Annotated in this window: 44 protein-coding genes, 3 pseudogenes and 2 riboswitches (2 of these 49 cut by a window edge); of the genes and pseudogenes, 23 read left to right on the top strand and 24 right to left on the bottom strand. The window is 72.4% G+C overall.

All coding sequences use genetic code 11. The annotated features are described in order from the left end of the window. Window positions 1-833, top strand: partial view of a serine hydrolase domain-containing protein gene (locus tag ABZ449_RS12550; protein WP_360344550.1) — the 3' portion only. It extends 319 nt beyond the left edge of the window; the window shows 833 of its 1152 coding nt (coding positions 320-1152); the start codon falls outside the window, past its left edge; the stop codon is at window positions 831-833. Window positions 834-936: 103 nt separating this feature from the next. Here ABZ449_RS12550 and ABZ449_RS12545 read toward each other — a convergent pair whose 3' ends face one another. Then, entirely contained in the window at window positions 937-2160 is a 1224-nt protein-coding gene (locus tag ABZ449_RS12545; protein ID WP_360344547.1) for an FAD-dependent monooxygenase, read from the bottom strand. A gap of 172 nt (window positions 2161-2332) precedes the next feature. On the opposite strand from ABZ449_RS12545, the gene ABZ449_RS12540 reads away from it, so the two are divergent. Both ABZ449_RS12540 and ABZ449_RS12535 read left to right on the top strand, forming a co-directional pair. Further along, the gene (locus tag ABZ449_RS12540) at window positions 2333-2833 is read left to right on the top strand and encodes a MarR family transcriptional regulator (protein ID WP_360344544.1); all 501 of its coding nucleotides are present in this window, start codon (window positions 2333-2335) and stop codon (window positions 2831-2833) included. A 219-nt stretch (window positions 2834-3052) separates the two neighbouring features. Beyond that, window positions 3053-4360, top strand: coding sequence for a M64 family metallopeptidase (locus ABZ449_RS12535; protein WP_360344541.1), 1308 nt, complete (start codon window positions 3053-3055; stop codon window positions 4358-4360). Window positions 4361-4649: 289 nt separating this feature from the next. Here ABZ449_RS12535 and ABZ449_RS12530 read toward each other — a convergent pair whose 3' ends face one another. Beyond that, window positions 4650-5561, bottom strand: a complete 912-nt coding sequence (locus tag ABZ449_RS12530) for a S41 family peptidase (RefSeq protein ID WP_360344538.1) — start codon at window positions 5559-5561, stop codon at window positions 4650-4652. 58 nt (window positions 5562-5619) lie between these two features. On the opposite strand from ABZ449_RS12530, the gene ABZ449_RS12525 reads away from it, so the two are divergent. Continuing rightward, window positions 5620-6126: a winged helix-turn-helix domain-containing protein gene (locus ABZ449_RS12525; RefSeq protein WP_360344535.1), complete on the top strand. Its 507-nt coding sequence runs from the start codon at window positions 5620-5622 to the stop codon at window positions 6124-6126. Window positions 6127-6389: 263 nt separating this feature from the next. Next, the gene (locus ABZ449_RS12520; protein ID WP_360344532.1) at window positions 6390-6992 is read left to right on the top strand and encodes a hypothetical protein; all 603 of its coding nucleotides are present in this window, start codon (window positions 6390-6392) and stop codon (window positions 6990-6992) included. 171 nt (window positions 6993-7163) lie between these two features. Here ABZ449_RS12520 and ABZ449_RS12515 read toward each other — a convergent pair whose 3' ends face one another. Both ABZ449_RS12515 and ABZ449_RS12510 read right to left on the bottom strand, forming a co-directional pair. Continuing rightward, a complete protein-coding gene (locus ABZ449_RS12515) occupies window positions 7164-9563 on the bottom strand; it encodes a lamin tail domain-containing protein (protein ID WP_360344529.1) in 2400 nt (799 codons plus the stop codon). A gap of 298 nt (window positions 9564-9861) precedes the next feature. Continuing rightward, window positions 9862-10221 (bottom strand): hypothetical protein, encoded by a 360-nt coding sequence (locus ABZ449_RS12510; RefSeq protein WP_360344526.1) that lies wholly within the window; start codon window positions 10219-10221, stop codon window positions 9862-9864. Between the two features lie 656 nt (window positions 10222-10877). Between ABZ449_RS12510 and ABZ449_RS12505 the strand changes: the two genes are divergently transcribed. From ABZ449_RS12505 to ABZ449_RS12480, 6 genes and pseudogenes are all read left to right on the top strand, one after another. Further along, complete coding sequence (locus ABZ449_RS12505) at window positions 10878-12119, top strand: Rieske 2Fe-2S domain-containing protein (RefSeq protein WP_360344523.1); 1242 nt, start codon at window positions 10878-10880, stop codon at window positions 12117-12119. A 158-nt stretch (window positions 12120-12277) separates the two neighbouring features. Beyond that, window positions 12278-13867: a serine/threonine-protein kinase gene (locus ABZ449_RS12500; RefSeq protein ID WP_360344520.1), complete on the top strand. Its 1590-nt coding sequence runs from the start codon at window positions 12278-12280 to the stop codon at window positions 13865-13867. A 235-nt stretch (window positions 13868-14102) separates the two neighbouring features. Further along, window positions 14103-14327, top strand: a pseudogene (locus tag ABZ449_RS12495) (SDR family oxidoreductase); the annotation flags it as partial. Window positions 14328-14401: 74 nt separating this feature from the next. Continuing rightward, complete coding sequence (locus ABZ449_RS12490) at window positions 14402-16726, top strand: condensation domain-containing protein (RefSeq protein ID WP_360344517.1); 2325 nt, start codon at window positions 14402-14404, stop codon at window positions 16724-16726. A 26-nt stretch (window positions 16727-16752) separates the two neighbouring features. Beyond that, window positions 16753-17187: an SRPBCC family protein gene (locus tag ABZ449_RS12485; RefSeq protein WP_360344514.1), complete on the top strand. Its 435-nt coding sequence runs from the start codon at window positions 16753-16755 to the stop codon at window positions 17185-17187. 16 nt (window positions 17188-17203) lie between these two features. Further along, on the top strand, window positions 17204-17356 hold the full coding sequence (locus tag ABZ449_RS12480) for a hypothetical protein (protein WP_360344511.1): 153 nt from the start codon (window positions 17204-17206) through the stop codon (window positions 17354-17356). A 173-nt stretch (window positions 17357-17529) separates the two neighbouring features. On the opposite strand, the gene ABZ449_RS12475 is transcribed toward ABZ449_RS12480, so the two are convergent. From ABZ449_RS12475 to ABZ449_RS12460, 4 genes are all read right to left on the bottom strand, one after another. After that, a complete protein-coding gene (locus tag ABZ449_RS12475; RefSeq protein ID WP_360344508.1) occupies window positions 17530-18036 on the bottom strand; it encodes a hypothetical protein in 507 nt (168 codons plus the stop codon). Between the two features lie 346 nt (window positions 18037-18382). After that, window positions 18383-18802: a hypothetical protein gene (locus tag ABZ449_RS12470; RefSeq protein ID WP_360344505.1), complete on the bottom strand. Its 420-nt coding sequence runs from the start codon at window positions 18800-18802 to the stop codon at window positions 18383-18385. 108 nt (window positions 18803-18910) lie between these two features. Then, a complete protein-coding gene (locus ABZ449_RS12465) occupies window positions 18911-19771 on the bottom strand; it encodes a hypothetical protein (RefSeq protein WP_360344503.1) in 861 nt (286 codons plus the stop codon). 153 nt (window positions 19772-19924) lie between these two features. After that, a complete protein-coding gene (locus ABZ449_RS12460) occupies window positions 19925-20866 on the bottom strand; it encodes a TIGR01777 family oxidoreductase (RefSeq protein ID WP_360344500.1) in 942 nt (313 codons plus the stop codon). A 298-nt stretch (window positions 20867-21164) separates the two neighbouring features. On the opposite strand from ABZ449_RS12460, the gene ABZ449_RS12455 reads away from it, so the two are divergent. After that, window positions 21165-22016, top strand: a complete 852-nt coding sequence (locus ABZ449_RS12455; RefSeq protein ID WP_360344497.1) for a class I SAM-dependent methyltransferase — start codon at window positions 21165-21167, stop codon at window positions 22014-22016. 106 nt (window positions 22017-22122) lie between these two features. Here the strand turns inward: ABZ449_RS12455 and ABZ449_RS12450 are convergent, their stop codons facing one another. The 4 genes from ABZ449_RS12450 to ABZ449_RS12435 form a co-directional block, all read right to left on the bottom strand. Beyond that, complete coding sequence (locus ABZ449_RS12450) at window positions 22123-22431, bottom strand: hypothetical protein (protein ID WP_360344494.1); 309 nt, start codon at window positions 22429-22431, stop codon at window positions 22123-22125. A gap of 943 nt (window positions 22432-23374) precedes the next feature. Continuing rightward, window positions 23375-23549, bottom strand: a riboswitch (M-box (ykoK) riboswitch). Window positions 23550-23599: 50 nt separating this feature from the next. Beyond that, the gene (locus tag ABZ449_RS12445) at window positions 23600-24604 is read right to left on the bottom strand and encodes a magnesium and cobalt transport protein CorA (protein WP_360344599.1); all 1005 of its coding nucleotides are present in this window, start codon (window positions 24602-24604) and stop codon (window positions 23600-23602) included. 190 nt (window positions 24605-24794) lie between these two features. After that, window positions 24795-27110: a 5-methyltetrahydropteroyltriglutamate--homocysteine S-methyltransferase gene (gene metE, locus ABZ449_RS12440; RefSeq protein ID WP_360344491.1), complete on the bottom strand. Its 2316-nt coding sequence runs from the start codon at window positions 27108-27110 to the stop codon at window positions 24795-24797. A 178-nt stretch (window positions 27111-27288) separates the two neighbouring features. Then, window positions 27289-27477, bottom strand: a riboswitch (cobalamin riboswitch). Between the two features lie 189 nt (window positions 27478-27666). After that, on the bottom strand, window positions 27667-28482 hold the full coding sequence (locus ABZ449_RS12435) for an alpha/beta hydrolase (protein ID WP_360344488.1): 816 nt from the start codon (window positions 28480-28482) through the stop codon (window positions 27667-27669). Window positions 28483-28748: 266 nt separating this feature from the next. Here ABZ449_RS12435 and ABZ449_RS12430 point away from each other — a divergent pair, with 266 nt between their 5' ends. Continuing rightward, a complete protein-coding gene (locus ABZ449_RS12430; RefSeq protein WP_360344485.1) occupies window positions 28749-29927 on the top strand; it encodes an alpha-hydroxy-acid oxidizing protein in 1179 nt (392 codons plus the stop codon). A 75-nt stretch (window positions 29928-30002) separates the two neighbouring features. Here the strand turns inward: ABZ449_RS12430 and ABZ449_RS12425 are convergent, their stop codons facing one another. The 3 genes from ABZ449_RS12425 to ABZ449_RS12415 all read right to left on the bottom strand — a co-directional run bounded on the left by ABZ449_RS12425 (window position 30003) and on the right by ABZ449_RS12415 (window position 32430). Continuing rightward, entirely contained in the window at window positions 30003-30527 is a 525-nt protein-coding gene (locus ABZ449_RS12425; RefSeq protein WP_360344596.1) for an alpha/beta hydrolase, read from the bottom strand. Window positions 30528-30617: 90 nt separating this feature from the next. Then, the gene (locus tag ABZ449_RS12420; RefSeq protein ID WP_360344482.1) at window positions 30618-31427 is read right to left on the bottom strand and encodes an alpha/beta hydrolase; all 810 of its coding nucleotides are present in this window, start codon (window positions 31425-31427) and stop codon (window positions 30618-30620) included. A gap of 34 nt (window positions 31428-31461) precedes the next feature. Next, window positions 31462-32430, bottom strand: a complete 969-nt coding sequence (locus ABZ449_RS12415; RefSeq protein ID WP_360344479.1) for an FUSC family protein — start codon at window positions 32428-32430, stop codon at window positions 31462-31464. 385 nt (window positions 32431-32815) lie between these two features. Between ABZ449_RS12415 and ABZ449_RS12410 the strand changes: the two genes are divergently transcribed. From ABZ449_RS12410 to ABZ449_RS12400, 3 genes and pseudogenes are all read left to right on the top strand, one after another. Next, entirely contained in the window at window positions 32816-33979 is a 1164-nt protein-coding gene (locus tag ABZ449_RS12410; protein ID WP_360344476.1) for a helix-turn-helix domain-containing protein, read from the top strand. Between the two features lie 165 nt (window positions 33980-34144). Then, on the top strand, window positions 34145-34948 hold the full coding sequence (locus ABZ449_RS12405) for a metallophosphoesterase (protein ID WP_360344473.1): 804 nt from the start codon (window positions 34145-34147) through the stop codon (window positions 34946-34948). Window positions 34949-35345: 397 nt separating this feature from the next. After that, window positions 35346-35477 (top strand): annotated as a pseudogene (locus tag ABZ449_RS12400) (3-hydroxyacyl-CoA dehydrogenase family protein); the annotation flags it as partial. A 528-nt stretch (window positions 35478-36005) separates the two neighbouring features. On the opposite strand, the pseudogene ABZ449_RS12395 reads toward ABZ449_RS12400, so the two are convergent. Then, a pseudogene (locus ABZ449_RS12395) lies at window positions 36006-36910 on the bottom strand (rhodanese-like domain-containing protein). Window positions 36911-37581: 671 nt separating this feature from the next. Then, window positions 37582-38631, bottom strand: a complete 1050-nt coding sequence (locus ABZ449_RS12390) for a M12 family metallopeptidase (protein WP_360344470.1) — start codon at window positions 38629-38631, stop codon at window positions 37582-37584. 298 nt (window positions 38632-38929) lie between these two features. Here ABZ449_RS12390 and ABZ449_RS12385 point away from each other — a divergent pair, with 298 nt between their 5' ends. After that, window positions 38930-40045, top strand: coding sequence for an oxygenase MpaB family protein (locus tag ABZ449_RS12385; protein WP_360344467.1), 1116 nt, complete (start codon window positions 38930-38932; stop codon window positions 40043-40045). A gap of 72 nt (window positions 40046-40117) precedes the next feature. On the opposite strand, the gene ABZ449_RS12380 is transcribed toward ABZ449_RS12385, so the two are convergent. The 3 genes from ABZ449_RS12380 to ABZ449_RS12370 all read right to left on the bottom strand — a co-directional run bounded on the left by ABZ449_RS12380 (window position 40118) and on the right by ABZ449_RS12370 (window position 42273). Continuing rightward, window positions 40118-40453: a hypothetical protein gene (locus ABZ449_RS12380; RefSeq protein WP_360344464.1), complete on the bottom strand. Its 336-nt coding sequence runs from the start codon at window positions 40451-40453 to the stop codon at window positions 40118-40120. Window positions 40454-40700: 247 nt separating this feature from the next. Beyond that, on the bottom strand, window positions 40701-41072 hold the full coding sequence (locus ABZ449_RS12375) for a DUF6508 domain-containing protein (protein WP_360344461.1): 372 nt from the start codon (window positions 41070-41072) through the stop codon (window positions 40701-40703). Then, window positions 41065-42273, bottom strand: a complete 1209-nt coding sequence (locus tag ABZ449_RS12370; protein WP_360344458.1) for an ADP-ribosyltransferase — start codon at window positions 42271-42273, stop codon at window positions 41065-41067. The genes ABZ449_RS12375 and ABZ449_RS12370 overlap by 8 nt, the downstream gene beginning before the upstream one ends. 1061 nt (window positions 42274-43334) lie before the next feature. Here ABZ449_RS12370 and ABZ449_RS12365 point away from each other — a divergent pair. Next, window positions 43335-44603 (top strand): phophatidylserine decarboxylase associated domain-containing protein, encoded by a 1269-nt coding sequence (locus tag ABZ449_RS12365; protein WP_360344455.1) that lies wholly within the window; start codon window positions 43335-43337, stop codon window positions 44601-44603. 36 nt (window positions 44604-44639) lie between these two features. Here ABZ449_RS12365 and ABZ449_RS12360 read toward each other — a convergent pair whose 3' ends face one another. The 3 genes from ABZ449_RS12360 to ABZ449_RS12350 all read right to left on the bottom strand — a co-directional run bounded on the left by ABZ449_RS12360 (window position 44640) and on the right by ABZ449_RS12350 (window position 50298). Then, window positions 44640-44828: a hypothetical protein gene (locus tag ABZ449_RS12360; RefSeq protein WP_360344452.1), complete on the bottom strand. Its 189-nt coding sequence runs from the start codon at window positions 44826-44828 to the stop codon at window positions 44640-44642. A gap of 195 nt (window positions 44829-45023) precedes the next feature. Then, window positions 45024-48383 carry an SdrD B-like domain-containing protein gene (locus ABZ449_RS12355; RefSeq protein WP_360344449.1) on the bottom strand — a complete coding sequence of 1120 codons (3360 nt, stop codon included), beginning with the start codon at window positions 48381-48383 and terminating at the stop codon, window positions 45024-45026. A 541-nt stretch (window positions 48384-48924) separates the two neighbouring features. Further along, on the bottom strand, window positions 48925-50298 hold the full coding sequence (locus ABZ449_RS12350; protein ID WP_360344446.1) for a rhodanese-like domain-containing protein: 1374 nt from the start codon (window positions 50296-50298) through the stop codon (window positions 48925-48927). Window positions 50299-50604: 306 nt separating this feature from the next. On the opposite strand from ABZ449_RS12350, the gene ABZ449_RS12345 reads away from it, so the two are divergent. The 5 genes from ABZ449_RS12345 to ABZ449_RS12325 all read left to right on the top strand — a co-directional run bounded on the left by ABZ449_RS12345 (window position 50605) and on the right by ABZ449_RS12325 (window position 57292). Beyond that, complete coding sequence (locus ABZ449_RS12345; protein WP_360344443.1) at window positions 50605-51009, top strand: rhodanese-like domain-containing protein; 405 nt, start codon at window positions 50605-50607, stop codon at window positions 51007-51009. Continuing rightward, a complete protein-coding gene (locus ABZ449_RS12340) occupies window positions 51006-51755 on the top strand; it encodes a sulfite exporter TauE/SafE family protein (RefSeq protein ID WP_360344440.1) in 750 nt (249 codons plus the stop codon). Before ABZ449_RS12345 ends, ABZ449_RS12340 begins: the two co-directional genes overlap by 4 nt. Window positions 51756-51871: 116 nt before the next feature. Next, window positions 51872-52438 (top strand): rhodanese-like domain-containing protein, encoded by a 567-nt coding sequence (locus ABZ449_RS12335; RefSeq protein WP_360344437.1) that lies wholly within the window; start codon window positions 51872-51874, stop codon window positions 52436-52438. Between the two features lie 311 nt (window positions 52439-52749). Beyond that, a complete protein-coding gene (locus ABZ449_RS12330) occupies window positions 52750-55128 on the top strand; it encodes an RICIN domain-containing protein (RefSeq protein ID WP_360344434.1) in 2379 nt (792 codons plus the stop codon). Window positions 55129-55240: 112 nt separating this feature from the next. Further along, window positions 55241-57292, top strand: coding sequence for an alpha-galactosidase (locus ABZ449_RS12325; RefSeq protein WP_360344431.1), 2052 nt, complete (start codon window positions 55241-55243; stop codon window positions 57290-57292). 35 nt (window positions 57293-57327) lie between these two features. Here ABZ449_RS12325 and ABZ449_RS12320 read toward each other — a convergent pair whose 3' ends face one another. After that, window positions 57328-57671, bottom strand: the 3' portion of a protein-coding gene (locus ABZ449_RS12320) for a hypothetical protein (protein WP_360344428.1). It continues 91 nt past the right edge of the window; the window shows 344 of its 435 coding nt (coding positions 92-435); its start codon lies off the right edge, out of view; the stop codon is at window positions 57328-57330.

Here is a 57671-nt window from a genome sequence, read left to right as displayed (position 1 = left end):
GCGTGGTGACCGGAAACGACAACGACGGTCGCGAGATCACCGTCCGCCAGTTGCTCCAGCACACCAGCGGCGTCCACGACGACTACCCGGACTACACCTCCGAAGAGGACTTCCGGCAGCACCGGAACGACGCGTACACACCCGAGCAGATCGTCGCCCGGGCGATGGACCACCGCCGGGACTTCAAGCCGGACACGGGCTGGAACTACAGCAACACCGGTTACGTCCTGCTCGGGATGATCATCGAGCGGGTCACCGGGAACCCCTGGCACGAGGAGGTCAGGGACCGGATCGTCCGGCCGCTCGGCCTCGATCACACCTTCCGGCCGGGTACGTCACCCACCCTGCCACGGCCGCACGCCGAGACCTACCAGAGGTTCGGGGACGGCGGGCCGCTCGTGGACGTCACCGAGCAGGTCGGACCGGGCACCAACGGCGAGGCCGGGCTCGTCTCCACCACCGCCGATCTCGACCGGTTCTTCAGCGCCCTGCTCGGCGGCCGGCTCCTGCCGCCCGAGCAGTTGGCGGAGATGACACGCACCGTCCGCGTCAGCGACAAGTTCGAGCGGTTCATGCCGACCGCCCGGGCCGGACTGGGCCTCTTCTCACGTCAGCTGTCCTGCGGCGGGGAGTACTGGGGCCACGAGGGCGGCGACGCCGGGTGGATCACCACCGTCGGCGTCACCGCCGACGGGCGGCGCAGCGTCGCCGTCTCGCTGACGGGCGTCCAGGCCTCCACCGAGCAGGACGTCGTGCGGGTGGCGGAGGCGGAGAACAAGCTGGTCGACGACGCCCTGTGCGCGACCGCGGCGGCCGGCCCTCAGCGGCGATGAGGCGCCGCGCGGAACACGTACGGACGTCCGAGCGGCGCACGGCGCGGGGGTCCGAGCGACGCACGGCACGGAACGGGGACCGCGCGAGGACCGCGCCGGGGCGTCACGGCGCCCCGGCGTAGTCCGGCAGCGACAGGTCCGAGTGCGCGGCCCGCCCTGCCTGCGCGGCCCCCGTCGCCAGCTCCTTCGCGACGGCCTCCGGATCGCGCAACAGGGCGTTGCGGGCCTCCAGTTGTTCCCGCGTGGTCGGCGCCACCACGGTGCCGCCGCTGGTGGCCAGCGCCTGGTTGAGTTCGGCGAAGGGCCGCATCCGGTGCTCGTAGGCCGCGAAGGCGGCGGTGTGGTCGCTGTGGGTGGCCAGTTCGCCGGCCAGCACGTAGGCGCCGACGAGAGCGACGCTCGACCCCTGGCCGGAGAGGAAGGAGGTGGCGTGCGCGGCGTCGCCCGCGAGCGCCACGCGCCCGCGCGACCAGGTCGGCAGGTGGATCTGGCTGACGATGTCGAAGAAGAGGTCGTCGGCGTCCCGCATCGCCTGCACAAGGTGGGGAACGTGCCAGACCCGGTCCGGGAAGCTCGCGGCGACCAGCTCGCGCTGGGCCCGCGGGTCACGGAAGGCCTCGAAGGGCGGGAGGTCACGGGTGAAGGTGAGGAAGCCGTGGATCCGGTCGGCCGGCGCGTGCCCGTAGAGGACCGCGCCGCGCCCCACGTCGTTCCAGATGACGGCCTCGTGGGCCAGGCCGAACTCGTTCGGAAGGGTGAAGATGGCGAAGGCGTGCCCGAGGTAGCGGTGGAACGGCTCCTCGGGGCCGAACGTCAGGCGCCGGGTGTTCGAGTGCAGCCCGTCCGCGCCGAGCACCAGGTCGAAGCTGCGTCGGGCGCCGCTGTCGAACTCCACGTGGACGGTGTCCCCGTCGTCGTCGAGCGCGGCGATCGAGTCCCCGAAGAGGAACTCGACCCGGCCGCCCAACGATTCCTGGAGGGCGTCGGCCAGGTCCCCGCGCCGGACCTCCAGGTCGAGACCGGCCTCGCCGCCGGTCAGTTGTTCCGGGCGCAGCGAGCCGATGGTCCGCCCGTCGGGCTCGAGGAAGGTGATCCGCCGGGTGTCGACATGGGCGGCGAGCAGGCGCGGCAGCAGGCTCATGCGCCGCACGACCTCGCGGGCGGTGCCGCGGATGTCGACGGCGTAGCCGCCTCCGCGCACGGTGGCGGCCTTCTCGACGACGGTCACCTCGAAGCCGTACCGGTCGAGCCAGTACGCGAGCGCGGGGCCCGCGATGCTCGCTCCGGAGATCAGTACGCGACGGGCGGGGCGTGACACGGTGGGCATGTGCCTCTCACTTCCCCGGCGGGCATTCCCGCCGGCACGTCGGTGGTTCGCACGGGATGAGCAAAAGATACATACCTCAGGTATCTTTATGCAGGCCATGCGCCACTCTTGCGGGTGGCAGCCATCCCCCACGATACAGATACCTAACTTAGGTATGCAAATGGAGACGCCCATGCCCGCCGAGGCCCCCGAACCGGGCGGTCCGCGCCCCGACCTCCTCGCCGCGCTGACCCGGATCAGCCGCCTCGGCTCCGCCCTCACCCGGGGCCGGCTCGTCGAACGCGCCGTCGAGGAGACCGGCCTGGGCCGCGACCGCGCCGCGGTGGGCGTGCTCGTCGCCCTGCGCACGGCCGGCAAGCCCCTGCGGATCGGTGAGATCGCCGACCGGATGCAGGTCGTGGGCCCGCACATCACCCGCCAGGTCCAGGCCCTGGAGAAGCGCGACCTCGCCCACCGCATCCCCGACCCCCACGACGCCCGGGCCCGCCTCATCGAACCCACCGCCGCCGGCGCCGAGGCGGCCGATCGCTATCTCGCCTTCCTGCTCGGCTGGTTCACCGACGCCCTCGCCGAGTGGCCCCGCCAGGACCGCGACGACCTCGTCCGCCTCCTCTCCCGCTTCGCCGACGACGTGACGACCCGACTCGCCGCGCTCGGCGACGGGGAGGAGTGAGGCACCGGCGGCACCGGCGACCGCTCCCTCCGCATCGAGTGCACGGGCGCGCGACCGACACGACCGACGCGAGCGCCTCCGACGCCCCGCCGGCCGGCCCGTCGGCCCGACTGCCCGACTGCCCGACTGCCCGACTGCCCGACTGCCCGACGGATGATTGTCAGGTTCTCGACATGGGAAGGGGGCAGGCCACAGACCGTTCCCTCCGGGAGGATGCCCGTGCACCGCACCACCGTCAGAGCCGCCACCGCCCTGCTCGCCGCCGCACTCGCCGGTTCGGTACTGGGGGCCGCGCCGGCCTGGAGCCGCCCCGCGGACGGCACTCCGCCGACCCGTCAGGTGGAGGTGTTCGCCGAGGACGGCGGCATCTCCCGCGCCCAGGTTCCGGCCGTCTCCCCCTACCTCGCCGGCCGCCCCCAGGGCGTGGCACCCGTCCAGGGGGACGGCGAGGTCACGGCACTGGTCCGCAACGGGGAACCGGCCGCCAAGCTGGACGTGGTGGTGATCGGCGACGGCTACACCGCGCAGGAGCAGGAGAAGTTCCGTACGGACGCGGCCCAGAAGTGGCGCGAGCTGACCTCCGTCGAGCCCTACGCCACCTACCGCGCGCTGTTCAACGTCTGGGCGGTGACCGCCGTTTCACCCGAGTCGGGGGTGACCGGGGACCCGGACCAGGCGACGGTGCGGCACACCGCGCTGGGCTCGTACTTCTGGTGCGACGGCGTGGAGCGGCTGCTCTGCGTGGACGAGAAGGCCGTCGAGTCGTACGCGGCCAAGGCCCCGCAGGCGGACCTGGTGCTCGTGGTGGCCAACACCGCGAAGTACGGCGGCGCCGGCTACAACGACGTCAAGTCGCCGGTCGGCTACGAGGGCATCGCCACCGTGGCGGGCGGCAACGCGAAGTCCGGGCAGATCGCAGTGCACGAGACCGGGCACTCGCTCGGCAAGCTGGCCGACGAGTACGCGTACGACGGCCAGGGGACCTACCAGGGCGACGAGCCCGCCGAGGCCAACATCAGCACCCTGACCGCCGACCTGATGCGCCGGCAGGGCACCAAGTGGTCGCGCTGGCTCGGGCAGGCCTCGCCGGACGGCGGCACCGTCGGCACGTACGAGGGCGGCGGCTACTACCCCACCGGGCTCTACCGGCCGACCGAGAACTCGATCATGCGCTCGCTCGGACGCGAGTTCAACCTGCCCGGGCGCGAGGCGATGATCGCGGGCTTCTACCGCCACGCCACCCCGCTCACCAGCCACACCGCCGCCGGCAGTCGGCTCACCGCCGCCGACCGCCTCACCGTCGAACTGCCGGTGCCCGGCACCCGGCTCCACTGGTACCTGGACGGGCGCGAGCTGCCCCGCCTGGACGACCGCACCGGGCTGGACCTGGCCGAGCTCAAGCTGACCGGGCCGCGGTCCCAGCCGCACGTGCTCACCGCCGTCGCCACCGACCCGACCCCGGACGTCGCGGACCCGGCGCTGCGCGCCAAGCTGACCGCGAGCCTGTCGTGGGTGGTGACGCGCTGAGGCCTCTCCGTCCGATCACCGGATCGTCGGTCCGGGCGTGCCGGTCCAGGCGTGCCGTTGACTGATGCGCGGTGGCGCGCGGTGGGCCCGGACCGGGTCGTCCCGGTCGGCTCCATGACCGTGCGTGCACAGCAGAACGCGGCCGGGGCCGCCCGAAGGGGCCCCGGCCGACGCACGGTTGCTCGGAACGTCCGATGACGGCGTCGAGCTCGTACGGCATTCCCGCAGGGTAGCCGCACAACCGCCCCACGGAGGTTCGATCGTGGGATGCCCTGCGGAAGTGACGATCTCAGGCCAAGCGTGCCAAGGCCAGCTCCAGCGCGCGGTCGAGCGCCTCCCCGGCGTCGCACGGCACGTCGGGCCGGACGCCGACGCCCTCCCAGTTGGTGCCCGAGACCGGGTTGACCGCGCGGGCGATGGGCACGCCGAGTTCCAGGTGCGGGTGCAGCGTCCAGCCCTCGCGCGGGTGCGCGCCGCCCCGGGTGACCTCTCCGACGACCTCGGCGCGCTTGAGCTGCTGCAGGTCGTAGGCGAGCTCCTCGCCCCCGGAGAAGGTGTCTCCGCTCGTCAGCACGTAGAGCGGCTTGCTGCCTCCGAAGCGGGCACCGGGCACGAACGAGGGCGTCCAGGACTGCGCGCCCACCTCGTCCTTCGGCGAGACCATGGTGTTCAGGTGGGTGCGGCCGTCGAGCAGGTAGGCGCAGACGAAGGCCACCGTGTTCGGGTCGCCACCGGTGTTGCGGCGCAGGTCCAGGATGAGGCCGCGGGCGGGGGCCACCAGGGAGAGTGCCGCGGTCAGCGGCTGTGCCGCCCAGTCCAGCGGGAACAGCTTGGGTCCGATCTCCAGGACCGCGACGCCACCGTCGAGGAGTTCCACGCGGGGAACGCCGTTCAGGAAGGTGTCGAACTCCCTGCGCACCGCGGCGAGTACCGCCGCGCCCCGCTCCGGCGGCACCGGCACGGCGTGGTACTTGAGGCCCAGGTGCAGGTCTCCGTTGACGGACCGCAGGTCCGCGGTGACCGCTTCGGCCAACTCCTCGGCGGATTCGGTCCGGTAGGAATCCTCTGCGCTCCGGCGCTGAAGCAGGTCCGCCAGTTGCCGGGCGACATCGGGGAAGACGTAGTTCTCGCGGACCAGGTCGGCGATCTCCTCGACGAGGGCGACGGCGTCCAACGCGGGTGACGAAGTGGTGGAGGTCATGGGAGGGAAGTAGACCAGCGACTTGCCAAAGCGTCAACCGTACTTAACGCTTGATCAGGTGAACCACCAACCAGACGGAGACGTCCAGCGGATCAGCACGTCCCTGCAGCACGCCGCACTCGCCCACCCCCTGCGCCAGCGCCTGCTCTTCGCCCTGAGCAGCCGGCCGTCGACGATCAGCCGGCTCGCCGCGCAGCTGGGAGTGAACAAGGGCAGCGTCTCCCACCACCTCAGGGTGCTGTCCGAGGCGGGACTGGTCCAGGACGCCGGAACGCGACGGGTGCGCGGCGGCACCGAGAAGTACTTCCGGCGATCCGCCGAGCGGCTCTTCGTCGCCGAACCGCAGGCCGAGGGCACGGCCGCACTGCTCGGCGCCGTCGCCCAGGAGTTGGACCGCTCACCCACCGACCACCTCCTGGCGCTGCGCCACCTGCGGCTCGGCCCGGCCAAGGCGGCGCGGCTCGCCGAGGCGCTGGCCGCACTGGTCGACGAGACGGAGGAGGATCCGGAAGGCGAGCCGGTGCACGGCATCATGGTGACGCTCTACCGGCAGGCCGGGGCGTAGAGCCGGTCCCCTGACGGTCGTGTCGCGCTGCGACCAGGTCCCCTTCCCCTTCGGATCAGCGGGTGGAACGCGCTGGGTGGGGCGAGAGGTTCCGGCCAAGGTTGTCCAGCAGCAACCCGACTTGTGCGGTTCGTGAGGCGGCCGTGAAGAAGTCGTGCTAAAACCTTCCGCGGGCCGCAACTCCCGTTGTCGGCCCGCCCGGTACCGCATGTCCCGTTGTTCCCGCGCCGGACCTCACGTCCGGCCACGACCCTGGGAGAACCATGCCCACCGCACACGCACACTCCCGCTTCGCCCGCCTGCTGCTCGCCGCACTGGCCGCCCTCGCCCTCCTGCTCTCGGGCGCGGTCGGCGCGACACCCGCGAAGGCCACCACCACCAGCCTCGACGGCGCCTGGGCCTGTGACGTCCCGGCCGGGTACGTCTACGACCAGGTGGCGATGAACCGCAGCTGTAGCGGCGGCGGCAGCTGGAACTCGCCGCAGTTCCACCTGCGGACCCCCTACGACGGCCTGACGGCCTGCAAGAGCGCGCCCGGCTTCGTCTACGACAACATCACCTGGGGCTTCGCGTGCAGTGACATGAACGGCGTGCAGGCCAACCAGTTCCACCTGCGCAAGCCGGCCGACGGCCTGGTCGCCTGCGTGGGCACCCCGGAGTTCACCTACGACTACCTCGTCTGGGGCACCGCCTGCAACATGACCACGGGCAGCGGCCAGTCCAACGCCTTCCACCTCCGCAAGCCGTACAGCGGCCTCTGGGCCTGTGACGTCCCCTACGGCTTCACGTACAGCACGACCACCCAGAACTACGACTGCAGCACCTACCGGAGCGCCCCGTCCACCAAGTTCCAACTGCTCGGCTAGCGTTCCCGCCCCGCGACGAGGGAGCAGGAGGTCGGCCAGGCCGACTTCCTGCTCCCTCGTCGCGTCGGGGCAGGTGGCGCGGGGTCGCCCGGGACGACCTGGTGCCCGACAGGACGAACGGTGCCGGCCTCCCCCACCTGCTGGGGAGACCGGCAACGCGGGCCCGGTCCGCTACGGCAGCGGGATGCGCACCACCTGCGGGTCGTGGTCGCTGAGCTGCGTGCTGAACTCGCTGTTGAGGTGCACGATGTCGTAGCCGTACGCCTTGGCCGCCAGCGCGCCGGAGATCAGGATGTGGTCCAGCACCTGCGAGTTGCCCTCGTACACGTAGGTGTAGCGCTCGGGCAGGGGCAGGGTGCGCGGCAGGTCGGTGAGCGAGCCGCCAGCGGTGAGGATGTCGGCGGTCTGGGAGAACTCGAAGTCGTTGAGGTCGCCGAGCACGATGACCGACGCGTTCGGGTCCACGGCCAGGATCTGGTCGGTGAAGTTCTTCACCACGGTCGCCTGGTCGTGACGCTGGCTCTCCGAGGGGCGGCTCGGCTGCTGGTAGCGGCCGAACAGCGGCTGGTCCCCACCCTTGGAGTTGAAGTGGTTGGCGATCACGAAGACCGGCTTGCCGTTCCAGCGGAACTCACCGGCCAGCGGCTTGCGGCTGGAGTTGAACGCGGCGTTGGCCGGGTCGATCCGCCCGGGCGAGTACGCCAGCTGCGGAGTGCCGCCGGCGTTCACCACGGAGTCGGCGGTGGTGGATCCGGCGCCGGGGCGGTCGGTGAAGGAGAGGCCGCGGTCGGTGCGGTACAGGAACACCTGGCGGATGTTTCCGCCGGGCTGGCCGCCGTCCTGGCCGTCCACCGGGTCGATCTCGCGGTAGGAGTAGGAGGGGCCGCCGGCCGCGGTGATGGCCGCGGTGAGCTTGGCCAGGGTCTGGATGGCACTCACCGTGCCGTCGCTGGTGGCACCGCTGTTGTCCTGGATCTCCTCCAGGGCGACCAGGTCGGGCGAGCGCAGGTTGGTGACGATGCCCGCCGCGAGGCCGTCGAACTTGCTCTGCGGGTCGGACGGGGCGAGGTTCTCCACGTTGAAGGTGGCCACCGCGAGCTGCCCGGCCGTCGGCGCGGCGGTGACCTCGGGGGCGGTGGCACCGGCGGTGACCGCCGGGGTCGCGGTGACCTGGAGGGTGAAGTTGCCGAAGGCGTAGTCGAGCACGCCGACGGTGGCGCCGGTCAGGGTGTCGCCGACGTTGGCGGTCGGGGTGGGCGCGAGCGCCTTGCCGAGGACGACCCGCTCCGGGTTGCCGTCGTTCGCCTGCAGCAGGATGCCGCCCCGGTTGGTGCGGGTGCCGCTGCCCTGCGGGACGACGGAGAGCTCGCCGAACTTGTTCGTCGGGCCGACCACGGCCGCGTTGTCGATCTCGACCCGCATGCCCTCCAGGGACTCCCAGAAGTCCAGGCCGTCGGTGGCGGGCTGGAAGTTCCCCGCGGTCTCGACGTCGCCGGAGGTGACGCTGGAGATGACCGCGGACGGGGGTATCCGCCCGCCCTGGCCGACCACGGTGGCGGCGGGCAGCGGCGCGTCGTGGGCGACCACCGTGACGGTGGGCGCGGTCAGTTCGGTGATCGACAGGTTGTTGGTGCCGCCGGTGCCGCCCGGGCGGTACTGGCTGACGGTGGCGCTCACCGTGACCGAATCCCCGACCGCGACCGAGGGCGCGCCGGCGGTGTAGACGTAGATCCCCTCGCTGGTGCCGGGGTCGTTGTCGGGCTGCGGGTCCTGGTACCAGAAACCGTTGGGGCCGACGGCCGTCACCACACCCGGCACGGCGCTCACCGAGCCGCCCGCCAGCGGGGAGACGCGGGCGGCTCCCTGGATGTCGTGGATCCGGGTGCCGCCGGTGTTGCCGCCCCCGCCGGTGGAGGAGGAGTTGCGCGGCGTCGGCGAGCCGATCGAGAAGTCCGCCGCGTTGTTGTCGGTGTCGGTGGCGCCGCCGCCCGCGCGCAGGGCCGCGGTGGTGTTCGACAGGTTGCCGGTCGGCGAGCCCTCGGCGGAGCCGGCACTGCTGCCGTAGCCGACGAAGTCCTTCACCCCGGCCTGGCTCGCGCAGCCCGTGGCACAGGTCAGCGCCGTGCCGTTGGTGACGAGGGCGATCTTGCCGGAGGTCGCGGACATGGCGATCGTGCCGGTGGCGTCCGCGGCCGGCAGGGCGCTTCCGGTACCCGCGCCGGCGGCCTCCTGGACGAGGAAGTAGCGGCCGGGCGCGATCGTCCCGGACAGGGTGGTCCGCGACCAGCTGGAGCCGGCGGCCGAGGCGTACTGCACCGTCCAGCCGGTGACGGACACCGGCGTGGTGCCGCGGTTGTACAGCTCGACGAAGTCGTTGGTGTACGGGGCGCCGGAGTTGCCGCCACCGCCGTACACCTGGCTGATCACGATGTCGGGCGACGCCGCCTGCGCCACGCCGCCGGGCAGCGCCACCAGCGCCGCCACCACGGCCGCGGCGGAGGCCGCCGCCAGCGTCCGGCGCCGGACGCGCGGCGCTCCGGGGGTGATCCGGGGGTTCGGGGTGCTCCGCATGAGGCTTCCTCCTGACCACCGTCCGGGCTCGCGGCCCGGCGGTGTGACCACGGACAAGAAAAATCGGGCGCTGCGGTTCTAGCAGCACCACCAGATCCCTACCGGGCGCATCGGGCAACGGCCAGACATACGGCGGAAGAACGTTTCTACGCGCGACAAGTGGGAGGATCCGCTCCGGATCGCCGGAGCAACGGCCGCTCCCCATCGGGCCGATGACGGTCCGACCGGAGCGGCGAAGGGCCCGGGTCCTGCGGCGCCCCCGCCGCCGGATCCGGGCCGGTTCGCGCCCGCCTGCGTGTCAGCCCGGACGGTGCCGCGGCGGCGCCGACCGGGGCGGGCGCAGGCGCAGCGGCGCCAGTTCGCGTTCCAGGGCCCGCACGTCCAGCGCTATCCGGGACGCGATCTCGCGCGGGCTGGTGCCGGCGGGCAGGCGGCGCGACCAGGAGCGGGGCTTGGCCGGGCCGTCCTGGACCATGTCGAAGTTGAGCCGCACCACGTCGGCGACGTCGACCAGACTCACCAGGATCCTGGTGTCGGCGAGGTCGATGCTGACTTCGTTCCCGATGCACGAGCAGGCCACCAGGCCCTCGATGTCCTCCTCCGCCAGGTACCTGGCCAGGGGGACCGCCTTCCCCCGGACCAGAAACGGACGTTCCACCGGAGTCACCGGAACCGCCTCCTCCCCAGCAGCCGTACGACGCCTCGGCCGCGGCGCGGACGCGCCGCAACAGACCGGGCCCGGCCTATGCTCCACCACATCCACCGGGTTCGCCAACTCGGCGTCTCACCAAGTGAATTGGGCGAACGCACCGACCCGGCGCACCGGCGCACGCCCCAGCGCACCGAACAGGTCCACCGGGCGGTGGACCACGGTCGGGCACGCCGCCCCGTATCACGGCCCGAGAGCCCTTTCCGGCACATCCCCACCCTTCTTCGATCGCACGGGGAAAGCGCCGTGAATTGCGGACGAATAGGGGGCGGCGGGGAAATTCACGCAGGGGCCGGAAAACCGCACCAGCCGTTCCGGGATCAGGGGATCCGTCGCCACCATGCCTTCCGACCACCGGTTCGGCTCCCGCCCGACTGTCGGAGCCCTCGCCGACGTGCTCGAACGACCTGCACCCCGAGCCGAGCGGGCGAACGGAATCAATCGAATACCTGAACAGTCACGCCTGGCAGATCATCAGACTTGTTGCCACTTCGGGGGATTGTCCGTGCAAGCGCTCCCTTTCCATGGATAGCATCTGAATTCCATTCTGTTCGAGCGCTAATCGCCTGGGAGGGGCGGCGCCGGGCAGACCGACAGGAGACTTCATGCGCGTGTCCAAGCACGTCCACCCCGTCAGCAACCGCCCGACCGCTGCCGACGTAGCCCTGCCACCGGCGCTGCCCTATCCCGACGGCTGGTCCGCACTCGCCTTCTCCGCCGAGCTCAAGCCCGGCACCGTCCTCACCCGCCAACTCGCCGGCGAGGACGTCGTGTTGTACCGGCTGCGCAACGGCCGCCTGCGCGCGATCCGCCCGTACTGCCCGCACCTCGGCGCCCACCTCGGCCTGGCCACGGTCGAGGGCAACGACCTGGTCTGCCCCTTCCACCGGTTCGCCTTCGACGCCGAGGGCCGCTGCGTGCGCACCGGGTACGGCACCCAGCCGCCCAAGGCGGCACTGACGCAGCTGCCGGTGCGCGAGGTGAACGAGGCGGTCTTCGTCTGGCGCCACCACGACGGCCGGGAGCCGGACTGGGAGATCCCCGCCTGGCACCGGCTCGGCGACGGGCGGCAGCCGCTGCGGTACGCCTCCTTCGAGATGCCCGGCTACGCCCAGGACGTCATGGAGAACTCCTTCGACCTCGGCCACTTCGTCACCCTGCACGGCTGGCCGGAGGGCGAGCTGGCGGCGCCGGTGGAGTTCGACGGCGCCAGCTTCCACATCTCGATGCTGGTCCGGGAGACCTTCCCGCTGCTCGGGATGCGCGAGGTCCACGTCGAGGTGGACGGGTACGGCCTCACCGCCCTGCACACCGACGTCCACACGCCCTCGCTCGGCCTGGAGATCTGCTCGCTGGTCATGGCCACCCAGGTCGCCCCCGGCCGGATGCAGCTGCGGCAGGCGAGCCGCTTCGTGATGTCCGAGCCGTCCGGGCTGCCGCCGGCCGTCGCCCGGACGCTCAGCCGGGCGGTGACCAGGCTACTGGCGGGCCCGATGTTCCGGCGCAACCTGGACTTCACCTCGGCGGACTTCCCGATCTGGTCCACCAAGCGGTACGTCTCCCCGCCCCGGCTCGCCCAGGGCGACGGGCCGATCGGCGCGATGCGGCACTGGGCCCGACAGTTCTACCCGCCGGACCACCAGGCGCACCTGCCGGGGCCGGCCGCGCTCGCCGACAGGAACGGGCAGGACGCCAACGGGCAGGGCGCGAACGGGCACGAAGCGAACGGGTCCAGTGCCAACGGACACGTCGCCGACAGGCAGGGCCCGACCGACGGCGAGGCCGCCGCGCACCGCGCCCAGGCGGACGCCCCCGGCAAGGCGGCCAGTGGAGCCTCCCGAAGCTGAGCCGGCCTCGGCCACCCACCGCACCCCGCACCCACTCGCCAGTCGCCGCTCTCCCCTCGCCGCACCCGCTCCGCGCCCTCGGACCGATCCGGAACCGCGCGTCCCGGCGGTACCGTCTGGCGTGGAGTACGGACGGGCGCGGCGAGGGGAGAGTCGGCGTGGAGGCGCTGGAGGACGGGGATCCGCGGCAGGTGGGCGAGTATCGCCTGCTGCGGAGACTCGGTGCGGGCGGGATGGGCCGGGTCTACCTGGGCCGGACGGCGGGCGGGCGCACGGTGGCGGTCAAGCTGGTCCACGAACAGTTCGCGGCGGACCGGGAGTTCCGGGTGCGGTTCCGCAACGAGGTGGCCGCCGCCCGGCGGGTCGGCGGACGCTGGACGGCCCCGGTGCTGGACGCGGACACCGAGGGCGCCCAGCCCTGGGTGGCCACCGGGTACGTCGCCGGGCCCTCGTTGGCCACCGCCGTGCGGGACTTCGGCCCGCTGCCCGCCGCCGCCGTCCGCTCGCTCGGGGTGGGGCTCGCCGAGGCGCTGCAGGCCGTGCACGCCCAGGGTCTGGTGCACCGGGACGTCAAACCGTCGAACGTCCTGCTGGCGCTGGACGGCCCGCGCCTGATCGACTTCGGGATCACGAGGGCGCTGGACGCGGCGACCTCGCTCACCCGGTCCGGCTTCGTGGTCGGCTCCCCGGGCTACCTCTCCCCCGAGCAGGCGGAGGGCCGGAGCGCCGGGCCCGCCTCGGACGTCTTCTCGCTCGGCGCCGTACTCGCCCACGCCGCCACCGGCACCGCACCGTTCGGCTCCGGGGTGAGCGCGGCCGTGTTGCTCTACCGCGTGCTCCACGACGAGCCCCAACTCGACCTGCCCGACCGGGAGCTGCACGCCCTGGTGACGGAGTGCCTGGCCAAGGACCCCGCCCGCCGGCCCACTCCCGCACAGGTGCGCGAGCGCCTGTCGGCCGCCGACCCGACGGCGGGAGAGCGGCTGGAGCGACGCGACTGGCTGCCGCCCGCAATCGCCGCGGCGCTGGCAGGCCTCGCGGTCGAGCTGCTGGACCTGGACAGCGACTCCCCCGCCCGACTCGGCGCTCTCAGTGGCCAGTTCGGCCCTGCGGAGCCGTGGCACGCCACACCGCCGAGCCCGGACGCACCCACCCCGGGCACACCGCCCACCCCGGGTACACCCACGCCGTACTCCCCGCCGCAGCCCCTGCCGCAGCCCCTGCCGTACCGGCACCCGTACGCGCAGCCGCCGAGGCCGGCCCGCCGCCGGCCCGGACCGGGCACTCTGCTGATCGCCGCCGTCCTGGCCGTCGCCGCGGCGAGCACCGCGGTGTTCCTGGCCATGCGTGGCAACGACACCGACAACACCGGCTCCGACGCCTCTCCCCCCTCCAGCACCCGCACACCGGGCGGCGAGATCCCGGCCGCCTTCCTCGGCTCCTGGCAGGGCGACCTGGGCAGCCAACAGACCTTCGTCAAGCCGGACTTCTCCATCACCATCACCCAGGGCCGGACCAACGACCCGGTCGCGCAGATCCACAACAACGAGGGAGCGGGCACCCGCTACTGCGACGCGACCGCCAACCTCGTCCAGGCCACCGCGGACCGGGTGGTCCTGCGCACCGCCCCGATGAACTCGCTCAGCGGCTGCGTCGCCGTCCCGTACGACCAGGTGTACACCCGCAATCCGGACGGCAGCCTGCATCTGCTCGTCGGCGGCTTCTCGGGCGACCTGCGCAAGAAGTAGCCCCCGGTTCCGCGCCCGGCGGAGCGGCTCCCGGGCCGGCTCCCGGGGCGGGTCCTGGACGGGGGCTGGGGCGGGGGCCGCCCACCGCTTCCGCCTGCCGGAGAGCCCTCACCCGAGCGCCCCGAACCCCACTCGACGGGCGCTCGAGGATCCGGCCGCCATCGCCCGGCGCGACTAGGATGCGACGCGTTCACCCCACCGCCCCCGACTCGAACACCCTTCCGCGGGCGCGAGGTTGCCGCCCCCGGCACACCGCCCGCTTCGCCCCCCGAGCCCCGCGCATCCACCGGTGCGCGACCGCCTCCGACACCACCCCGAGACCAGCCACCAGCACTCCGCCACGCACATCCCGCTCGGCCGCTGCACCACACCCGAGGAGGTCGCCTCGCCGGCGGCGTACCTCACCAGCCCGACCGCGGCCGGCCTCACCGCCCAGGTGCTGAACGCCTGCGGCGGGCTCGCCACCCAGCAGCCCCGGCGCGATCCCGGCCGGCCCACGGGAAGGATGAAGGCTCCGGTGCCCGCTGATCAAAGATGACGAACCGTCAGTTCGCCAGCGAACCCGTCACCTTGCTGGTGCCAGGCGCCCCCGCGCCCGGCGTCCCCGTGCCCGCGCCCTCCTCGCCCGTCGGCCGTCCGCCCGACATCGCCGCCCGGACCCGGAGGAACACCGAACGCCCCGGCCGAGTAGCGGAGTTCGTCCTGGTCGAACTGCACGGGACCTACCCGGCCGAGACGCTGCGCGCCGCGCTACGGACCGTCACCGCCGAGGACTCCGCCGGGCCCGCGGCGGAACTGCTGTGGCAGCGCAGGGTGAACGGCCCGGAGGCGCTCGACCGGGTGCTGGCAGACCTGGGGCGCAGCCTGGTCACCGGTCCCCGGCTGCGGGCGGTGCTGGTCGAGCACACGGGGCACGACACCTCGCACGGCCACCCGGGCGACGACCGGGGCCGCGACCCGAGCAGCGGCTGGGGCAACGGCCCACGGCTGTTCGTCGGCATCGCGTCCGGCCCGCTCGCCCGCGCCGTCGGGACCCTGGAGGAACTGCGCGAGGCGCTGGCGCACCCGCCGCAGCCGGTCACCGTGCCGACCAGCGCACTCCAGCGGGAGCTGCTGCACCAGGTCGTCGGCGGGGCCGCGACCGACGGGCGGCACGTCGAGCAGCTGTCCTGGACCTGGCACGGGCCGCTGGACACCGCGCGCTTCACCGCGGCCTGGCAGTCCGTCGTCGACTGCGAGACCGTGCTGCGCACAGCCTTCGACTGGGACGAGGACGACACCGACGACCCCTGGATGGTGCTGCACGAGCACGCCGCCCCGGAGGTGACCCGGCACCGGCACGACGCCGCCGACTGGGAGGAGCTGCTCGCCGCGGACCGCCGGCGCGGCTTCGACCTGCGCCGCCCCGCCCTGCTGCGCGCCACCCTCGTCGACGCCCCTCCGGACGCCGGGGAGGGACCCGCGACCCGGGTGCTGCTCACCTACCACCAGGCCATGCTGGACGGCTGGAGCGTGCGGTTGCTGCTCCGGTCCTTCTACCGCGCCTACCTCGCCGGCGGCCCGCTGCCCGGCGGCGAGCGCCGCCCGGACCTGCGCGACCACGCCCGCTGGCTGGCCGGCCTCGGCACCGAAGCGGCACGGCAGTTCTGGTCCACCCGGCCCGCCGCCACCGCCGTCCTGCCCCTCGCCCCCGATCCGCGCCGACGCGGCAGCGGCCGGGCCCGGCACCGGCTCACCCCGTACGAGACGGTCCGGCTACGCGGCTGGGCGGCCGCCTGGGGCGCGGGCGAGAGCAGTGCGCTCCAGACGGCCTGGGCGCTGCTGCTGTACCGCGCCGCACAGGCGGACCGGCCCCGCCACCCGGCCCGGGCGGTGCGGGTCGGCTTCGCGGTGACGGTCTCCGGCCGGGGCGTCCCGTTGGACGGCATCGACCGGCTGCCCTGCGCCCTGCGCAACCCGCTGCCGATCTCCGTCCGGGTGCAGCCGGGCACCACCGTGCCGCAACTGCTCGCGGCGCTGCGCGACGGGGTGCTCGACCTCGCGGCGTACGAGTGGGTCTCGCCCGGCCAGGCCCACCGCTGGACACCCGGCGCGCGCGGGCAGCGGCCGAACAGCCTGGTCGTGCTGGAGCACCAGCCCGCCACACAGCACCACCCGCGACTGGAGAGCGACCTGGCCGCGCAGGGCATCCGCGTGGAGAGCCCGGTCCCGGCCGGAACCCTCACCTCCTACCCGATCACACTCTGCGCCCACTACGACGCCACCGGCGGACTGGTCCTCACCACCACCCACGACCGCGCCCTGCTGAGCGACCGGGACGCCGCCGAACTCCTCGACCAGAGCGCCCACCTGCTGCGCTCCTTCCCGGACCTGCCGAGCGGGCTGGGCGCCACCGAGGTGCTGCGGACCGCCCTGGCCGGGCAGCCGGCGCCCCGGCCGGGCGAGCCCGCGGACGCCGGCACGCAGCACCGGGAGCCGGCCGCCCCGGCGGTACGGCTGGACATGCTGTGCCGGGCCGCCCGCCCGGGCGCGGGCTGGGTCCTGCTGCTGCCCCCGCCCGGCGCCCCGGACACCCGCTATCCCGGCATCACCCACGGCTGGCCGGGCCCGCAGGCCCTCGGCGTGCTGCGCCCCGCCGGGGACGCCCCTGCCGCGGCCGCCTACCGCCCGGTGCTCGGCCCGTTGCTGGAGTCCCGCGCGCCGATCGCCCTGGTCGCCCCGCCGGGGCTCGGGCTCACCGCGTACGAGATCGCCCGGCTGGGGGCGCCGGCGCACCCGCCGCCGGTGGTGCTGCTCGACGAGGGCGGCGACCTGGCGGCGGTGGCGGGGCTGCTGGGAGAGCGTCCGCGGCGTCGCTAGGGCGGCCGCGCGGCTAGGGTGACCCCGTGGCCCGCTTCGTCCTGATCCGCCGTACGCCGCTGCCGCCCGCCGAGTGCTGGGAGCGGCTGACGGCCTGGCCCCGGCACGGTGAGCGGGTGCCGTTCACCCGGGTCCGCGTGGTCCGGGGCACCGGCCGGGAGGCGGGCGACGTCGTCCTGGCCCGGACGGCCCTCGGGCCGCTCCGCTTCGACGACCCGATGGAGCTCACCGAGCTGGTCACCCCCGGCCCGGGCCGGGAGGGGCGGTGCCGGCTGGTCAAGCGTGGCCGACCGGTGCGGGGCTGGGCCGAACTGCGGGTCCGGGCGGTGGGCGGCGGCAGTACGGCCCTCTGGACGGAGGAGCTGGCCGTCGTCGGCCTGCCCCGGCTGGCCGATCCCGTCCTCGCCGGGGCCGGGCGCGTGGTCTTCGGCCGGGTGCTGGACCACCTGCTCGGGACGTAGTCGGCCGGGCCGCCGGGTGGCCGTCCTGGGGACGGGCGTCGAGCTGTCCCGGGCAGCCGACTGTGGCACACCGGCCGCACTGGCGGGAGTCGTGGTCCAGCCGGTCGGTCCGTCGTTCTGCGAGGAGTTCGCCGGACTCGTCGAGCACAGCCGCTTCCCGGCCCGCTGACGCCGGGCGCACCGGCTGACCGAAGGGGCGGCGGGCACGCCGGCAGGGCGGGCCGGGTGTGTGACCGGCCCGCCCTTTCGGTGCCTCGGCGAAATGCTCAGGCCCGGCCTTCTACGGCGTCACGAATGATTCCGTGAGAACCCGAGGCGTGAATTCGCCGAGCGGGCGGACTGCTACGCCTTGTCGAGATAGAATTTCTCGTTCTCGCCGCCGTTGGCGTTGACCTGGCAGTTCACCGTTCCGCCGGGGCCGGTGGCGGTGGTCACTCCGCTGCCGGTCACCATGCGCAGGAAGATTCCGGGAAAGGCCGCCGACTCGAAGGAGAAGGAACCGTCGGCCTGGGTACGGGCCTTGAACTTCTCCCAGGGGCCGATGCCGAATTGGCAGTTGACCGTCCCGCCACCCGCCATGGTGGTGGGGACGCCGTTTCCGTCCATGCGCAGGAACACGTTCGGGAAGGCCGTCGACTCGAAGGAATACGAGCCGTCGGCCTGCGGCCGGACCTTGTACGTCGTCAAGGGGCCGATGCCGTACTGACAGTTGACCTTCCCGCCTCCGTTGTCGGTGGCGGTGGTCACGCCGGTTCCGTCCATGCGCAGGTAGATGTTCGGGAAGAACGTCGACTGGATCGCGACCGGTGCGTCTCCGAGCTTTGCGAGGTCAGCTACCGACAGGGGCATGATGGCCTCTCTCCTTCCGTCTGGGGTGTAGCGGACGAGTCGAAGTCGGCGCCGCGACTGAGAAGCATTTTCGGCGCCGCATTTCCGGGCGGGAAGGGCGCGGCCCATTCGGCGCGTACGGCAACGCCGTACGGCGGGAGCATTACGGACGCGCACGGCGCGCCCTCGTCAGCTTCCCGAGCTGCTTCCCACGAAACAAGGAAGCCCACCGAATAGCGGGACAAGACGGCACCGCAGCCGCCGTCCCGATTTCCGCCCCCATTGTCTTTCCTGCTGCCGCAGGAACGAAACTCACTGTATTTCGGTGGCCACAGCCTGTCTAGGCTGCGTGCGTCGGCAAGTCCGGTCAGTCGCCGCCCTGGCCCCCGTAGCGCCGCCGCCATTCCCGGGCGCGGGCGTTGTGCCACTCCACGCCGTCGACCGCCTGCTCCTCGGACAGGCCGCTCAGGCGGGCGACCACGCTCAGCGGCACGGGCCCCTCGTACCCCGCCAGGGTCCGGCAGACCTTGGCGGCCCACTGTTCCTCTGCGACGAAGGGGCGGCGGCGGTAGTCCGCGATCAGGGCGGCCAGGTGGTCCACGGAGCAGGCCAGGACGACCCGTCTGCCGTCCAGCTCGGGTTCGGTGGAGTGCAGTGCCGAGGAGTCCGGCACCAGGGCGCCGAGCAGTTCGGCGCTCGCGACGGCCCGTCCGCAGTGGTCGCACAGGTCCAGCGAATTCGCGCCGTCGACGGTGGGATCGTCCGCCGGGGGTCCGGTGTCCTCCATGTCGCGCGCCTACCCCACGGGGCCGCTGCCAACCGGGGCCGCCAGGCCTCCTGCCGGGCCCCCGGCCCACGCGCGCGCTGTTCGACACGCCGACTCACGGGATGGCCGTCAACGTCCCGCTCGGCGGCCGTCGCGCCCGGCGGCGGCGGACCGGGACCACTCCAGGTACTGCTGGCGGACGTACTCGCGCGCGCCGTCGCCGTCGGCGGTGACGCCGTCGTGCTCGGTCAGGTTCCCGGCCGCGATCCGTGCCGCCGCCACCTCCCCGCGGTCCGCGTCATCGCCCGCCAGCGCGATGCGGTCGGCGCGTGCGGCGGTGCGCAGCAGATGGGCGCGGCGTTTGCGGGGCGGGCTCTTGACGATGGTCCGGACCGCGGCCAGGGCCTGTCCCTCCTCCTCGACGCCCGGGGCGTCCGCGTACGCCTGGGCGGCCGCGGGCACCGGTCCGACCGGCACGCTCCGCACCGGCGGGGGCGGCATCGGCGGCAGCCCGTACACGTGGAGCACGGTGTCGGCGAACTCCGGCTCGTCGACGGGCAGTCCGTGCCGGCCGAACACGGCGAACAGCTCGGCCAGGGCGGGCGGTTCGACGCCGCGCGGACGGTCGTCGCCGGTGACGTCGACCCGGCCGAGCGCCGGGCCCCAGAAGCGGCCCTGCGGGTCCGCGAGGCGCAGCCGGAGCGTGACGTGGTGGCCGCTGGTCTCGACCTCCTCGTGGAACTCCATGGCCAGGCCGCGGATCTCGGACCAGGCGTAGCGGCGCGGGACCAGCAGCCGCACCAGGGTGAGGCCGTCCTCGTCCTCGCGCAGCCAAAAGGTGTGCGGCACCGCGAGGGCCGCCGCGACGGCGATCAGCACGCCGATCAGGGTGGCTTTGCCCGGGCTGGTGGCCCCGGCTCCGACCAGCGCGAACATCGCGACCATGGCCAGCGCGCAGCCGATCCCGATGTTGCCTCCCCATCGCTGCATGAACGACAGCCGTACCGTCCGCATCCCGCCCCCTGCTCTCCCCGGTGTGTGGCTCCACGCTCCCGGGGAGCGGCGGGCCTGGGCAAGCACCGACGGGGAGCTGTGACGGCCTCGTGACGAAGCCGCCGGACGACGCCGCGTGAGGACCGTGGGCTACCGCCCGCGCAGCCGCCGGACGAGATTGCGGGCGGCCTCCGGCCAGTTCGGGAAGTCGAAGGCGAAGCCGGCGTCGAGCAGGCGGGTCGGGACGACGCGCCTGCTCTTCAGCAGCAGCTCGGTGTCGGAGCGCAGCGCGAAGGCGCCCAGCTCGGCCATCCAGCGGGTGGCGGGCAGGGCCAGCGGCATGCCCCAGGCCGTCCGCAGCTCGCGCATGAACTCGCGCTGGGTCAGCGGGTTCGGGGCGGCGAGGTTGACCGGGCCGGTGAGGTCCTCCTGCCCGATCAGGAACTCGACGGAGCGGACGAAGTCCCGCTCGTGGATCCAGGAGACGTACTGGGCGCCGCCCGCGACCGGCCCGCCGGCGCCGAGCCGGGCCAGCCAGGAGAGCGCGTCGAGGGAGCCGCCCCGCTCGGGGCCGAGGACGGCCGCGGTGCGCAGGGCCACCCGGCGGGTGTGCGGGGTGTCGGCCTCCGCCTGGGTGCGTTCCCAGGCCTGGGCGACCTCGATGCTGTGCCGCCACGCGGGCGGGGCGTCGGGCTCGGTGCCGCCGATCAGGCCGTCCCGCTCGTCGTTGGGGGCGTCGTGGCGGTGGGCGTAGACGGTGGCGGTGCTCATCTGGAGCCAGGACGCGGGCGGCCGACGGGCGGCCGCGATGGCTTCGCCGACGACCCGGGTCGAGTGCACCCGCGAGTCCATCATCTCCTGCCGGTTCGCTTCGGTGTAGCGGCAGTTGATGCTGCGCCCGGCGAGGTTGAGCACGACGTCGGCGCCGTCGAGTTCGGCGGACCAGGCGCCGAGGGTCCGTCCGTCCCAGCCGACCTGCCGGGGCCCGGCGGGCCTGCGGGTCAGGACGACGACCTGGTGTCCGGCGGCGGTCAGGCTCCGGTCGAGCAGCGCGCCGAGCGCGCCCGTTCCGCCGGGTATGACGACCTTCATGGGCTCCCCCTCGTGCCTCGGTTTCTCGGTTCCTCGGAACCAGCCTAGCCCACTCTTCTGAACGCGTTCAATTCACCCGCTCGCGCCGTCACCCGGCCCCTCGATCACCCGCCCGCACACCGGCCCTGATCCCTGGTCAGCAGAAGGGGACCTTGTGCCGCGGCGATGGAGTACCTAGTGTCTCGATATATCGGATCGATACATCGGCCCGATACTTCGTGCCGCCCGGGTCGGTCGACCCCGGGCGGCCGCAGCGTGCCGCGCACCCGGTGCGGACCGCCGATCACAAGGAGCTTCGATGACGGGGACCGACCACAACACCGAACACCACGGGGACGCCGCGCAGAGCCTCGCGCCCACCGGACAGGAGTCCGAGCAGGACGAACGGCGGCTGCACAGCTCGTCGTTCGGCAGGGCGGCCGGCGCCTACGCCGAGCATCGACCGGACTACGCGGGGGCCGCTGTGCGCTGGGCGCTCGAACTCGCACCCGGTTCACGGGTGCTCGACCTCGGCGCCGGCACGGGCAAGCTCACCGCCACACTGGTCGCGCTAGGCCACGACGTCGTGTCGGTCGAGCCCGACCCGGCGATGCTGGCCGAACTGCGCGACACGCTCCCGGACGTCCGCGCGCTGGCGGGCAGCGCCGAGGCGATCCCGCTGCCGGACGGCGCGGTCGACGCGGTGGTGTCCGGCAACGCCATGCACTGGTTCGACATGGAGCTGGCCGGCCCGGAGATCGCCCGGGTCCTCGCGCCCGGCGGTGTACTGGCCGGCCTGTGGAACGTCTTCGACGACCGGGTCGACTGGGTGGCCGGCCTCGCCCGCGTGACCGGCCCCGCCGCCATCGGCCCGCGCGACGTGCCCGCCAGTTGGCGCACCGAGACGGCTCGGATGCACCTGCCGAAGTCCGGCGGGGACGCCTGGTTCGACTCGCCGGAGCAGGCCGAGTTCCCGCACGGGCAGCAGCGCACCGCCGACTCGCTCGTCGCCACCCTCGCGACCAAGGCGGGCGTCCTGGTCATACCGGAGCGGGAGCGGAAGGCCCTGCTGGACGAGACCCACGCCTATCTCACCGACCGGCCGGAGACCGGCGCCGGTGAGTTCACCCTCCCGATGCTGACCAGCGTGCTGCGCGTCCGCCGGATGTGAGCCCCGCCGCCCCGCCCGTGACGCCGGTTCCTCACCGGTGCGTGCTCGACCACAGGACGCCGGCCGCCGACGACACCAGGCCGGGGCGCGCCACGGCCCCTACCCGTCACTCGGCCTGAAGCAGCGGCGATTCGCCGTGCCGCCGTTCCACGGAGGCCTCCGCAACCGGCGTCGCCGGGCGGGTCCGCTCGGCCCATGCGGCCACCGGCGGCCCGGCCGCACCCAGGACCCCGAAGAACGCGCCGAGGAGCAGCCATCCCGGGTGTCCGAGCGAGAGGACCGCTCCGGTGAGGATCACGGGGGCGAGGGCCTGGCCGGCGCCGAAGCCGATCCCGAAGAGGCCCTGGTACTGCCCCTGGGCGTGGTCGGGCGCGAGGCCGAAGCCGAGCGCGAAGCCGGCCGAGGACTCCCACACCCCCCGACGCCGTGGACGCACACGGCGAGGACGGCGAGCACCGGTGCGACCCACGCGGGAACATCGGCCGTCAGGGCCATCACCGCGGATCGACGTCGCCGAGCAGCACGCCGTCCCCAAGCCCCGCGCCCCGTACCGGGACCTCCCACCCTCGGACAGCTGACCCGTCACACCGGGCACGCGCCGTCGTGCCCCTCCTGTGCCGGGAACGGGTCCCCGTCCGGCACCACCGGCTCACCGTCCGCCAGCAGGCTGGATCCGCACGGCGGGCGTCCACGCAGGTTCACCCACCGGGCAGACGCCCAAAGGCAAAGGCTCTGCCAAGTACACAGGTACATCCTCGTCAACACCATCGCCGGTGCCATGGCCATCCCCACCGACCTGCGCGAGGCCATGGACGACCTCGGCGTGCACGGCTGGCAACGCTGGCGGCGGGCAGCCCTACTGACCGTGTTCGATCCAGACGGCGATGAACGCGACCCAGGCGAACATCGCCGAGAAGACGACCACGGAACCGTAACGGCGCATCGCGCCTCCTTTCCTCGACACAGTGGTCACAACCAGTTGCGGCGCTTGAAGATCACGTCCAGCCCGTCAGCGCGATCGCGAACGGACGGGTCCGTGTCCGCCGCACGCACCGGCACCATGGCAGGACGCGGGAGCGGAGCGGCAGGCGCCCGGAAGCACGTCCACCACGCGACGACCGGCCCCGGGACAGGGCCCGTGGCTCAGTAGCGAGCCGTACGGGAAGACCGGGGAGACGTGCGGACGGAAGGACGGCGGGCGTCAGGAGTGAACGAGAACATCCCGGAGCGGGGCCGACTTCGGCCCGGACTACTGCACTCCACAGGTCTCACCTCCTCACCGCCTGGACGCACCATGGCGTCAACCGGACACGGTCATCAGGGGATCGGCCTCGCACCACGACGGATCGACTGCGGGAAAGGCGCCCCTGATCTCGTCAGAGCTTTGGCACACCACGGCGTAGCACCTTGGGGGTGCAGCCACTTGGGATCACCCCTTGAGCCGGGGAGACCTGTCCTGACCCTGGGCGTCTCTCGACGTCGTGGGGTCAGTGGCCTGTGTCCGTGGCGACGCCTCACCGAACGAGGTGCCTTCACAACCGCGCCAAGTCTAGACCCGTCGCGGCACTGTGATGACCAGCGGGTCAGAGCCAGTCGTTGCGGCGGAACGCCCGGAAGATGAACACGCAGACCGTGACGACGAACAGCAGCACCGCCGGGTAGCCGAACGTCCACCGCAGCTCCGGCATGGTGTCGAAGTTCATCCCGTAGATGCCGGCGACCATGGTCGGCACCGCCGCCAGCGCCGCCCACGCGCTGATCCGGCGCACGTCCGTGTTCTGCTGCAGGGACAGCCGCCCGATGCTCGCCGCCAGGATGCCGTCCACCAGCTCGTCGAACGCGGCGATCCGCTCCCTGGCCTGGGTGTGGTGGTCGGCGACGTCGCGCAGGTACGCGGTGATCCCGGTCGGCACCTGCGGGAGCGAGCCGTCCGACAGCCGCTGCAGGGGCATGCCCAGCGGCATCACCGCCCGTTTGAACTCCAGCAGCTCGCGCTTGAGTTGGTAGATCCGGCCGGAGTCGTCCGTGCGCTCGTGGGAGAACACCGCCGACTCCAGCTCCTCCACGTCCCGCTCGAAGGCGTCCGCGACCTCCAGGTACTGGTCCACCACGTGGTCCGCAACCGCGTGCAGGACGGCCGCAGGCCCGAGGGCCAGTAGCTCCGGCGCTGCCTCCAGGTCCTTGCGCACCCCGGTCAGCGACTTCGCGCTGCCGTGCCGGACCACGATCGCGAAGCCCGGACCCGCGAACACCATGATCTCGCCGGTGTCCACGATCTCGCTGGTCGCCGTGACCTTGTCGTGCTCGACGTAGGTGATCGTCTTCAGCACCAGGAACAGCGTGTCCCCGTACCGCTCCAGCTTCGGCCGCTGGTGCGCGCGCACCGCGTCCTCCACCGCCAACGGGTGCAGCTCGAACGCCGCCGCGATCTGCGCGAACTGCTCCGCGGACGGCTCGTACAGGCCGATCCAGACGAAACGGCCCGGCACCTCCGCTATCCGCCGCAGCACCTGCGACAGCTCGACGTCGCCAGGCAGGCGCCGCCCGTCCTCGTACAGCGCACAGTCCACCACCGCCCGCGCGACCATCACCCACCGCCCTCCGAACCCGTTACCACCGACGGCCAGCCAACCTACCCGTTCGCACGGTCGTCCAGTACGCGTGCCGGGAGCCCCGGTCCGCACCGTCACGGCCCACTGCCAGATCTGGCCGTCCGACCGCCAGGGCGGGCACGACACATGTCGCCGTGCCCGCCCCTCGGTGTCTCGCCCCGGCATGTCAGCCCGCGAGTTCCTCCCGCAGGCGGCGGGCGGCGCCCACCAGGTTCTCCAGCGAGGCGCGGGTCTCCGGCCAGCCGCGGGTCTTCAGGCCGCAGTCGGGGTTGACCCACAGCCGCTCGGCCGGAATGGCCGCGAGCCCGGCGCGCAGCAGGGACACGGCCTCGCCGATGCTCGGGACGCGCGGGGAGTGGATGTCCCAGACGCCGGGTCCGACCTCGCGCGGGTAGCCGGCCTCGGCGAGTTCACCCGCGACCTCCATGTGGGAGCGGGCGGCCTCCAGGGAGATGACGTCCGCGTCGAGGTCGTCGATCGCGGTCATGATCGCGCCGAACTCGGCGTAGCACATGTGGGTGTGGATCTGGGTGTCGGCGCGGACGCCGGAGGTGGCGAGGCGGAAGGCCTCGGTGGCCCAGGCCAGGTAGTGCGGGCGGGCGGCGGCCCGCAGCGGGAGGGTCTCGCGCAGGGCCGGCTCGTCGACCTGGACGACGACGGCGCCGGCGGCCTCCAGGTCGGTGACCTCGTCGCGCAGGGCGAGGGCGACCTGGCGGGCGGTGTCGGCGAGCGGCTGGTCGTCGCGGACGAAGGACCAGGCGAGCATGGTGACCGGGCCGGTGAGCATGCCCTTGACCGGGCGGTCGGTGAGGTCCTGGGCGTAGCGGAACCAATCGGCGGTCATCGGGTGGGGGCGGGAGATGTCGCCGGCGAGGACCGGGGGTCGCACGTAGCGGGTGCCGTAGGACTGGACCCAGCCGTGCCGGGTGGCGAGGTATCCGGTGAGCTGTTCGGCGAAGTACTGGACCATGTCGTTGCGTTCGGGCTCGCCGTGGACGAGGACGTCCAGGCCTGCCTTCTCCTGGTAGGAGATGACGTCGCGGACTTCGGCCTCCATCCGCTCCCGGTACGCGGCCGCGTCGATGCGGCCCGCGGTCAGGTCAGCCCGGGCGAGGCGCAGGTCGGTGGTCTGCGGGAAGGAGCCGATGGTGGTGGTCGGCAGCAACGGGAGTCCGAGGCGGGCACGCTGGGCCTCGGCGCGCTGCGGGTAGGCCTGGGCGCGGCGGGCTTCGGCCTCGGTGACGGCTGCGGCGCGGGCGCGCACGGCCGGGTCGCGGGTGATCGGTGAGGTGGCGCGGGACGCGAGGTCGGCGCGGTTGGCGGCGAGTTCGGCGGTGACGGCGCCGGTACCCTCGCGCAGGCCGCGGGCGAGCAGGGCGGCCTCGGTGGCCTTCTGCTTGGCGAAGGCGAGCCAGCGGGCGATCTGCGGGTCGATGTCGCGTTCGAGAGTGGCGTCGATCGGCACGTGCAGCAGGGAGCAGGACGGCGCGACGTCCACGGTGCCGGCGAGACCGAGCAGGGTCGCCAGGGTGGCCAGCGACCTCTCCAGGTCGTTGATCCAGATGTTGCGCCCGTCGACCACGCCGGCGACCAGCCGCTTGCCGGGCAGCCCGCCGACGGCGGCGAGGTCGTCGAGGTTGGCGGCGGCCGGGCCGGTGAAGTCCAGCGCCAGGCCCTCGATCGGAGCCTTGGCGAGGACGGGCAGGGCGTCGCCGAGGCGGTCGAAGTAGCTCGCGACCAGCAGCTTCGGCCGGTCGGCGAGGGCGCCGAGGGCGCGGTAGGCGCGGGCGGCGGCGTTGAGCTCGGCCGGGGTGCGGTCCGGTACCAGGGCGGGCTCGTCCAGCTGCACCCAGGTGGCGCCGGCGGCCTTGAGGTCGGCGAGCAGCCGTGCGTAGACGGGCAGCAGCCGGTCGAGCAGGGTGACCGGCTGGAAGTCTGCGGCCACACCGGGGGCGGGCTTGGCGAGCAGCAGGTAGGTCACCGGGCCGACCAGCACCGGCCGGGCGTCGTGGCCGAGTGACAGTGCTTCGGTCAGCTCGCCGACGGCCTTGGCGGGGTTCGCGGCGAAGACGGTGTCCGGCCCCAACTCGGGCACGAGGTAGTGGTAGTTGGTGTCGAACCACTTGGTCATCTCCAGTGGCGCGAGGTCCTGGGTGCCGCGCGCCATGGCGAAGTAGCCGTTCAGCGGGTCGGCGTCGACCGCCGCGCGGTGGCGGGCGGGGACGGCGCCGACGGCGAGAGTGGTGTCCAGCATGTGGTCGTAGAGCGAGAAGTCACCGGTCGGCACCTCCTCGATGCCGGAGTCGGCGAGCTGCTGCCAGTTCCCGCGGCGCAGGCCGGCGGCCGTGGCGAGCAGTGCCTCGGCGGTGACCGTGCCCTTCCAGTAGCCCTCGATCGCCTTCTTGAGCTCGCGGCCCCGGCCCTGACGGGGGTAGCCGTACACGGTGGCGAGGGTTGCCGCGGATGCGGACGTCGTGGTCAAGGGACTCTCCTTCGCGAGTCTGTCTCCTCAGGAATCCGGAGACGGCACGAAGGCGGGAAGGGATGACGAAACCGGGCAGCGGCCGCAGTGAAGGTACGGTCCTGGTCCGCCTGGTATGGTCGCCGACCCGCCCTCGAGGTCACCGGATGGCCGCGCGCGTTCGGTCGCGTGCGGGCAGTGGCAGGTCTTCGGACTCGCGGGCACACCCGCCCTCTCGAAGGCGGACACCTACTGGCCGTCGCTTCCCAGACCCGGCCGGGCCCAGTGCGTATGACGGCGGTCGTTCCCACTCACCGCTGCGGGGCAGTCCCGGATTCCCACCGGGTTCCCTCTTACGACGCGCCTGCCTGGCGGACAGGGCGAACCAGCTGCCAGGCCAGCCTAGAGGAAGAACACCGGCTTCCGGCCGAGGAACCGCTCGATCGTCCGGATACTGAGACATCGTTGAAGATCACGCCCGACCGGCTGCCCCGTGGTCAAGGTGGCGTCACGTATCGCAAGGACAGCCGGAGATCATCCCTTGTCTGCCGGGCCGTGCTCTGACCGGGGCCAGGGGTCAGCCTCCGGAGCCCACCGAGTCGGCGAAGGCGACCAGCCGCGCGCTGACGGCCTCGGGCTGGTCGACGTGGGCGGCGTGGCCCGCGCCGTCGAAGACCGTGGAGGTGGCCCCGGGGTTGAGGGCGGCGGTGGCGGCGGCGTGCTCGGCAGGCCAGAACTGGCTCTCGGCGCCCGCGGTGATCAGCACCGGGACCTCGGCGCGGGCGACGACGTCGCGCCAGTCCTGGCGGGAGTGGTCGAGCAGTAGCGGGTGGGTGTCAGGGGTGATCAGGATCTCGGCTCCACGCCCGTCGGCCGCCTTGATCGCGGCGTCGAGATCGGCCGGGTCACGCCAGGGACGGCCGTGGCCGGTGGCGAACCAGTCCGGCGTTGTGAAGAAGGTGCCGAGGTTCTCCTCGGTGAGGCCGTAGAAGCCGTACGGCCAGTCGGCGCTGTTGACCATCCTCGGGGTCTGGTCGACCGTGGCGATCCCGGCGAGGCGTCCGGTGCCGAAGAGGCTGACGTAGGCCCAGATCGTGTTGGCGCCCATGGACTGGCCGACGGCGACGACGTCACGCAGGTCGAGGGCGGTGATCAGGTCGTCCAGGTCCTTGCCGTGCCGGGAGAGCCGCTGCCCCCAGGAGGGCCGGTCGGACTGCCCGTGCCACCGCCGGTCCAGGGAGATCACCCGGCGGCCCGCCTCGCGCAGAGGCGCCCACTGCAGCGCCCAGTCGTCGGCCGGCGCGCCGTAGCCGGGGACGAGCAGCACGGGCCGGCCCTCGCCCTCGTCGTAGTAGTGCAGCTGCACGCCGTCGTTTGTGGTGATCCGGGGCACGGGGTCTCCTTGCAGGAGGAGCGGTCGCTGGACTGGTTCATCGTGCGAGGGTGCGAATCGGTGCCCTTCGCGACGCACGCGGGATTCATCCGATCGGCGGAGTCGCCGGGGCCGCCGCCGGGGGCCGTTTGTCGCCACCGACAATTCGCCGCCCGTACCTACTGGCCCCGAGCACATGGTTCCCGCGCACCCCGGGCGGCACGGTGGGAGTGCGGCTTGGGGGACGGCCCCCAGGCCGCCCATGGTGAGAGGAACGGAGACAGGCGATGGATGTGAACTCCCAGGGGCAGTTCGGGGACTTCCAGAACGAGATCTACTTCGACGGGCTGTCGGGCGTGCTGCCGACGATGCCGATGGCCTTCGCCGAGCTGGAGGCTCGGGCACAGGCCGCACTGCCGCCGTCGGTGCTGTCGTACGTGGCCGGCGGCGCCGGGGACGAGTCCACCCAGCGGGCGAACGTCACCGCGTTCGAGCGGTACGGCCTGGTGCCGCGGATGATGGTCGGCGCCACCGAGCGGGACATGAGCGTCGACCTGTTCGGCCTGCGACTGCCGTCGCCGCTGCTCATGGCGCCGGTCGGGGTGATCGGCCTGTGCGCGCAGGACGGCCACGGCGACCTCGCCACCGCGCGGGCGGCCGCCCGCACCGGCGTGCCGATGGTCGCCTCCACTCTCACCGTCGACCCGATGGAACAGGTCGCCGCCGAGTTCGGCGACACCCCCGGCTTCTTCCAGCTCTACACCCCCACCGACCGGGCGCTCGCCGAGAGCCTGGTGCACCGGGCCGAAGCCGCCGGGTTCAAGGGAATCGTGGTCACCCTGGACACCTGGCTCACCGGTTGGCGCCCGCGTGACCTCACCACCAGCAACTTCCCGCAGCTGCGCGGCCATGCGCTGGCCAACTACACCTCCGACCCGGTCTTCCGGGCCCGCCTCGCCAAGGCCCCCGAGGAGGACCCGCGCGCCGCCGTCCGCGAGTGGATCGGCATCTTCGGCAACCCCCTCACCTGGGACGACCTGCCCTGGCTGCGATCGATCACCGACCTGCCGATCATCCTCAAGGGCATCTGCTCCCCGGAGGACACCCGCCGGGCCAAGGACGGCGGAGTGGACGCGGTCTACTGCTCCAACCACGGCGGCCGGCAGGCCAACGGCGGCCTCCCGGCCCTCGAAGCCCTGCCCGGCGTGGTCGAGGCCGCCGACGGCCTGCCGGTGCTGTTCGACTCCGGCGTCCGCAGCGGCGCCGACGTCGTCAAGGCCCTCGCCCTCGGCGCCACCGCGGTCGGCGTCGGCCGCCCGTACGCCTACGGCCTGGCTGTCGGCGGCACCGACGGCATCGTGCACGTGCTGCGCTCGCTCCTCGCCGAGGCTGACCTGATCATGGCCGTCGACGGCTACCCGACCCTCACCGACCTGCGCGCCGAGGACGCGATCCGCAAGCTCTGACGCATCGCCGACCGAATCGGCCCGGCCCCAACTGGTGGCCGGGCCTTCGGCGTTCGCAGACGAAGCCGCACCACGTCAGGCGATGACGCGCGTGAGCCAGCCCAGCAGGTCGGCGGTGACCTCGTCGCGGTTCGTCTCGTGCAGCACCTCATGCCGGGCGCCCGGGTAGGCGCGGTGGGTGACGTCGATCAGTCCGGCGGCGCGGTAGCGGCGGGCCACCAGGTCGCGTGGGTGCAGGCCGGCGGCCACCGGGTCCTGGTTCCCGCCGAAGATGTAGACGGGCAGGTCAGGCCGTAGTCCGACCGGGGCCACCAGGCGGGGCGCGGCGGCGGCGAGGCCGGCCGGGCCCTCGGCATCGACGGAGAAGCCGCAGAGCGCGTCGGCGAGGTAGTCGTCGACGGCGGCGTGGTCGCGGGTGAGCCAGTCGACGGGCGTCCGGGCGGGCTCGAAGGGCCGGTTGAAGGAGCCCAGGACGTCCGGTCCGGTGTCGTCGCCCATGCGTGCGGCGAGGTGGTCGACGGCGGCAGTGCCGCACAGGGCGAGACCGGACAGCCACTCGGAGTGGTCGAGGACGTACTGCTGGGCGGCGAAGGAGCCGATGCTCCTGTGGGAGTGACACGGGACGGCCCGGGCCGCGGAGGTCGTCCGCGGCCCGGGCCGTCCGGCTCGGTGGGTGGGGTGGGCGTTCGCTCAGGCGAGTGAGGCGGCGAAGTCGGTGATCAGGGCGGCGACCGCGTCGGGCTGGTCGAGGTGGGTCGGGTGGCCACCACCCGGGACCACGGCGGCGCGGACGAGGGGGCTCAACGCGGCGGTGGCGTGGGCGTGTTCGGCGGGCCAGAACTGGCTGTCGGCGCCGGCGACGATCAGGGCCGGGACGTCGAGGCGGGCCACCACGTCGCGCCAGTCCTGGCAGGCGTGGTCGAACAGCAGCGGGTAGCTGTCCGGGGTGATGTCGCGGGCCAGGCCCCGCCCGCCGGCACGGCGGATCAGCGCGTCGGTGGCCTCCGGGTCGGGCCAGGCGCGGCCGTGGCCGGTGTCGATGGCGGCCGGATCGAGGAAGAAGGTGCCCAGGTTCTCGTTCGTCAGGCCGTAGTAACCATGCTGCCAGTCGGGTGAGTTGACCATCTTCGGGGTCTGGTCGACGGTGACGATCCCGGCCAGCCGGTCGCCGCCGAACAGGCTCGCGTAGGCCCAGATCGTGCTCGCGCCCATCGACTGGCCGACCACCACGGCGTCGAACAGGCCCATCTGGATGAGGAGTTCGCGCAGGTCCATGCCGTGCCGGGAGATGCGGTGCCCGTACGGGGGCCGGCCGGACTGGCCGTGCCAGCGGCGGTCCAGCGAGATCACCCGGTGCCCCGCGGCGCGCAGTGCGGCCCATTGGAGGGCCCAGCTGTCGGCGGGGGCGCCGTAGCCGGAGAGCAGGACGATCGGGCGGCCTTCGCCCTCGGTGTCGTAGTAGTGCAACGTGGCGTTGTCGCCGGTGACGATGCAGGGCATGGCGGACCTCCTGGGTCGGTATCTCTGGGAGCGGTCAGGCCGTGGTGCGGCGGTGGCCGCGGAACGGCTGGCCCACCACGAGCGCGATGGCGCAGGCGATGAGCGTGTCGGTGAGGCGGGCGGTGATCACCGTGCCGTCCGAGGGCGGACCGGGCACGGCCAGGACGAGGACGATCACGCTCGCCAGGGCGGTGTGCAGGATGTAGGAGAGGTCGGTGGCACCCGGCAACAGCGCGCCGATCAGCAGCGCCAGCACCACCAGGGCCCACCCGGACAGGTGCGGCGCGAGCAGGGCGGCCGCCAGGACGCCGACGACGGTGCCGAGCACCCGGTCGGCCACGCGGCGGACGACCGACGGATCAGCGGGCCGGAAAGCGAGTGCGGCGGTGAGCGGCAGCCAGAACGCGTGCTCGGGCCGCAGCAGTGCGGCCACGACGGCGGCCAGTCCGACGCACAGCGCGAGCCGGAGCGCGGCGCCCAGGCGGCCCCGGTCGGGCAGGGCCGGCAAGCGGGGCCGGAAGGCCGGCCGTCCGGCCCGCAGCCAGGCGACGCCGATCAGCAGCGCCATCGGCAGACAGCCGAGCGCGTACTGCGCCACGGCGTCCCCGGCCGGGGCGCTTCCGCCCAGGCCCATCCCGATGGCGGTCAGCACCATCAGCTTGAGCCCGGCCAGCTGATCGGCGGCGCGGGCGCTGCCGAGCAGCCCGGCGCACAGACCCGCCACGGCCATGCAGCTCACCTGGCCCGGTCCCCGGGCGGGCGCGAGGCAGCCGAGCAGCAGCCCGCCCGACCCACCCAGCAGCACACCGCCGAACCGGGCGATCCGCTCCCCCACCGGCCCGCTGTGGTCCCCGTTGACACTGCACACCGCCCCCGCCACGGCCAGCGGCACCCCGGCCCGGCCGAACAGCAGGATGGCGACGGGCAGCGCCAGGGCGATCACCAGCGCGCTGCGCAGAGTCCGGTCCCACGGCACCGAAGCGAGTCGACTGGGGCGGGGCATGGCGGGCGGGTTCCTTTCGGACGCGGCGGGCGCGGTGCGGGACGTCGTCGGGGCCGGTAAGACCTCGAGGCGCTGCTTGAGCTGGGCGAACAGTCACGGTGCGGCCAGGGAGTTCGACGACGCGGGTTCCGGCCGGGCGGGCCACCCGGGGGCCGACCTCGGCGATCCGGCCGTCCTCGACCAGGACCTCCAGGTCCTCGGCCGGCCGCTCGGCCAGGACCTCCCAGACACGCTCGGCGGCGACCACCACGGGGTTGCTGTTCACGGTCTCGTGCATGTGCCGGCTCTCCTCGCCTCCACGCCGAAATCTGTCTCCACCCTCGCTCCGGCGGTCGCGGCCTGCCATGGAGCGCGACACAGCGTTGGGTGAGCGAAACTTGTCGCCATGGACAAAGTCGCCGAAACCCCGGGCCAGGCCGAGCAGAACGACCGCCTCCGCGTGCTCGCGGCCGTGCCCTTCGAAGAGGTGGCGGCGCGGGCCGCGGCCACCGTGGTGCGCGAGATCGCCGCTTACGGGGAGCGCGACCCGGAGCAGGTCACGACGGAGCTCCTCGCCGTGCTGCGCCCCGTTCTCGCCATGCTGCGGGAGGACCGGGACGCGGCAGCGGAGGAGCAGGAGTCCTTCGCCGCGTTCGGCGCCCTGCGGGCCGAACAGGGCATCGGCCTGGAACCGCTGCTGGAAGCCTTCCGGCTCAGTACCCGGCTGGCCTTCGACACCCTCTACGAACAGGCCCGGTCCGCGGCCGCGCCCGAGACCGGCATGGAGCTCACCCGGGACTTCTGGGCCGCCTGCGACCGCCTTTCCACGGCGATGGTCCGGGGCTACCGCGAACGCGAACTCGCCGACGCTCAGGCGGCCCAGGAACACCGCACGCTGCTGCTGCGGCAACTGCTGACCGGTGAACTGCCCGCCGACTGGCTGCCGTCGGCCGCCGCCACGCTCGGCCTGGACCTGCGCACCGAGTACCGGGTCTGCCACGCCCGCCCCGCTCCCGGACGGGACATCGCCGACGTGGAACGGGCCCTGCGCCGCCACACGACCACCGTACTGGCCGAGCCGGGCATGGGACGGGTGATCGCCCTGACCACCCGCCCGCTCCCCACCTCCTTCGATCTCCCCGCCGGGATCGGCGAACCCAGGCCCCTGGCCCGACTGCGCGAGTCATTGGCCCAGGCTGAGCGGGCCGACGAACTGGCCGTCGCCTTCGACCTCGACCGCTGCGTCGCGAACGGCGAACTCCCGCTGCACTCTGCCGTGTTGACTCTTCCGGTGGTCGGCGAACAGCTGGCCGAGCGCTGCTTCGGCCACACCGACGGCGCACGCCGTGCCACTCTGGTGCGAACCGTCGCCGCCTACCTCGCCGCCGACGCCAACGCCGACCAGGCCGCCGCCGCCCTCTTCGTCCACCCCAACACCCTGCGCTACCGCATCCGCTCCCTCACCACCGCCACTGGCCTCGACCCCGCCCGCACCGAGGACGCCCTCACCCTCTGGTGGGCCGTACGCCACCTGGAAGCGACCGCGCACGGCAGCCGCCGAGTCCTCTGAGCACCGGCCGCGATCCGCGTGACGAAATTGACCCGGCCGAGGTCGAACAGGCCGCCGGACCACGGGAGTTCCACACTGCAGCGCGGGACGGACGGATCCATCGCCGTCGGCGGGCGGTCATAAATGCACACCGGCGCCGCAGCTCCCCTGGTAGCGTCCCGGCCCGTGCCGAATCCGAACACCCCCCTGTACGTGGCTGCCGACATCCACGGTCACCGCTCCGAATTCCGGGAAGTACTCCGCAACGCGGGGCTCACCGACGGTCAGGGACGGTGGTCCGGGGGCAGCGCCCGGCTGTGGCTACTCGGCGACTACGTCGATCGCGGTCCGGACGGCATCGGCGTCATCGAGGACATCCGGAGACTGGCAGCGGAGGCTGCGGCCGTCGGCGGCGACGTGGGAGCACTGCTGGGAAACCACGAGGCGCAACTGCTCGCCGCCCACCGCTTCGACACCGCACCCGTCCCCGGGTGGGAGCAGCCCGGGGGCTTCCGGGCCGGCTGGGCACGGTTCGGCGGCCGCGAGGAGGATCTCCGCCGCCTCACCCCGGAGATCACCGCCTGGATCACCGCGCTTCCCGCGGTCGCACTCGTCGACGACCACCTCCTCGTCCACTCCGACACCGTCCGGTACCTGGAGTTCGGCTCGACCGTCGCGGACGTCAACAGCGCCGTGTCCGCCGCCCTGAACCGCCCGGACGCCGCCGGATGGCTCGAGCTCTGCGACCGCCTGAAGGACCGGGGCGCCTTCCGCGGCACCGGGTCCGCGCACACCGACGACCCCGTGTCGACCATGCTGCGAACCCTCGGTGGGGACGTGCTGGTGCACGGGCACAGCACGCTCATCAGGGGCTTCGGCATGGCTCCCGACGACGTCCGGGACGTCCTGCGGTACGCCGACGGCCGGGTCGTCGCAGTCGACGGCGGCGTCTACGAGGGAGGCCGCATCCTGCTGGCCCGCCTCGCCTGAAGCCGCGGCCACGGTCGCGGTGCCGCCGGTCGCGCCGGCTCGTCGACGCACCCCGCCCGACCCGCACAGCAACCAGGCCTGGACGGTGCCGCCCCGCCGGCCGGCGGACCCGGCCGGGTGCACCCTCGGGCTCGCGGTCTCCGTCGTGAACGTCACCGACCGCCACCATGCCGCCGTGGAGGCAGCCGCGCACCGCCACCCGGCGGACCACAGGCACGCGGGCGGCACGCTCGGCGACGACGGGAGCCGCCGGACACCGGCTCATCCGGCGGTGGGCCGACGGTGCCCGGATGCGTGATCACCTGCCGGTCGATCGGCGTGCGGGTGATGCGCGGCCGGCCGGCCCGGACGGGAAGGTGCCGTGCGGACGGTTCACATCGTCGGCGCGCCGGGCCGCATCCCCGGCTTCGTCGCCAACCGCCCGCAGTCCGCCCTGTTCCGCGAGTGCGTGCACCTGGTCGCCCAGGGCGTGGTCACCGAGCAGGAGTTGGACGACATCGTCACCGCCTCGATCGGCCTGCGCTGGGCCGACGAGACCCGGTGCTCGCTTCCACCGCTCGCCTGCCCGAGGACTGGACGGTGGCCAGTTCCCCTGCCGACCCGGCCCGGTACATGTCCGTCCCCGGCCCGGTGACCATCGTCTGCACGTACCAGGGTCTCGGCGTGGCGAGCGCCTCCCAACTGCTGCACGACATACCGGAGTTTGACATCGGCGTGATCGACGAAGCCCACCGCACAGCAGGTGCGGCGGGGAAGGCGCGGGCGCCTCGAAATCCCCGTCCAACGCGACACCCGACCGGCGGCACGCAGCCCAGAGCCCGTCACATCGGACGGGCGCACTGCCCCGGACCGCTCCGAGGCCTGACCCTGGGCGTCGCCCTCGTTGGGCTGCACGAACCACCGCCCCCGGGGGCATCACGCCCAACCCGCGTCGGCCGTCGCCGTGCCCCGGCCCCCGGACGGCGCGCCGATGGGTTGGTGTCCTGGGGGCCACGTGGCGGGAACAACCCTCGGGATCGCCCCGCGGCCGAGAACGGGTGGGCCGGGGCCGCCGGGTTCAGTCCTGGGCGGGGTGGGTGAGGGTGTGCCAGGTGGTGTAGCCGCCGAGGAGGTCGGAGACGTCGGGGTGGCCGTGGTGGCGGAGCAGGCTGGCGGCGATGGAGGAGCGGTGGCCGCCGGCGCAGTGGACGACCATCGGCGGTGAGGCGGTTGCGGGGGTGAGGTCGTCGGCGAGGGCGGGCAGGGCGTTGCCGGGGTTGCGCAGGTAGCCGGCGATGCGGTCGAGGCCGATGCGGGCGAGGCGGGTGACGACCTCGTCCTCGCGGTCCTGCGGGGCGATGATCGCGATGGTGCTGTCGGGGGTGAGGACGGTGCCGGCCTGTTCGGCGAACCGGCCGTCGAGGGGGCGTTGACGGAGCCGCGGAGGTGTCCCGCACCGAAGTCCTGGGGGCTGCGGGCGTCGAGGACGACGGCGCCCGTGGCGCGGGCCTCCTTGAAGCCCTCGGGGCGCAGCGGACGGGCGGCGTTGGTGCGGTCGAGCAGCGGGCGGTCCTGCCGGTTGAGGGCCGCGTCGTGGCCGACGTAGGCGGGGCGGCGGACTGGCCGGCGGTGACGATGCGGACGAAGGTGTCCTCGGATAGTTCGAAGACCAGGATGCTGATCGACTCGGGCGTGTGGCCCGGGGTCTCCATGATCTGCAGGGTGACGTCGCCGAGTTCGATCCGTTCGCCGTCGGCGAGCTTGCGGATGGGGTAATCGGTCTCCGCGCGGCGCCCGTACCCGATCCAGGCGCCGGTGCGGTCGGCCAGTTCGAGGTGGCCGGCCAGGAAGTCGGCGTGGAAGTGGGTGTTGATGACCGCCTCGACGGTGAAGCCGTGGGCCTGGGCCTCGGCGACGTACTCGTCCACGTCACGGCACGGGTCGACCACGACGGCCCCGGCCGGTGCGCTCGTCGGCGATCAGGTACGAGGCCTGGGAGAGGCAGTCGAGGTAGAACTGGGCGAAGTATCTCGACCGATCCGGTAGGCAGAACGTACAGGTGGGAGCTGGGCAGGGGAAGACGGTGAGGTCGGGGCGAGGCACGTGGTTGAGCGGATAACCGGGCGTGCGTCAGCCGCACGGCAGGCACGGCTGACGCCTTGGACATGGATGCGCTGACCTGCGGAGATGCCTCGCCGATCAACTGTCGGGGTTGCCGTGCGACGAGTCTGAAACGATCTCGCCCGAGTCGCACGAGAGGCCCCCGAGCAGGCCTCCGGACGTCCCGTCGGAACCCCACATGGATGATGAGTGTTCTCATGTGTTCGCGTGTGCGACAGGGTGTACTCATCCCGATGCTGACCTCTTGCTGACCGGTCTGACCAACCATCAGGGGCCGAAAACACCACCTCGGCCCGCTACACCGCCTTGGTCCCGGTCCGTACGGGGCCAGCCGGCGATGAAGTGGCCGGGCAGGTAAAGGCCCTGGACTGCATCGCCTGGCTCAGCCTGAGCAGCACATCGACCTCGGCCTGCCAACCTGCCAGGAAGAACTCCATAAGATCCACCACCAGCAGCGGGACAAGATGTACCGACCCAGCCCCACTTGCCGGACCGAGCGCCGTGTCGAGGGGCCCGGCCCGGTCCGCACCCGGTTACTTGTACATGGCCTTGACCGCGGCGATGTCGCCGGCGGACAGCTGGGTGGTCTCACCCAGGACGAGTCCGGCGGGGAGCTTCTTCAGCGGTGTGATGGTGTCCTTGCCGTTCTTGGAGTACGACTTCGTCCCGTAGTGCATGATCGACGCGTAGTCGTAGTCCGTGCCGAAGGTGCTCTCGTTCTTCTGGATCTGGAAGTTGTGCTTCTCGGATGACTGGATGTTGTCGAAGGAGATCTTGACGTAGGTGTCCCGGTCGGGGCGCTCCTGCTCGTGATAGAGACCGACGGCGTGGCCGATCTCGTGGATGAGCTCGACGGCGTCACAGGAGTCGGAGTTGGCGATGTTGACGGTCTGCCGCCCGCCGACGCGGCCGACCTCGGAGTTGCAGCCGCCGTCCTTGCTGGGCTGGAACTGCACGTAGTCGGGGTAGCTCTTGGCGTTCTCGGCGGTCCGGGCGACGAACCTGATGGGGGTCTTCTGCTGCCAGTGGGCGATCGCGTCCTTGACGTCCTCCTGCTGGTCCTTGGAGAGCTTGGAGTCGACCAGGTAGGGGATGGTCGCCTTCTTCCAGCGGTACTTGGTCTTCGCCCGGCCGAGGGAGCGCCGGCCGGAGGAGTCGATGGTGAAGTCCTCCTCGACCACCGGGGTGTCGTCCCCGTTCAGGGCGATGACGACGTGGCCGCCGAGGGGCTCCTCGAAGTCCAGGCCGCCCTCGCTCTTCGGGATGTCCACGGTCAGGCTGCGGACGGTGTCGTCGCAGGTGATGTCATCCACGTCCGCGCTGCCGGCGGCCTCCTCCTCGTCGCCCAGCTCCTGCTCGAAGCCGACGGTCAGGGAGGTGGCGGTGTCGGGCAGGCAGCTGTAGGAGAGGACCGCCGTGACGGTGTCGGCCGCCTGGAAGGCCAGGCTCTCCAGGGCGACAGTGCCCTCCGGTGCGTCCGGATCGGAGTCGTCTGCGGACGCCGACGGGCTGAGCGGCCCGGCGAGGGCCGCCAGCAGCAGGACGGAGACGGCGAGGTGGGTGACGGATCGGCGGATGACCATGGGGCGTTCAGTGTTCCCTCGTGCTCAGGAGGCGGGCGCCGGGCCCGGTGAGTCCGACGTCCTCGACGGGACCGCACAGGTCATTTGATCGCGTACATAGTGGATGCGGCGGGGAGCCCTGGCGCATCGCGACACGGGGCCGACCGGGAACGGGTTCAGTCGCGGCAGCCAGCGTCATCCGGACGGAGTCGCACTCCTCGTCGAATGCCGCCGCGCCCTCGTTCAGGTGAGGCCGCCTTCCGCCCCTCAGCCTTGTGGTACGCATACGCAGCACCATCAGGATTCGAAGGAGGACCACATGGCCGTCAACGGCTGGACGGATGAACTGCTCGACCGGATGCGCACCGTCGGCGACCCGCTCGGGGACACCGCCATCGCCGAGACGTACGAGCTGGGGCAGCAGGAACAGGTGCGGCAGGCGCTGCTCGGCTTCGGCCGCAACAGCGATGCCGTCCCGGCCGGGCTGCCGCCCGCGCTACAGCGGTACTTCGAGGAGACGGCCGTCCTGCCGCCTTGGGCGGACCGGGCCCTGATGGACCGTGGTCACGAACTGCTCGGCCGCTACCAGCCCCTCATCAGCTCGATCCTGCTCTGCGGCTCGCTCCCGCTCTGCTACACCTGTGGCAACGGGGCCGAGGTGCTCGTCCGCTCCCAGCGCCTCACCTCCGGGGTGTTCCGACGCCTGGCGGAGACCTCCCAGTTCGTCGTCGACGTCCTCGACAACGACGGCCTGGGGCCGAGCGGGCGCGGGCTCCGCTCGGCCCAGAAGATCCGCCTGCTGCACGCCACCATGCGCTACCACGTGTCCCAGCTCGGCGACTGGGACGCCGCGAAGTCGGGGGTGCCGGTCAACCAGGAGGACCTGGCCGGCACCCTGCTGACCTTCTCGGTGCTGATCCCGCAGGGCCTCGCCCGACTGGGCGTCGACCTGCTGCCCGAGGACCGGGACGCCTACTTCCACATCTGGCGGGTGGTAGGCCACGTCCTGGGCGTCGACGAGCAACTCAATCCGGCCAAGTTCGGCGACGGAGAGGCCCTGCTGGACACCATCATCCGCCGCCAGCAGCGGCCGTCGGAGGCCGGACGGGTGCTGACGAAGGGCGTCCTGGACTTCATCCGGGAGGTGCTGCCGTTCCCGCCGGGTGCCGGTCCGACCCTGATCCGGCACCTGATCGGCGACAGGTCCGCCGACGTCATCGCGGTGCCCCCGGCGGACAGCCTCACCAAGCTCGGACTGAGCGCCGGGGGCCTGTCGAACCTCGGCTATGCCAAGGCCGGCGACACCCTGCCGCCACTCGCGCAACTGGCGAGCCAACTCAGCCTCCTGGTCTTCAAAGAGGGGCTGCTGCTGACCAACAAGGGCCGCCGCAGGCAGTGGCAGGTCCCCACCGGCCTGACCGACGCGCCGGCCTGACCCGGTCAGGGCGCCCCTCCCGGTGAAGCAAGGCCGGGTCCTGCCACGAGTCCGGCGGGACCCGGCATCACGTCAGTTCCGGTAGCACAGGTAGACGTACTTCCCGCCCGCCTCCTTGTTGAGGTCGACGTCGATCAGCTCGTAGCCGGGAGGCGGCGTCCTCGAGAACGTAGAGGTCGTTGATGGCGTCATCCGTCCGGGCATCCGAGGACGGCGTCGCGGTGTACTGGCCGCCGTTGGCGGTGTGCCGGCCCCAGCGGTCTTGCCGGTCCGGATGGACCACAGGAACTGCCCGCCCTCGATGGCCTCCTGCATGCCGATGTAGGAGTGGTCGGTCGTCTCCTTGAGCTGCGCGCAATCGAATTCGCTGGACCAGAACACGTTCCCGCCGCCGGAGCTCTCCAGCACGATATCCCGGAATTCGACGTCCTTGACGGGCTCCTCCGTGGGGAATGACCAGTCCGATTCGAAGTTCGGCGTGTGGCCGGTCGTCGGCGTGGTGGTCGGCGTGTCGGCAACGCTCCGGCCCGCCCCACACCCGGCCAGGACCAGGCAGAGCCTGGCCGTGGGGGCCGGTACCGACGGTGCGCCGTGCGAAAACGCGTCATGGATTTCCGAGAGAGGCCGTGCGGTTCACCCGGTCGTGGACGGCGGCTCAGAGCTCGCCGCTCTCCTCCAGTGCACGGAGGCGGTCGACGATCCCGGCGAGGATTCCCGTCCGGTCGATCTCTTCGAGGTGACCGTCGACGAAGCGGTCGATCCGCAGGTGTGCGGTGGTGATCCGGCGAAGCGTCTGCGTGTCGGCCCCGGCGATGAACTCGGGATCCGAGATCCGACGGTCCTGGTAAGGGGCCCAGTTCATCCAGTCGAACCCCTCCTCGGTCAGCCCGAGGGCCGAGGACCCGACAGCGAAGTGCTCGGCAGAGGTCATTCCCAGGGGAAGGGGAGCCTGGGCTTCGGCGGCCTCCGGCGCCGGGCGGTAGAGGGCGATGATCTCGCGGGCCGAATCCGGTGTCAGCTCAGGCATTGTCCGACCCTCCACACCACTTGGTCAGGATCTCGTGAGCGGTGAAGCGCCAGAGATGGGAGGAGCTCTCCTGCTCCTTCTTGTCCAGCTTGTAGCTGAAGTCACGGTGGAACAGCACTTCGTCCTCGTCAGGATAGGCCGAGTAGTTCCACACCTCGACTCCGGATTCGCTGTCGAGCGTCAACTTGACGTTCCCGGGCCAGCCCTCGGCGACCGACGCGGTCTTGGTCGCGCTCGTGTAGCCCTTGTTCGTGGTGGTCAGGCCCACCGTTTGCTTGTCGATCTCCGACTGCTCCATGGTTGCACCGCGGTAGACCTTCCCGGGGTGGAGCTTCAGGTTCCACAGGCCGGAGTCGATGGCCTCGACGAGCGGGAACATCTGGCGGTACTCCGGGTCGGTGGGATTCTTCCTGTACAACACCGAGTTGATGGCCTGGTAGTAGTTGGTCGTGTAGATGCAGACCGCCAGGGCCTGGCGGTGGGTCACCGACAGGGGCAGCTGCCCGGCCTGCCGGAGCTTTTCGACCCGGGTCTGTGCGTCCGCGACGAACGTGCGGTAGAAGTAGGGAGGTTTCTTGCTGTCGGGCAGGTTCAGGCAGAACACGTTGGCGTAGTCGTTCTTGATCCCGGTGAACGTGGGTTTGAGTTGCTTGCCGAGATCCTCGGTCAACGCCACGATGTTCACGGCGCACAGCGTTCCGGTGCCCAGCGATTCGTGGTGCGCTGCGGCCCAGGTGAGTGCCGACAGTACGTCGGCCGCTTTCGCCCCGCACGCTCCGGCGCACACCAGGGGCACCGCGACGCGTACCGGGTCGGTGGGAGAGAAGCAGGCCAAGGCCTGGAAGATCTTCCAGACGGATGCCACGGTGTCGGCGCCCGTCTCCTTCGGTTCGAAGACCAGGATCCGTTTGAACTGGACCCCGGTGTTCGTCACCGGTTGTGAGATCCAGCAGGACAACTGCTCTCTGTAGTCGGCCTCCTTCTTCTTCGCCAGGTCTTCGACGGAGATGCCTGCCTTGGAGAGCGCTTCGAGAAGGGTTCCGTGTGCCGGGGTGTAGTCGTCGGGCCGACAGGAGACGACGAGGACGTCGACCGCATCGTCCGGTGCCAGCTGTGTCAGATCCCCGTACAGGAACCGGACCGTGCCTTCGTGGGGGCGGGGATGGTCGACGGTGAAGCTGTCGATCAGTGTCAGGGCCATGGTTCGTCCGCCTTGAGCTGCTCGAAGAGCGCCGTGGGGAGGAGCCCACGACCTCTGAGAGGCTAGGAGCCTGAGGCCTTCACCGCTTCAGCCACGCCGCACGACGCGGCTCGCGCCGCCCCAAAGGCGGTGAGGCCGGCGCTGGGACGGAGTAGGCGCCCTGCGGTGGAGAAGGACTCCGGGCCAGGGACGTCTGCCGGGCCCTCGGCCTTGCCCCCGAGCCACGACACACCGAAGCCACCCGCGCCCCGGGTGCCAACCCGCCTGACCGTTCGATCCGCTTCTTGGCGGTGAATTCCGCCTGGTTTAGCAATGCGGAGAAATGTTCCCACCAATGCAGAACTTCCAGGCATTTCGGGCCATGCACCTTGGTGATGAATTCGATAAAATGGGTCAAAACACTCGTCGTAAGCCATCCCTAAATGCCCACTCACAACCGACTTCACAGTCGGGACGACAGGATTTGAACCTGCGCCCCCTTGCCCCCCGCGTCACCTCGGCAGCCGCTGACAGTTCTTGACGCAGTCGGGGGCGGCGGCCTTGTTCTCGGGTCCGGGACCGGGGCGCCGCGTCGAGGAAGGCCGCGGAATGGCCACATTGGCCGCATTCTTGTCGGACTTCGCATACTCGGCGGCGCCCGGCATCCTCAACTCCTCTGTGATAGGAGGCCAGTTGACAGAAATTCAGGGTCAAGGAACGACCATCGCGGCCATATCGACCATCCGATACACGGATTCGCCGGCTCGCCACAAGGGCACTCGGATCGCCTACGATCCACCCGCCCGTGACTCTTCGCCTGCCGCGAGCCCCTCGGGGAAGGGATAAGGGGCGGGGGGCTCGGACATTCCGGGGCGCTTACGCCGCCCGGACGGCTCGCCTACCGACAATGGAGCACGGCCGATCGCGAGCCCCCGGGGAGACGGAGACGGTGGGCATGGGCGTGGGCGTGGAGGGCGAGCCGGGGCCCCGGGCGCCGCGGGCCGGGAGGGCGTGGCTCTCTCCGCAGAGGTCGGCTCACCACACACCCTGCCCGGTCAACCCATCCAGAGGAAGGAAGCCCCGTGACGACCGTCAACGGTGACCGCTACTCCGCCCAGGCCGTCGAGGCCCGCTACCAGAACTCGTTCGGCCAGGTCGCCGGATACCTGCCGCAGGACCGGAACATCGTCTACGCCTGGCTGGACGAGCTCGGCGAGCAGGTCGAGCGGCGGCGGACACAGCGCATCCTCGTCCGGCACGACTCGGTGGCCGAGCTGGCACGGCTGATCGACCGGGATCCGGTGGTGCGGATGTACGTGACCCTGATGATCGAGCAGGCCAAGGAGTACCGGAAGGACGGGGTGCGCGACGTCCCCGATCTACTCGACCACCTCGACATCATCGTCAGCTGGGCCCCACGCTACTTCGACAAGGTCCACTTCCCGATGTCCGCCCTGTTCGTCGACATGATGTTCACGCCGGCCGGCGAGGCGGCCTTCCGCAACCGGGACCTCAACAGGGCGCTCCTGGGGATCCTGCGGGAGTGGTGCAGGTATCTGGACAGTCCGGACAGCTGCTGGGTCCTCACCGACGAGCAGTGGCTGTCGCCGGCGGCTTGGAAGGAGCTCAAGCTCGGGGACTTCGAGGTGGATCCGAAGAAACCCCATGGCGGGCTGCTGTCGTTCAACGACTTCTTCCACCGGGAGATCAGACCCGAGAAGCGCCCCGTCGCGGGCGCCGGGGACCCCGAGGTCATCGTCGCCCCGAACGACGGCAAGGTGGTCAGGATCCAGCGGAACGTGCAGCGCACCGACGAGTTCTGGGTCAAGGGCCAGCGCTATTCCCTCTACGACATGCTGGACGGTAGCGATCTGACGGACGGCTTCGTCGGAGGCGACGTCTACCAGTCGTTCCTCTCCGGCGCCGACTACCACCGCTGGCACGCCCCGGTCGGCGGCACGGTCATCAGCACCCGGGTGGTCGAGGGACTGACGTTCACCGAACTCGAATCGGCGGGCCACGACCCGGACGCCGGAATCCAGTCGCAGGTCTACGAGGCCTCGGTCAACGCCCGGGCCCTGATCTTCATCAAGAGCTCCGACCCCATCGGTACCGTCTGTGTGATGCCCATCGGCATCACCGAGATCTCCTCGCTCACCATCGGGGTCGAGCCGGGGCAGAAGCTGGAGAAGGGTGCCGAGCTGGGCTACTTCAGCTACGGCGGCTCCAGCATGGTCGTGGTCTTCCAGCCAGGTGCCGTGGCGGCCTTCGACGTCCCGGACAACACGACCGGGGACGTGACGAAAGGTCAGTGGTGCGCGGTCAACTCCAAGATCGCCCACACCGACTGAGAGCCACGGCGTCCGGGGGCGCTTCCACGGCGTGACCTACGACGCCAGGGGCACCGCGGTGGAAACCATGGCCTCCAGCCCCGCGGGCTGTTCGCCCTTGGGCAGGGCCAGGTTCCGCAGGAGGTAGCACTCGGCGAGCGTCCTCGCCGCGTACTCGGACAGGCTCACGCTCTCCGGCGGGGAGTGGATGTTGCACAGCGGTTCCTCGCAGCCGACCACGAGCACCGTCGCCTTGGGGTTGATCTCGTGGAGTTCGGTGACCAGGGGAATCGCACCCCCCTTGGCCGATGAGCCGGACCTGCTTACCGGGGTAGCCCTGGCGCCCGCATCCTCTGGGATGCGGGCGCCAGGGCGTCGAGGGGGCCTGTCCAGCCGACGGTGTCGGCGGGCGCGGTCGTTCATGGTGCTCCGGTGGACCGATCAGCTGTGTCGGCCCCGACGGCGCCGGGCGATCACCGTGAACAGCACGCCGAAGCCCAGGGCTACGGCACCGAGCACGGCCGGCAGCAGGCCCGGCCCACCGGTGTGGGGCAGCTCGCTGCCGCCCTGGCCCGGGGACGGCTGCTGCGGATCGTGTGACGGCGCGCCGGGCTCACCCGTGCTCGGGGGCTCGCTCGACGACGGGGCGTTCGACGGGCCGCCCGACGGCGACGGTGAATTCGTCGGCGTAGGAGTCGGCGAACCCGTCGGAGACGGCGAGTTCGTCGGCGTCGGCGTAGGAGTCGGCGAACCCGTCGGAGACGGCGAGTTCGTCGGCGTCGGCGTAGGCGTCGGCGAACCCGTCGGAGACGGCGAGTTCGTCGGCGTCGGCGTAGGCGTCGGAGTAGGAGTAGGAGTCGGCTCCTCCGTCGTCACCAGTCCCATGTCGAGGTCCAGGTTCCGTGTGCCGCCCGTCAGCTTGACGTTCTGGGTGGCACCCGTCTGCGGGTCCGCGTCGGAGTCCAGGGCGCGGTCCTTCCCGGCCCCGCGAACGGTGACCTTGGCGTCCTTCGGAATCGTCGTCAGGTCGAAGTGGACGGCGTACTCCCCGTTCGGCAGCCTGTCGAACAGGTAGTGCCCGGTGGCGTCCGTCACGGTCTCGACGGGCTTGCCGTCCTTGTCCCGGACGACCCGGCCGGACGCGTCGAGCAGCTCGACGCGCACGCCAGGCACCCCGGGTTCGCCGGGCTGCTGGACGCCGTCCTTGTTGAGGTCGTTCCAGACGAGGTCGCCGAGCGCGTTGTCCGGCGGGGCGGGCCACTTCACGCCGACGCCGACCTTGGCGGGCTCGGCCGGCAGCAGCGGGTGTCCGGTGGCGTCGGTCGCGGTGTAGGCGAAGCTGTTCCAGGCGAAGTCGGACTCGCCCGCGTCGATCGAGGCGACCGTCGGCCAGGTCAGCGTGAACAGCCCACCGGGCGCGAGGGCGCCCGGCCGGCTGACCCGGAACCAGGTGGCGGCACCGGGCCCGGGGAAGTCCGTGCTCCACGTCGCGTTCTTGTCGCAGGGTCCGGGCGAGGCCAGCTCGCCGGGCAGGCACGGGTCGGCCGCGGTGGTGTACTCGATCTTCACGGTCGGGTCGCTGGAGACCAGCGGCTTCACCAGCGAGGGCCGCCAGGCGGAACCACGCGGGATGTCCGGCCGCAGCACGTACGCGTCACCGCGCACCGGCATCCTGTCGTACGCGACGAACTCGGTGACAGGGTCGGGCGAGTCGTTGCGCACGGTCATCCGGTACGAGACGTCGCCGCCCGGGGTGGCCGCGCCGATGCTGACGTACTCCTTGTCGAGGTCGCCCTTGACCTCCTTGAACGAGCGCAGCACGGCCGGGACCTGCACCTCGACCTGCGAGGAGGCGTGGCACATGGTCTCGGTGGCGTCGCCGTCGCCGTTGAGGTCCCGGTCGTCCTTCACGCCGCTGTCGGAGCCGTAGTAGAAGCAGGAGACCGGGTCTCCCTTGCCCTCGGCCGTCACGTAGACGTCGTTGGTGAGCGTGCCGGGGCGGGCGCTGCCCGCTACCTGGACGTCGATCAGGGTGCGGTAGGCCAGGTCGTCGTGCAGGTAGGTCATGTCGGGGCTGCCGGCCGGCCAGGTCAGTTTGAGCAGCTGGCGGCCGTCCGGGCCGGGCAGGACGGTGACGGACTGCGGGGCGGGGGCGTGCGGCCGGCTCGGGTCGGGGCGGGCGCTGCCGTCGACGTAGACCATGCCGGGGGGCAGCAGGTCGTAGAGGACCAGCGGCCGGTCGAGCGTGCGGCCGGTGCGGTTGAACGGGGTGACCCGGAAGGTCGCGACCGCGCCGGGCGAGAGGACGGCGCCGGCGGCGGTGGTCTTCTCGGCGCCCAGGTTGGTGGTGGCCTTGACGGTCGTGTCGGCGCAGGCGGCCGCGGTCGAGGTCGCGCCCCGCGCGTCGGTGCCGAGCACGTCCACGCAGTTGTGCAGCGGCGCGGGGGCCGGGCGGCCGTCGTGGCCGGTGGCGAGGACCTGGGTGCTCAGCAGGACGGCGTTGCCGGGGCTCCAGCCGGTGGGGATCGGGCCGGTCCAGGTGAAGCGCAGCCCGTCGAGGCGGCGGCCCTTCGGGATGCCGAGGACGTCGTTGGCCGGGTCGCCCGTGCCCTCGGCGAAGGTGATCCGCCGCTGGGTGGAGCCGTTGAGCGGCTGGCGCGGGGTGAAGGTGTACCAGGACTGGTTGTCGAGCCGGTAGTCCAGGCGCAGGTTGATCCAGTTCGGGTTCCACGCCTCCAGCTGGATGGCCTGCGGGGCGAGCCAGTTGTAGAGGCCGGCGGTGGTGCCGTCGCCGGGCTCGGTCATCATCAGGCTGGTGGCGGGGCCGGCGGTGTTACCGGCATGGAGGGCGATCGTGGCCACGTCACCGGAGGCGGTGCTCTGCTGCCACACCTTGGACGCGGCGACCTTGATGCCGGTGGTGGGCGGCTGGAAGACGGGGCTCTCGGCGGTGGCGGTGGAGAGGTCGCGTATCGGGTCGGGGCCGAGCGGGTCGCCCTGGAGGACCACGCTGTTGGGCGACTTGGTGCCGCTGGGGAACGAGGCCTGCGGGTAGTCGACCACGAGGACGCCGGGGTTGCGGCAGCCGGCCTGGTGGTTGCCGGCCCGGAAGGCGCCGATGTCGTAGACCCAGGTGGTGGAGCCGGGCGGGTCCTGCTTCCAGCCGGGCGAGCGGCCGGTGTCGACGACCGCGCCGGGCGGCAGGGTGTCGACCAGGCGGGCGGCGTCCAGGTCGACGTTGGGCACCCCGTCCTGGGAGCAGGCGCTGAACTGGTACGTCACCTTGCGGCCGTCCTGGCTGCTGGTCTGCACGCCCTTGGTGACGGTGTAGTCGGGCTGGACGACGGCGGTGGTGTCGGCGGTGCCGGTCTGCGGCTGCTCGCCGTCGGCCGTCAGGACGGCCCTGTTGGTGCTCTTCGTCCCGTTGGCCGTGGTGAAGTTCGGGTACTTCAGGACGACCTTGGCGACGGCGGTGGTGCCGGGCGGGAGATCGAGCAGCTTGACGGTCAGGGTGCCGCCGACGCTGCCGACGGCCGGCACGGTCGAGCCCGCGACGTCGACGGTCGAGGGGTCCGGCATCCAGCCGACGAACTCCATCCCGGCCGGGAGGGTGTCGGTGATCAGCCCGCCGACGCACTCGGTGACCGAGCAGGTGTACCGCAGGTTGTAGGTGACGTTCTCGCCGGGCGCCGGACTCGCCTTGTCCACCGTCTTGGTGAAGCTGACGGCGGCTTGGGCTGACGGTGCGGCGAGAGTGCCCGTCAGCAGGGTGCCGCCGAGCAGGCTCAGGACGACCGCCATGCGTGGCAAGCGTGAGGGTAGGTGAAGCTTCCGCATGCCCGAATTTAATCGTTTTCTTATGGTTTTCCGCCAATCGGGGGTGAAAGTCCTCAAACTCATCCAGGCACGCGCCTTCGCCGGCCACGGATCCTCGCCAGGGTCGACGCGGCTGGTGAACACGTCGCCCATCCGGTACCGGCGGTGCTGCCGGGCCCGACAGCAGGGGAGTTGGTGATGCGGCGGCTGTCGGGCCGACGGTGCGTGAGGCGCGACGCGCTCCTCGCGTGCGACTTCTTCGAGACAGTCACCCTGTCCAGGGCCCGGTTGTGCGCGTTCGCGGTGATCGAGCACGCCAACCGCCGAGTCCGGGACCTGGACGCGACCGCGCATCCGACCCACGTCATGTCTGAACCGCGTCCGCTGCGGCCGTGCCCCCGCCCTCCTGGCGGGGCTCCGTTGGGCCGGCCTCTTGGGGGCAGGTGGCGGGGCAGCCTTCAGGAACTCCCGCGGGCCGGGTAGGGGGTGGGCCTGGACGGTTGGTGCAGTCTCGGGCGGGGTGGGGTCACGCCTCCGGGACGGCCTCCCAGGCGCCGTAGCCGCCGATGAGGTCGTAGGTCTGCGGGTGGCCGTGGCGGCGGAGCAGGCTGGCGGCGATGGAGGAGCGGCTGCCGCCGGCGCAGTGGAGGACGACGGGGCGGTCGGTGGGCAGTTCGCCGTGGCGGGTGGGGAGTTCGGCGAGCGGGAGGTGGAGCGAGCCGGGGACGGCGCCGGCTTCGCGTTCGGCGGCGCCGCGGACGTCGACGACCAGCGGGGGCCGGGGGCCGGCGAGTTCCTCGCGCAGGGTGTGCACGGTGAGCCGGGCGCCCTGGCGCATCAGCTCGGGGTGGGCCCGGAAGACGTCCTGCGGGTCGGCGAGGTGGCCGGCGACCTTGTCGAAGCCGATCCGGGCGAGGCGGGTGACGAGTTCGGCGCCGCGCTCCTCCGGGGCGATGACCAGCAGTTCGCGGTCCGGCGCCAGCACGGTGCCGGACTGCTCGGCGAAGCGTCCGTCGGCGGGGACGTTGATCGACTCCGCGAGGTGGCCGGCGGCGAAGGCGGCCGGGTCGCGGCCGTCCACCACCACGGCGCCCTCGGCGCGGCGGGCCAGGAACTCGGTGCCGGTCAGCGCGCGGACGGCGGCCGGGTCGAAGAGCTCGCGTTCGCGGCGGTTGAGGTCGGCGTCGTAGCCGAAGTAGCCGGGGGCGGTGGGCTGGCCATCGGTGACCAGCGCGACGAAGGCCGCCTCGTCCATCGGGGCGCAGGCGTAGTTGGTGGCGCGCTCGCGGCCGATGGTGGACTGGCGGTCGGTGGACAGGTTCTTGCCGCAGGCGGAGCCGGCGCCGTGGGCGGGGAAGACCAGGGTCTCGTCGGGCAGGCCCAGCAGCTTGCGGTGCACGCTGTCGTAGAGCATCGCGCCGAGTTCGCCGGCGGTGACGCCGGTGGAGGCGAGCAGGTCGGGGCGGCCGACGTCGCCGATGAACAGCGCGTCGCCGGTGAGCACGCCGTAGGGGACGGTGTCGTCGGGCTGCTCGAAGACCAGGATGCTGATCGACTCGGGCGTGTGCCCGGGGGTCTCCATGATCTGCAGGGTGACGTCGCCGAGTTCGATCCGTTCGCCGTCGGCGAGCTTGCGGATGGGGTAATCGGTCTCCGCGCGGCGCCCGTACCCGATCCACGCACCGGTGCGGTCGGCCAGTTCGAGGTGGCCGGCCAGGAAGTCGGCGTGGAAGTGGGTGTTGATGACCGCCTCGACGGTGAAGCCGTGGGCCTGGGCCTCGGCGACGTACTCGTCCACGTCACGGCGCGGGTCGACCACGACGGCCCGGCCGGTGTGCTCGTCGGCGATCAGGTACGAGGCCTGGGAGAGGCAGTCGAGGTAGAACTGGGCGAAGTACACGGGGGAACCCTCCTGGGCGACGTGGGCGCCACAGCGCCATCGTGATACCCCCCTCGGCATGTTTCCGAGCATATGGCTTCGGGGCCGATACGGGCGGGGGTATGGCCGAACGATTTCGATAATACCCCCGGGGGTACTATGGTGGAGCCATCGAGAGGGACAGCCGCCGCCTGCGAGCCAGTACGGGCGAGGCCGAGGATGCGCCGGTCACACCGCCGTACCGGGCCACCGGGCCCGTACGGACAGCCGCGCCGCCCCCGACCCGCCGGACCACTGCGGTCCGGTCTGCACCACTGGAGACACCACATGCCTTTGCCGTCGCACGCCCACGGGTCCGCGCCCCACGGCCACAGCACCCCCGGCCACAGCACCCCCGGGCTGACCACCCCCGCCGAGGCCCACGGGCTCGCCCGCACCGGCGCCGCCGCGCTGCTCGACGTCCGGGAGGCCGCCGAGTTCACCGCCGGGCACGCCCCCGGCGCGCTGCACCAGCCGCTGATCGCACTGGTCGCCGGTGTCCCGCTGCCGCCCGAGGCGGCCGGACGGACCGTGCTGGCGATCTGTCGCTCCGGCAACCGCTCCCAGCGCGCGGCGGAGCTGCTCGCCCAGCGCGGCGTCGAGGTGCTGAACGTGGCCGGCGGCATGAACGCCTGGGCGGAGGCCGGACTGCCGGTCACCACGCCCGGCGGCAGCCCCGGACACGTGATATGACCACGCTGCTCCTGGCGCTCGCCGCCGGTGCGGTGGTCGGGCTCGCCCTGGGTGGACTGGGCGGCGGCGGGAGCATGCTGGCCGTACCCGCCCTGGTCTACCTGCTGGGCTTCAGCCCGGCGCTGGCCACCACGGCCAGCCTGGTGATCGTCGCCGCGACCTCGCTGACCGGACTGCTCGCCCACGCCCGGGCGGGCCGGGTCCGCTGGCGCACCGGCGCGCTGTTCGCCGCCGCCGGACTGCCCCTCGCCACGGCCGCCGGAGCACTCTCCGCCCGCTTGCCGGGCGCCCTGCTGACCGGCGCCTTCGCGCTGCTGGCGGCGCTCGCGGCCTGGCGGATGCTGCGGCCGCCCAAGGCACAGACGCAGGAACGTTCCGCCTCAGGAATCGGCCGGTCCACGGCTGCGGGCGCCGGGCTCGGCGCCGTCACCGGACTGCTCGGCGTCGGCGGCGGCTTCCTCGCCGTACCGGCCCTGGTCTCGGTGCTCGCCTTCACCATGGCCGAGGCCGTCGGCACCAGCCTGCTGGTCATCACCGCCAACTCGCTCGCCGCACTGCTGCCCCGCCTGGGTGCGACCGGCGCGATCGACTGGGCCGTGGCCGCGCCGTTCACCGGAGCCGCGATCCTCGGCGCCTGGGACGGCAAGCGGCTGGCCGACAAGCTCAGCGGGCGCACCCTGCAGAAGGCCTTCGCCGTGGCCCTGCTCGCCGTCGCCGCGCTGATGCTGATCACCACGGTGAGCTGATCACCGCAGCGGCCCGATCTCCGCACCGAGCCGGCCACCACACCGGGCCGACGCCCGGCACCCCCGACCCCGTCTCCCCCACCACCCCCCCCTTCCCGGAAGGACCCCACAGCCCCATGACCACGCCGCTGACCGTCGAGCAGCTCCAGCCCCGCCTCGGGCAGCTCACCCTCATCGACGTCCGCTCCCCCGGCGAGTACGCCGCGGGCCACATCCCCGGCGCCGTGAACATCCCGCTCGACCAGCTCGACCACGCCCTGCCCACGCTGCGCGCGGCCGCCGGGCACGGCGAGATCGCCGTGGTGTGCGCCGCCGGGCCGCGCGCCGACAACGCCTGCCGCCAGCTGGCGGACGCCGGTGTCCCGACCCTCACCCTGACCGGCGGCACCAACGCCTGGGCGAACGCCGGACGGCCGCTGAACCAGGTGGCCGGCGCCCGCCGGGTGTGGGCACTGGACCGCCAGGTCCGACTGGTGGCCGGCTCGCTGGTGCTTGCCGGCGTACTGGTCGGCCGCGCCTTGCCGGGCACCCGCTGGGTCTCCGCCGCCGTCGGCGGCGGGCTGGCGTTCTCCGCGCTGACCAACACCTGCGCGATGGGCTCGATGCTCTCCAAGCTCCCCTACAACCGGCCCCGCCCCGGCACGCCGAGCCTGGACGAAACGCTCGCCGCCCTCAAGCACTGAGCCCCGTCCAGCTCCACGCCCCGTCCGGCTCGGCGCCCTGTCCCGCGCCGAGCCCGGTCGGGGCCCCGACCGCCACCGGGGCCCCGACCGCGACCAGGACGTGAAGGCTCCTGCCCACCCCCGTCGGGCAGGGGCCTTCACGGCTTCTCCCGGTCACCTCCCGGAAGCCGTCACCGCACATCCCGTTGACGCGACCGAGCCAACCATGTGAAATGTCACCCATCACATGCGATGCATCATAACCCTGGCTTCCCAGTGATTTGAACGTTCCAATGTCACCACCCCACTCACCGACCGGAGGTAGCTCCGCCATGCCGCCCCGCCCCCGCGCCTTACCCACCGGTCTCGCCCTCCTGGCCGTCCTCACCGCCCAGGCCCTCGGTGCCGCCCCGGCTCCCGCGGCCGCCGGAGTACCGCTCGTCGACGGCGGGAACTACCAGCTCACCTCGGCGCTCGACGGCTCCTGCCTCGGCCCCCGTTTCGCCCAGCCCGCCCCCGGCACCCCGGTGATCGGCGCGGCCTGCGGGCGGCTGCTCAGCCAGCGCTGGCAGTTGCGCCGCAGCGGCGGCGACTACCTGCTGGTCAACGCCGCCAGTGGCCGCTGCCTCACCCTCGGCGGCCCGGACGGCCACCCCGCCACAGCCGACTGCGGCTCCTCCCCCGAGGCCGAGCGCTTCAGCGTCTCCCGCGCGCCGCAGGGCACCTACACCCTCACCGTCCGCGGCACCGGCGCCTGTCTGACCGCCGACCCGGCCCCGGTCAACCACCACTGCGACAACCGACCGGCCCACCGCTGGACGCTCACCCGCACCGAGCCGCTGGTCCTCGCCGACCCCGGCTTCGAGCAGGGCTCCGAGCAGGGCTCCGACGGCTGGACGTTCACCGCCCACACCGGCACCGCCACCAACAACCCGCACGGCGGTGGCCGCCTCGCCTACCTCGACGCCGGCACCGGCTACGCGGTGAGCCAGCAGGTGACCGCCGCCACCGCGGGCACCTACGACCTGTCCGCCTGGATCGCGACGGGCGGCGCCGGCGGCGGCTTCTCGGTGAGCGTCAACGGAACCGTGGTGCGCTCCCTGCCGCTGCCCGAGCAGTCCACCTACGCCAAGTACACCCTCCCCCGGGTGCGGGTCGCCCCCGGCGACCGGCTGACCCTCACCATCGACTCCTCCCCCACGGGCTGGGTCAACGTGGACGACGCCGCCGTCGCCCCGTCCGCCCCCAACGACCCGGTGATCAGTTCCTCCGACCCCGAGGTCGTCGCGCTCTTCGACTGGGCCAAGACCAAGGCCAACAGCTGGGTCCAGCAGCCCGGCGCCACCGGTGTGCTCGACCAGGACGAGAACCACCCGGCCGGCACCGGCACCACCACCTACGACGCCTCCTACTGGGCCGGCTACCCGTTCCGATCCGCCTTCTACAGCCGGGACTTCGCCCACCAGCTGGTCGGCGCCCACCTGCTCGGGCTGGACGCCGAGAACAAGACCATGCTGCGCGGCTTCGCCGCCTCCGCCACCGAGGTCAACCGGCTCTACCCGGTCTGGGCGCTCAACTTCGACGCCCGCAGCTACGCCGCCATCGACTACCGCAGCCCGGACCGCTTCGTCCGCGAGCTCCCCGCTCCGTTCGAGCTCGTCCAGCAGGCCGGCGAGGCCTTCCGCTGGACCGGCGACCGGGACTACGCGGACGACCCGGGCCTCGGCCGGTACGTCCGCAACACCCTCGGCCCGTTCATCGCGGCCCGGCCCGGCCCGGTCGACAACGGCGGGGTGCCGATCCCGCAGGCCACCAGCCGCAGCATCTTCGCCGGCACCGCCAGCTACGCCGAGAACGCCACCCGCACCTACGCCGAGGCCGGCGACGCGGTCGGCGCCCAGTACCAGGCCTACCTCGCCGCCGCCGCGCTGGCCGGGGCCCGGGGCGACGCCGCCTCCGCCGCCGACTACCGCAAGGCCGCCGACCGGCTGCGCACGTACGTCAACTCCACCTGGAGCGTGGACGGTTCGCAGCCCGGCGAGGTCGTCCACGGCTACGACACCACCGGCAAGGCGATCGCCGGCTGGGGCTACGAGGCGAGCGTGCTGATGCCGGTCAAGCAGCTGCTCGACCCGGGCCCGCGCCGGGACGGCCACCTCGCCGCCATCGACGCCGCCGACTCCGGCCCGGAGCGCTCGGCCAACCTGGAGGCCTACACCTATCTGCCGGACGCCTTCTTCGCCAACCACGACGGCACCACCGCCTGGAAGTGGATGCGGCACATCTACGAGAGCACCGGCGAGCCGCACGTGAGCGGCGCGATGCTCAACGGCGACTACCCCGAGGTCCCGTTCACCCTGCTCTCCCAGACCGTCCAGGGCCTGCTCGGTGTCACCCCGGACGCCGCCGGCCACACGCTCACCACCGCCTCGCAGCTGCCGACCTCGATGGGCTGGCTCCAGGTCGCGGGCATCCCGGTGGGCGGCGGCACGGTGACCGTCCGCCACGACGGCGCGCAGCGCAGCACCGTCACCAACACCGGTACCGAGCCGCTCACCTGGGAGGCCCGCTTCCCCGGGCAGCACGCCCGGGTCACCGTCGACGGCACGCAGCGCGAGGCCCGCACCACGACCGTCGACGGCGTGACCTACACCCGCACCACCGTGACCCTCGCCCCCGGCCGCTCCGCGACCGCGGCCGTCACCGACTGACCCCCACACCCCCCACCCGCGGCCGGCCGGCCCCACCCGGCCGGCCGCGTTCCTCTCCCCCCAGAGAGCTTTCCTGACGAACCGGTCACCCCACACCCTCAGGAGTGCGCACATGCGCCGAACCCGCCGCCGTCTCGCGGCATCCCTGCTGTCCCTCGCCCTCGCCACCGCCGGGCTGGGAGCCGTCGGCCTCGGCACGGCCGCCCCGGCCGCCGCGCTCGGCAACGGCAACGCCCTGACCCCGCCCATGGGCTGGAACTCCTGGAACTCCCTCGGCACCGAGGTCACCCAGGAGCAGGTCGTCCAGACCATCGACTTCATGGCCGCCAACGGACTGGTCTCGGCCGGCTACGACACGGTCACCATCGACGACGGCTGGTCGCTGTGGCACCGCGACGGCCAGAGCACCGACATCGTGCGCACCCCCGAAGGCGCGATGCAGCTCTACGACAACCAGGGCAAACCCGTCTCCGGCACCGACGGCACCGGCAACGACCCCACCTCCGGCCACCTGATCCCGCGCCCCGACCACTTCCCGTCCCGCTCCTGGAACGGGCAGACCGTCAACGGCATCGCGTACCTCGCCGACTACGCCCACAGCAAGGGCATGAAGTTCGGCCTCTACGCCACCGACACCTACCTCACCTGCCAGATGCACCCCGGCAGTCTCGGCCACGAGTCCACCGACGCGGCCGACTTCGTCTCCTGGGGCGTCGACTTCGTCAAGTACGACGACTGCCCCTACGGCCCGGCGATCACCGGCCCGGACGGGCACAACTACGGCACCCAGGGCGTCGGCAAGGAGCTGACCCGGTCGATCTACGCCCGGGTGCAGACCTTCCAGCGCGCGCTGGACGCCGCCTCCGCCGCCCAGGGCAGGCCCAAGGTCACCCTCAGCGTCTCCGCCCAGCCCGTCCACACCGGGCTGCCGTACCTGCTCGCCGCCGACGACCCGGCCCGCACCGACCCGGTGGTCCAGGCCGCCGGCACCGCCCCCTTCCACGCGCCCGGCTACGCGCCCACCGGCATCTGGTGCGGCCAGGTGGCCAATCTCTGCCGGATCGGCGGCGACCGGAGCAGCGAGCTCGACGGGGTGCTCTGGAACGGGCAGTTGCGCACCGCGCTGGAGTACCCGGGCAACGTCCGCCCGGGCAGCTGGAACGACCTCGACATGATGTTCACGGGCTGGCAGGACGTCTACGGCCTGTGGGGCACCACCGACACCTGCGTCTGCCACAAGCCCTTCACCGACGACGAGTCCCGCACCGAGACCTCGATCCTCGCGATGCTCGCCGCGCCGCTGATCTCCGGCGCCGACCTGCGCACCGCCGCGCAGTCCCAGCACAGCGACGGCGGCTACACCTGGTCCACCGGGATCAACGACGCGAGCCTGGCGATCCTGAAGAACCGCGAGGTGATCACCATCGACCAGGACAGCCTCGCCAAGCCGGCCACGCTGGTCGGCGCCCAGCCGGCCGACGGGCGCGCGCCGGTGGTCCTCAAGCGACAGCTCGCCAACGGCGACACCGCCGTGCTGCTGGTCAACCAGGACCCGTCGGCCGGACGCACCGTCACCACCAGCCTGACCGAGCTCGGCCTCGGAGGTTCCGGCTACCAGGCCAAGGAGCTGTGGACGGGCACGAGTTCGACCGTCACCGGATCGCTCGGCGCCTCGCTCCCGGCCCACGGCGCGGCCCTCTACCGGCTCACCCCGAAGACGGCGGGCGGGTCGGGCGTCCTCGACGACGGGAAGTACCACACGCTGACCAGCGGCGGCCTCGCCCTGTCGCTGCTCGGCTCCTGCACCGCGCCGCTCGGCTCGATCACCGACCTGGAGCCCGTGCGCCCCGGTGACCCGGCCCAGCAGTGGACCTTCACCAGCAACCCCGACGGCACCGTCCGGATCACCGACAACTGCGCCACCGGCACCCATCGGCACACCGTGCTCTCCGCCGGGAACTCGGCCGGCTACAGCGCCTACCTGCTCGACCTGTCGCCCGGCAACCCCTGGCAGGAGTGGAAGCTGACCCAGGGCTCGGCCGCGGGCACCGTCACCGTCACCAACGTCGCCACCGGGCTCGCCCTCGACGCGGGCGCCGGCACCGCCGGGACCCCCGTCACCACCCGCCCGGCCTCCGGCCAGAGCTGGACCCTCGGCTCCTGAGCCGACCGCATGAGGAAGACCCGGGGCCGGCCGTGTCAGGAGGCCCCGGGGCCGGCCGCCCGCCGCACCAAGCGGGCGGCCGGCGTCCGCACCAGCACCGCCACGCTCAGGCCGAAGACGAGCACGCCCAGGGGGACGTGGACCGACGGCACGTGCGCGACGCCCAGGACGACCTGCGCCGAGGCCAGCACCAGGAAGCCCGACGCGTAGAGGATCGGGCGGGGCGAGCCGCCGCCAGGCCGCCAGGCCAGGACGGCGGCGAGCACGTACAGCATCGAGGCCCCGTACATCACCCGAGCGCCGATGCCGTGCAGCTGCTCGCCGTAGGAGGTGGAGAGCAGCAGGCCGGCCGAGACCGCCTGGAGGAGGACGGTCACGG

It is taken from the genome of Kitasatospora sp. NPDC005856, from assembly GCF_040629945.1.
Lineage (GTDB): Bacteria > Actinomycetota > Actinomycetes > Streptomycetales > Streptomycetaceae > Kitasatospora.
Note: the sequence above shows the minus strand (reverse complement) of the source record. Positions and strands in the feature narration are given on the sequence as shown.

Excerpts from the sequence above, each read along its gene's own strand:
- ABZ449_RS12460 (WP_360344500.1), bottom strand. The coding sequence starts at position 20,866 with ATGAAGGTCGTCATACCCGGCGGAACGGGCGCGCTCGGCGCGCTGCTC.
- ABZ449_RS12415 (WP_360344479.1), bottom strand. The coding sequence starts at position 32,430 with ATGCCCCGCCCCAGTCGACTCGCTTCGGTGCCGTGGGACCGGACTCTG.
- ABZ449_RS12385 (WP_360344467.1), top strand. The coding sequence starts at position 38,930 with ATGGCCGTCAACGGCTGGACGGATGAACTGCTCGACCGGATGCGCACC.
- ABZ449_RS12545 (WP_360344547.1), bottom strand. The coding sequence starts at position 2,160 with ATGCCCACCGTGTCACGCCCCGCCCGTCGCGTACTGATCTCCGGAGCG.
- ABZ449_RS12420 (WP_360344482.1), bottom strand. The coding sequence starts at position 31,427 with ATGCCCTGCATCGTCACCGGCGACAACGCCACGTTGCACTACTACGAC.
- ABZ449_RS12475 (WP_360344508.1), bottom strand. The coding sequence starts at position 18,036 with ATGCCCCTGTCGGTAGCTGACCTCGCAAAGCTCGGAGACGCACCGGTC.
- ABZ449_RS12410 (WP_360344476.1), top strand. The coding sequence starts at position 32,816 with ATGGACAAAGTCGCCGAAACCCCGGGCCAGGCCGAGCAGAACGACCGC.
- ABZ449_RS12345 (WP_360344443.1), top strand. The coding sequence starts at position 50,605 with ATGCCTTTGCCGTCGCACGCCCACGGGTCCGCGCCCCACGGCCACAGC.
- ABZ449_RS12445 (WP_360344599.1), bottom strand. The coding sequence starts at position 24,604 with ATGGTCGCGCGGGCGGTGGTGGACTGTGCGCTGTACGAGGACGGGCGG.
- ABZ449_RS12530 (WP_360344538.1), bottom strand. The coding sequence starts at position 5,561 with ATGACCTCCACCACTTCGTCACCCGCGTTGGACGCCGTCGCCCTCGTC.
- ABZ449_RS12470 (WP_360344505.1), bottom strand. The coding sequence starts at position 18,802 with ATGGAGGACACCGGACCCCCGGCGGACGATCCCACCGTCGACGGCGCG.
- ABZ449_RS12325 (WP_360344431.1), top strand. The coding sequence starts at position 55,241 with ATGCGCCGAACCCGCCGCCGTCTCGCGGCATCCCTGCTGTCCCTCGCC.
- ABZ449_RS12540 (WP_360344544.1), top strand. The coding sequence starts at position 2,333 with ATGCCCGCCGAGGCCCCCGAACCGGGCGGTCCGCGCCCCGACCTCCTC.
- ABZ449_RS12520 (WP_360344532.1), top strand. The coding sequence starts at position 6,390 with ATGCCCACCGCACACGCACACTCCCGCTTCGCCCGCCTGCTGCTCGCC.
- ABZ449_RS12465 (WP_360344503.1), bottom strand. The coding sequence starts at position 19,771 with ATGCAGCGATGGGGAGGCAACATCGGGATCGGCTGCGCGCTGGCCATG.
- ABZ449_RS12370 (WP_360344458.1), bottom strand. The coding sequence starts at position 42,273 with ATGGCCCTGACACTGATCGACAGCTTCACCGTCGACCATCCCCGCCCC.
- ABZ449_RS12505 (WP_360344523.1), top strand. The coding sequence starts at position 10,878 with ATGCGCGTGTCCAAGCACGTCCACCCCGTCAGCAACCGCCCGACCGCT.
- ABZ449_RS12375 (WP_360344461.1), bottom strand. The coding sequence starts at position 41,072 with ATGCCTGAGCTGACACCGGATTCGGCCCGCGAGATCATCGCCCTCTAC.
- ABZ449_RS12355 (WP_360344449.1), bottom strand. The coding sequence starts at position 48,383 with ATGGCGGTCGTCCTGAGCCTGCTCGGCGGCACCCTGCTGACGGGCACT.
- ABZ449_RS12390 (WP_360344470.1), bottom strand. The coding sequence starts at position 38,631 with ATGGTCATCCGCCGATCCGTCACCCACCTCGCCGTCTCCGTCCTGCTG.
- ABZ449_RS12330 (WP_360344434.1), top strand. The coding sequence starts at position 52,750 with ATGCCGCCCCGCCCCCGCGCCTTACCCACCGGTCTCGCCCTCCTGGCC.
- ABZ449_RS12430 (WP_360344485.1), top strand. The coding sequence starts at position 28,749 with ATGGATGTGAACTCCCAGGGGCAGTTCGGGGACTTCCAGAACGAGATC.
- ABZ449_RS12490 (WP_360344517.1), top strand. The coding sequence starts at position 14,402 with ATGACGAACCGTCAGTTCGCCAGCGAACCCGTCACCTTGCTGGTGCCA.
- ABZ449_RS12335 (WP_360344437.1), top strand. The coding sequence starts at position 51,872 with ATGACCACGCCGCTGACCGTCGAGCAGCTCCAGCCCCGCCTCGGGCAG.
- ABZ449_RS12455 (WP_360344497.1), top strand. The coding sequence starts at position 21,165 with ATGACGGGGACCGACCACAACACCGAACACCACGGGGACGCCGCGCAG.
- ABZ449_RS12515 (WP_360344529.1), bottom strand. The coding sequence starts at position 9,563 with ATGCGGAGCACCCCGAACCCCCGGATCACCCCCGGAGCGCCGCGCGTC.
- ABZ449_RS12340 (WP_360344440.1), top strand. The coding sequence starts at position 51,006 with ATGACCACGCTGCTCCTGGCGCTCGCCGCCGGTGCGGTGGTCGGGCTC.